The sequence below is a fragment of the Candidatus Zixiibacteriota bacterium genome, assembly GCA_040753875.1.
In the GTDB taxonomy this organism is placed as follows: domain Bacteria; phylum Zixibacteria; class MSB-5A5; order GN15; family FEB-12; genus DATKJY01.
This window is the reverse complement of the sequence record JBFMDV010000020.1, coordinates 57,672-112,711: the sequence shown is the minus strand read 5'-3', so window position 1 is coordinate 112,711 and position 55,040 is coordinate 57,672. Positions and strand designations below refer to the sequence as shown.

Here is a 55,040-nt window from a genome sequence, read left to right as displayed (position 1 = left end):
CGGGTGGAGACAATCTCAACGGCATCAATCGCGGTCCTCTACGCATGGTATCCTCCAGTATATGGTTTACCAAAGATACGCAGAAGACAAATAATATGATAGATATTAAAGACTCAATACACTAGATCTTCATTGACAGACCGGCAACGATGCCCCGAAAAACAGATAATCCACAAGCGCCGACAGATCAGAAATGTCTACACCTCCCTGTGCGTCCACGTTGTTCTCCGAAGGGCAATTCCACAACCGTCCGCCAAAAAAAAGATACTCAACCATCACCGTCAGATCGGATGAGTCTACTACGTCTGCAACATCGCCATTGAGATTCCCCCTTGTCCCATGGCAGTCGCAGAGACTGTAACTGTCGATGAGCGTGCCTGTCGGACCGCCAGCAATAGAATAGAACTTGAGTGTTATCAGATATGGCGTCGCCTCGACCAACTGCGCACCATAGTTTGCGTTGTACCGTACTTTGCTTCCCGCCACAAAGCCGCTCGGTACGAAACCATAGATGCTCCTCCCCCCAAGACCGTTTACAAAGTAAGGGATGGTGACACCATCGTCGTCGTCATCGCGAAGAATCCGTTCGTAGGTGTGGTCATGCCCGCCGATCACGATATCGGCTCCCCAATCCTCGTACGGCCACTGCATAATGACTGTCGAGCCATGGTTGGAGCTCGAAGAATATGCCGCGTGATGGAAATAAACGATCTTCCATCGAGAGGTTGAGGCGGCCAACTGCGCCTGCAACCATTGGGCCTGTAGGCCGGTAGCGGTGATACTGTCCGGCTCCTGAATGTTGCTGTTGATTACAAGAAACTGCACAGGCCCGATCGTGAAGTCATAATACCGCTCGTTGCCGGAGCTTCCCGTGCTCTGAACGCCGGCTCCTGGCAATGTAAAGTAGTTCAGATAGGCGGTGATCCCGGCACCGTCGCTGTAATCGTGATTGCCGAGCGAGGGAAAGAAGCGGTTAGTGGCTGAACCAGGAGGGTAGCTCCCCGTGTATGCACCGATATACTCGTGGTAGTATTTCCCAATATTATTGTCGATCAGGTTGGAGCCGTAGCTGTTGTCGCCGGCTGTGATGACGAAATCCGGATTCCAGCTCTTGGCCAGACTGGCGACTGCCCCTTCGTTGACATTATCGCCACCATAATCACCTATCACGGCAAAGCGGGTCACCTGCCCGAACGACACGCTGGGGGAGACGCTCAGGGCGATAAGGACCAGAAGGAAAAACAGCCGTCTGTCTCTGCAACTGATCCGCGATGATGTCATGGTAGCTCCTCGCTCGATATAGTTGTCGCGCCTTCAAAATAGACCACACCGGCCAATGATGCAAGGCTTCCTTGCGTTGCGACCGAGCCATACTTGGGTGCTTCTGACTCTCCTGCTGCAAATTAAGATGGCTGTAACCTGATGAGATGTAGTGTCTTACACAGTCGAATGGCGAGCCAGCAGGCAAAGTTCGACGTTTCCTGGAAACCTCTTGACAAATTCCACGTTTAATCCGTATTATTTGTTAGCACTCAATGTCAGTGAGTGCTAACGAATAACCCAGACAACTGGACATGTGAAACGACAAAACAAACCAGCTATAGGAGGCACAAATGAATATCAGACCGCTTGCTGACCGAGTCGTGGTCAGGCCGTTTGAAGAGCAGGAAGTTAAGCGCGGCGGGATCATTATTCCGGACACCGCCAAAGAGAAGCCGATGGAGGGGGAGATCGTCGAGATCGGTCCTGGCCGCACCACTGATGAGGGGAAGAAGCTCCCGATGGAAGTGAAAAAAGGGGACCGCATCCTGTACGGCAAGTACTCCGGCACCGAGGTATCGGTGGATGGCAAAGAGTACCTCATCATGCGCGAGTCGGACATTTTCGCCATCATCCAGAAGAGCTAAGCACGGAAAGGACTATAGGAGAATAGACATATGGCAAAGCTGATTGAATATAACACGGTTGCCCGCACCAAGCTCAGAACCGGCGTGGACAAGCTGGCCGATGCGGTCAAGGTGACGCTCGGCCCGCGCGGTCGCAATGTGGCGATTGACAAAAAATTCGGCTCCCCGACCATCACCAAGGATGGCGTCACGGTGGCCAAAGAGATCGAGCTCGAAGATCATTTTGAGAATATTGGCGCCCAAATGGTCAAGGAAGTTGCTTCCAAGACCTCCGATGTCGCCGGCGACGGCACCACTACGGCCACGTTGATCGCCCAGGCGATCTTCCGCGAGGGTCTGAAGTCCGTCACCGCAGGGTTCAATCCGATGGCGATCAAGCGTGGTATCGATATGGCAGTAATCGCTGTTGTCGAAGAGATCAAGAAGAATTCCACAAAGGTCTCCGGCAAACAGGACATCTCCAACGTCGGCACTATTTCCGCCAACAATGACCGTCAGATCGGCGACCTCATAGCAGAGGCGATGGAAAAGGTGGGGAAGGATGGCGTTATCACGGTCGAAGAGTCCAAATCGGCCGAAACCAAGCTCGAAGTGGTTGAGGGGATGCAGTTCGACCGCGGCTACGTATCGCCTTACTTTGTTACCGATCCGGACAATATGGAAGCGGTGCTTGAAGATGCGCTGATCCTCATCCACGACAAGAAGATCGCCAGCATGAAAGACCTTCTGCCGGTGCTCGAAAAAGTGGCTCAGCAGGGACGCCCGCTCCTGATTGTCGCCGAGGATATCGAGGGTGAGGCGTTGGCCACGCTGGTGGTCAACAAGTTGCGCGGGACGCTCAAGGTGGCGGCTGTCAAGGCCCCCGGTTTTGGTGACCGTCGTAAGGCGATGCTTGAGGATATCGGTATTCTCACCGGCGGCAGGGTAATCTCCGAAGAGCTTGGTTTCAAGCTCGAGAACGCCGTGATGACCGACCTTGGCCGTGCCAAGAAGATCACGATCGACAAGGACAACACGACGATCGTCGAAGGGGCCGGCAAGAAGGAAGACATCAAGGGGCGTATCGGCCAGATTCGCAAGCAGATCGACGATACCACCTCTGATTACGACCGCGAGAAACTGCAGGAACGGCTGGCCAAGCTGGCCGGCGGGGTGGCCGTGATCAACGTCGGTGCAGCCACCGAGACCGAAATGAAAGAGAAGAAGGCACGTGTTGAGGATGCTCTGCACGCGACCCGCGCGGCGGTCGAGGAAGGGATTGTCGCGGGTGGCGGTGTGGCGTTGTTGCGCTGCATCAACACCCTGGACAAGGTCAAGGCGAGCGAGGAAGAGATGGTGGGCGTGAAGATCGTCCGTCGCTCCCTCGAAGAGCCGATTCGCCAAATCGCGCTGAACTCCGGCGTTGAAGGCTCGATTGTCGTCAACAAGGTGATTGGCGAGGCGGGCGCATACGGCTACAACGCCGATACCAACATCTACGAAGACCTGATGAAAGCTGGCGTCATTGACCCGACCAAGGTAACTCGTACCGCGCTCGAGAACGCGGCTTCGATCGCCGGACTTCTCCTGACCACCGAAGCGGTGATCTGCGAGAAGCCGGAAGAGAAGAAGGCGATGCCTCCGATGCCGGGCGGCGGCGGTATGGGGGACATGTACTAAAGCATATCGTGCCCTGAACCGCTTCGAGAATATCGAGCGATATGAGAATAAAGCGCGGCAGGCTTTCGAGCTCGCCGCGCTTTCTTTTGTGCGATGAAGCGTCACCGTACCCTGCGATAACTTATTGACAGATAAGGCGATATTCTATATATTGGGTCGGTTCGACGTTCAATAACTCTCGGGTGGTACTCGTCTTGCCTTTCACGCCTTATTGCTTTGATTCAGTAATTGGGGAGCCCGTATAATGAAATCGTTCGTGTGGATCTTCTGGAGCCTCTTGCCGTGCGTTGTTGCGGCTTTGCCGAGGGGCGATATCAAGATGGTGCCGTCCCAAGTCGCGATCGTTGACCAGACCGCCTGGGTCAATGCGAATCAGCTTCTCATGTTTGTTGGCAATAACGGTAGTCTCGCCTACGACATGGGTGCTCATCTGGGAAAAAATGACGGGCTGTATTACCCCTATGTAAGTCTGGATGACATAATCAACGGTTACCAGACAAAGACGCTCATGTACAGCGCGGGGCTATGGCTCGGCGCCATCGACTCGGCCTCAGGCGATACGCTGGTGGCGCTCTCGGAATACAGTACCGAATTCTATCCTGGCCAGATGATCAACCAGACGTTCGATCCAAATGCGGCCGACGATCCCGCTGTCAGGGTCTATAGACTCTTTTCCGACAGTTTGGCCGGGAATCCGAACTACGATTACACCGTTTGGCCGGTGTCGCAAGCGGCTCCGCTTGACGCCGGCGGAAACCCGGAAGTAATCGGTGACCAGACTCTCTGGTCGGTGTTTAACGATGCCTGTGCCGGATGGCACAGCAACGATGCCGGCGGAACTCTGCCTCTGGGCGTGGAGGTGCGGCAGAGCGCGTTCGCTTTCAATGACTACGGCGAACTGGGCGTGACCGTATTCATCAGGTATCGCTTCTACAATAAGGGACCAAACACGTTGACCGGGATGCGCGTCGCACTCTGGGCGGATCCGGATCTCGGAGGCTCATCCGATGACCTGGTCGGCTGCGATACGAATCTGTCACTCGGCTTTGCTTACAATGCCACCAACGCCGACGCCGTCTACGGCAGCACGCCACCCGCTGTCGGTGTCGCGCTCATGCAAGGTCCGCTGACCTATACCGGCAACGGTGCCGATACGGCTGTTGCGTTCGGTCGTCGGTGGATCGCCTACAGAAATCTCGGCATGACTGCTTTCACCAAATACCAGAATGGCACCGACCCGAACACCTATGCCGAATCATACGACTTTATGCTGGGACTCCTGGCTGACGGCTCTCCCTATATGTACAATGGCGATGCTCTCACGTTCATGGTATCCGGCAGCCCGAATGCGGGAACAGGCGATCTCGATTTTTCGCCAAGTGACCGACGGATGATGCCTTCCACGGGTCCGTTCACCATGCGGCCGGAGGACAGCGCCGAGATCGTATTCGCGATCGTGGTTGGTCAGGGGGCCGACCGACTGTCATCGGTCAATATCCTGAGAGCCAACACTGTCACCCTTCGGGAATTCTTCAAGCAATGGTATCAGCCCTGCTGCATAGGTATCACCGGCAATGTTGACGGCGATGCCGAGAACATCGTGGATATTGCCGATCTCATGCTGCTGATCGACTATCTCTTTTTCTCCGGTCAATTGTCGATCTGTCCCGAGGAGAATAATGTCGATCGATTGCCCTCAATCGATATTGGCGACTTAATGACGCTGATCGACTATTTGTTCTTCAGTTACGACCTCCCTGCCTGTCCGTAGGGGCACCCGCGCATTACTTTCGTTGACGCCATCGGCAGATTGTCCTATGTTCCCGCCATGATCTCCCTCGATCAATTCATCGAAATTATCGCTTCGGAATTCCCAAAAGACAGGCTGACCTGGCAAAAGGGGATCCCGACATTTCATCCGGAAAGCGCAGATGATGCCGCCCGGTTTCTCAAGCTGGTCAATACGCATCGACGCACTACGTTCTTCACGAGTTTCGGCAACAACATCGATCCGGTGGGAGAACGGTTTGCCGATTTGGTAACGCTCAGAACCGATCGCCTCAACGATCTGCTTGAGGTCGCTCCCGGTGATTTCTATGTCACGGTCGGCTCCGGTTACCCACTGAGGGAGATTAACCAGCATATTACTGTAGAACATTTGTATATGCCGCATTCGGCGCTGCCGTATGTTGGCTCGGTGGGGGGAGCGGTGGCCGTGAATCTATCCGCACGGTTGCATCAGTACGATCTAACAATCAAGAAGTATCTCATCAAGGCGGAGATCGTCACGCCCGAGGGGGAGATTGTCACGCCCGGGTCAGTCTGTTTCAAGTCGGTCTCCGGGTACGATATTGTCAAGTTGTTCGCCGGAAGCTGGGGTCTGCTTGGGCTGATTATTTCCGCCACGTTCCGAGTCCTGCCGGACAGCGCCGCCCACGAGTATGAATCGATGAAGATGAACGCTGTCGACCGGGCGAGCTTTCTGGCCGGGCTCGACAGTTCGAACAACGACACCGACGCGGTGTATTCGCGAAAGATCAAGGCGAAGATAGACCCGAACGGCGTGCTGCCGGTGGTGTGAGGATGCACAGTGGGTGGCGCCCAGCCGACGGCCTGAGCGAAGTCGAAGGCTTGCTGTGCGACAGGAACGCCGTTGAGTAAGCGCCTTGGATTATCTCGCAACGATTCCACTACAAGCTTTCAGCTTTCCTGGCATGGCAGCCCTTCATCCGGCCCCTCGTCTGCGCTCGGGGCCACCTTCTCCACGACGGGGAGAAGGAACTTCCAGGGTGGGGTATCCTGCCAGAGTGTGTCACCCCAGCGAAAGCTGGGGTCCAGCCCATGGCGTGTATTCTGGATTTCGGTTCCCGGATTACGCCGGGACAAGTTTCACCGGAATGGCACCCACGTTCCCAAACTACATGCAGAAGCGAGAGCGAATGACACCCAGAACGTGTCAGGTCACATCATCCGCCTGTCGGCGGACGGCAGGACCTGACACAACTGAAAATCTGACTATGACTGTCGACGCCCACCGCAAGCGGTGGGGTACCCCTTCTAAGGAACCTGGCAACTCGAAGATTGTTGGAGACAGTATGCCGAAGGCAAAACCGCATTCCCGCGTCGCCGTTCTGGGTGCATCTCCCAAAGAGGACCGCTACTCTTACAAAGCGATGGTGCTACTCAAAGAATACGGTCATCAGCCGATCCCGGTGCATCCATCGGGACACGTAGTTGAGGGACAGGTGTCGCTCAAGTCGCTTGATGAGATCAAAGAGCCGGTCGATACGCTGACCATGTATGTCGGGCCGGAAATATCGAAGGGGGAGCTTGACCGAATTCTGAAGCTCAAACCTCGGCGGGTGATTTTCAATCCGGGGGCGGAGAACTACGAGCTTTCAGAGAAGCTGCAGGCGGCCGGTATCGAAGTGGTGCAAGCGTGCACGCTGGTGATGTTGAGGACGGGGCTGTTCTGATTGTTCGAATCGTGAATGTCGGGTTTCGCTCTCCGAGTCAATCTACCCGTCGGAGTTTATAAATATAGAAAGTCTTGCATCAATAGAACTGTGCACCAATTTGCCGAGCGAAACCTCGACCTACGCACCCGATCTCAATTCAGTCAGATTCTGATCCACGATTCTTCATCTTATTCATCTTCGCGTTCAGCGCCAGCACCGTTACGTCTACCAAGTCCTCGACGTCCACCAGAGAAGTGTTGAGGACGAGATCATAGTGCGTGGGATCATCGATATCCGCCTTGAATACGCGATGAATGAAATCCCGGCGAGAGGCATCGGAGCTCTCAATTTCTTTAAGGGCATCCCTTTCGTTCATCTCTTTGAACTTGAGGAGATTTTCGACCCGGCATTTCTTAGGGCAGACCACGCGAATGTGAAACCCCCGCTCCGGACCCAGAATGAAATTCGCGCCGCGCCCCATGACAATCACACCGCCAAGGTGGGACATCGAAATCACCACTTTGCAGAGATACCGGACATAATCGCTGTGATCCACCTGTTGGCCCGTGATAATGCCGTCCGCCAACGCATCAAGCGCACTCCGGGCGTGGTCATCGAGTGATTCCACAATCCGTTTGTAGTAGCCCGATGACTGGCAGATGACATCGATGAGTTCACGGTGCAGGCGCTGATAGTTGAGTTTTTGCGCCAGGCGCGATCCAAAATAGGAGCCACGGCTTCCAGTCTGCCTGCTGATAGTGATAATGGGAGCGGGAGCCTTCTCGGCTTGCTTTTGCTCTTCGGCTTTTCGTTTCTCAAGTTCCCACTTGAGAATCTGCCGGTTGATAATGGCATCAATTGAGGTCATACTGACCACCTCCGCCTTAATATAACTGCCCTTGTCGATTTTCACCATTTTTTTCAACGGGACCGTTGACGTCGATTCCCGGATAGCCGGGCAGTGATTCCCGTTGCATAGGAGTACAAACTGGTTGCACTCAAAATGGAGTCACCGACTCTACCGTCTTCCGTATAATTCTAATTGCTGCAAGGAGTTAAGTGACCGAACTCGAATCACCCGAATCGGGCACGCCGTTTTCGCTATGTGGGGTAGAGGTGACAGAAAATGGAAAATGAACTGACGATAATCTTCGAGCAGACACAGGCAATCTACCTGTCCGCGTTGATTGCCGGTGCCCTGTTTTTCGGCATGGTAGGGCTTCGGGAGCTTAAGGATGATCGGATGGAGGGGTTCCTGTATCTGGTGCTATCAGTTTTCTTTTTCTGCACCCACTTCTTCTATCTGTTAAACCTGCCTGACACGACGCAGCTCGGGTCGGAGAAAAACCTGACTATCTTCTGGAGTTGGCTGACTCAGATTCTGGCACCGGCGCTTATCGTTCTGTTTGTGGGGATCGGCATTTTCAATCTGGCGCTCCTTCATATCAAGAAGGGCGCGGTCAAGATGTTCTTTGGCGTCTCACTGGCGCTGTTTCTCTATATCCTCGGAGCTGCCTGGGCGGCCGACATGAAGGCGATCCTGACGGTCGTCTGGTCGCTGGTCTGGTTTGATGTCGAGCTTGAGACGGCTGTCTGAGTTTGTGTCGTACGCCCCATCTGCCCTTCCATAAGCTCCCAATCACTTTCCAATTATGATTGCTGTCCTTGCGAAACAGGACTCAGGTAACCATTATAATCATGAACTGAGGTTCAGAAGACCTGTTGCGTACGGAGGTGATATGTCAGTAAGCATAATTCGAGCTTTGTCGGTATGTCTGGCTGTGGCGGCCGGAAGCCTGCAACCGGAGGAGAACGTGAGAACGATCGGACCAAGATTTCATTTCGAGACCAGCTACGACGCCAAGGGTTTGAAAGGGAAGGAGATCAGTACGGGGACCGAAGTTCCCTTGTATAAAACATATCCCGGCGCTCGGAAGATTGCGCTGCCACCTCCTGCGGTCGGCACCCTCTCGTTTGAGGAAGCAGTGGCCAAACGGAGATCCGTACGGCAGTTCGAGACCAAGGCTATCACGCTAGAACAGATAGCACGACTGCTTCACTCAGCCAACGGCATTACCCAGAATCGGGGTGGGACGAGTCACCGTGGAGTCCCCTCGGCAGGTGCCCTGTACCCAATAGAACTGTATCTCGTCGCAAACAGTGTGACCGGGCTTGATTCAGGTATTTACCATTTCCAGGTTCGGAATACCAGTCTTGAGGAGATCAAGAAAGGGGATTTTTCGGAACGATTGCGCCAGGCGGCGCTTGGACAGGAAGCGCTTGATAATGCGCCGGCAGCTGTTGTGATCACAGCCCGATTTGATCGAACCACCCACAAGTATGCCGACCGCGGGTATCGGTATGTCTACATGGAAGCAGGCGAAGTCTGTCAGACGCTCTATCTCCAAGCCACGACACTCGGACTGGGCACGGTGGCGATTGGGGCATTCCTCGATGATGAGGTAAATCGGGTGTTGGACCTCAATGGCTCTTCGGAGGCCGGACTGCTGATTATGCCGATTGGTTATCCAAGGGAATGACGGAGCGATGCAAAAGGCGGTGCCGCGCGAATGAATTGGGCAAGAAAAAGCGGCGGGACCTGTCACAATTGAGATTGGCGCTCCCGAAAACGGGATTACTATAGCTCTATGGCTTTGTCCTGACGCCCCGGGCCTCGTCTCAACCCGGTATTTGGACCCGTGCTTAGGTACCCGCCGCTATCTGCAGCGACAGTTCTAATATCCGCCTACCTCGAGTCTTGTCAAGCTTTATCGGGGTTCTGAGAAACGTGCCCCTGCGTCTGCGAAGGTATTAGCATGCAAGAGGTTCGGTTACAGGAGAGGCGCGAAATAGAGTAAAATAATCTCTTGACCAATAGGTGGAATTGTAATAAAATAAAAAACTCGGCTTCGCTGGGCCCTTAGCTCAGTTGGTTAGAGCAGCTGACTCATAATCAGCGGGTCGCTGGTTCGAGCCCAGCAGGGCCCATAGTTGAGGGTACGGCACGGGCAATTAGCTCAGCTGGTTAGAGCGTTCGGTTCACATCCGAGAGGTCACTGGTTCGAGTCCAGTATTGCCCAGTTTGTGAGATGAGTGAGTACGACAAGAACAAATGCCATGGGGGTGACCGGATGTGTCCGTTGAAAACGGCCCGGTTCGCCCGACATCGAGGAGCCTTAAGCGCATTCGCCTGGTAGCACCAGGGAATGCGTTTTTTTTACTGCGATGATGGATACACGCCCCAAGGAGGTGTCGATGCAGAACGAAATCGAGGTGCTGCTGAAACTTCAAATGATAGACTACGATCTTGGTGAGTTGGAGCGGTCCAAAGAGTATCTGCCCGACATGATGGAGAACCTGCACAGGGAACTTAAAGAGGCCGGGAACAAGCTCGCAGAGACATCCGAGCGGTTCGAAGGGGCCAGGCTGCGGCAGAAAACGCTGGAACTGGAGATCAAGACCAAGGAACAGGAGCTGGCGAAGTATCAGCAGCAGATGATGTCCATCAAAACCAACAAGGAATACGACGCCTTGGTGGCCGAAATCGACGCCATCAAGTCCGCTATTTCGGCGAGCGAAACGGAGCTTCTCGAGACGATCGAATCACTCGGCACTATGGAGAAGGAGCTCACGGTGCTACGGGAGCGTCACGCCCAGGTACAGGAGAACAACACTCGGCAGCTGGGGATCCTTCAGGAGAAAATAGACTCTATCGGCGAGAAGGTCGCCTCCAAGGAAGGGGACCGGCAGCAGATCGTTTCCGGCGTACCCAAACCGACCCTGGCGGCGTACGAACGGGTGCGGCGCGGCAAAGGGGGACAGGTAGTGGTCATGGTGCGCAAACGGGCCTGTGGTTCCTGTTACAAGGCACTGACGCCAAAGAAGATCCAGGAGATCAAACGAAACGACCGTATCAATACCTGCGACAATTGCGGATGTCTCTTGTATTGGGAAGAAGCCGAGTCCAATTGAGCGGCTGGAACTGATGAGATCGCTCCCGGCGTTGTGGTGATAGTATGGTGAAGATCGCTGAACAAATGGCATTGACGTTCGATGATATCCTGTTGGTACCGGGACATTCGAAAGTGCTGCCTCGCGATGTCGATATCAGTACCACGATAGCGCCGTCGATCACGCTGCACACGCCCATAATCTCGGCGGCCATGGATACGGTGACGGAGTTCCGCCTGGCGATCGCCCTTGCACGCGAGGGGGGGATCGGTGTCATTCACAAGAATATGTCCGCCGAGGCACAGGCCGGCGAAGTCGACAAGGTGAAGCGATCGGAATCCGGGATGATCGTCGACCCCATAACACTGCCGCCGAACAAGACCATCGGCGAGGCCCTGGCGGTCATGCAGCAATTTTCCATCTCAGGAATTCCGATCACTGAAAACGGAAGACTGGTCGGGATACTCACCAACCGTGACCTTCGCTTCCAGAAAGATTACAGCCAGCGAATTGCCGATGTTATGACCAAGGACAAGCTGGTGACGGTTCCCGAGGGAACAACACTCGAGGTTGCGCAGGAAATACTGCACAAACATCGGATCGAAAAACTTCTCATGGTCGACGACCGCTACATGCTCAAGGGGATGATCACCGTCAAAGATATCATGAAGCGGATCCAGTACCCGCTGGCCTCAAAGGACACCCGCGGGCGTCTTCGTTGCGCAGCAGCGGTGGGCGTTGGGAAAGACCTGGAAGAGCGCGTGGAACGACTGGTGGCGGCCGGTGTTGACCTGTTGTGTGTGGACAGCTCGCACGGACACAGCGAAGGGGTGTTGGAAGCAGTGCGGTTTGTCAAGAAGCGATACCCCTCGGTCCCGGTTATGGGGGGGAACGTCGCCACCGAGGACGGTACCAAAGCGTTGATCGATGCCGGCGCGGATGCCGTCAAAGTGGGGATCGGCCCCGGTTCCATCTGCACTACCCGGGTTGTGACCGGAGTTGGCGTCCCGCAGGTGACCGCCATATTTGGAGCGGTGGCGGCCGCGCAGAAGCAAAACGTGCCGCTCATCGCCGACGGTGGCATCCGGTATTCCGGCGACATTACGAAGGCTCTGGCATGCGGAGCGCAGGCGGTGATGATTGGCTCACTCCTGGCCGGGACGGAAGAATCGCCGGGCGAGACGATGCTGTTTGAGGGTCGTTCGTTTAAGGTGTATCGGGGGATGGGCTCGGTCAGCGCCATGAAAGAGGGGAGCAGGGACCGCTATTTCCAGGAGCATCTGGAGGAGCCATCCAAGTTTGTGCCGGAAGGGGTCGAAGGGCGCGTACCATATAAAGGAAAGCTATCTGACCTGATCTTCCAGTTGGTCGGCGGCGTCCGGGCCGGCATGGGGCTCTGTGGGGCGGCCAGTTTGAACGAGCTTCGCTCGAATGCGCGGATGGTCCGCATCACGCAGGCGGGTGTGAAAGAATCGCATCCGCATTCGGTCCCGATAAGCAAAGAGGCTCCCAATTACTGGCGGATGTGAGTACCGGGGGCCGTTGCCCGGTTGTATGATGAAAGTTTTTGTTTGTGATAGTTGTGTCGTTAACAATGGCGTGTGAAAGTAGGAGAGACAGTCGCGCTTTAAATGAAAGTTTAGAGTGAGGAAAGTCCGAGCTCCCCAGAATCAAGGCGCCCGGTAATGCCGGGGCGGAGCGATCCGACGGATAGTGCCACAGAAACTATACCGCCCGCCGCAAGCGAGCAAGGGTGAAATCGCGGTGTAAGAGACCACGGTCGTGTCCAGAGATGGCGCGATGGGCAAACCCCGCCTGGAGCAAGGCCAAATAGGGGAAGAGGGGTTGATTCGCCCCGTTTGATTCCCGGGTAGGCCGCACGGAATAGTCGGGCAACCGCCTATCAAGAGAAATGACTGTCGGTCCGCTCTACGGCGGACGTACAGAACTCGGCTTATCTCCTGCTTCCACATTGCTGAAAGCTTGTGGAGGCTGCCATGAATTGGGCCCATAAGACGACATCGCTGAAGTGGGTCCTGGCCCCAGAGCCGGATCAGGCTTTAGTGGGCCGACTGGCGACAGAGGCTACTCTGCCGCCAAATGTCGTCAAGATACTGGTCAATCGTCAGCTCGATACTGCTGAGACGATTGAGCGTTTTCTGCACCCTCGCATGACCGATCTCAAAGACCCGTTCTCCATGGTGGGAATGGAACTGGGGATCGAGCGTGTCCTGAAAGCCCTGTTCGAGAACGAGAAAGTGATGATCTACGGCGACTATGATGTCGACGGCATCACGGCCACAGCGCTCTTGTACATGGTCCTCAATAAGCTGGGCGCACAGGTCACGTTCTACCTGCCGAACCGGCTGGTTGAGGGGTATGGTCTGTCGGTCGAAGGGATCGATGAGGCCAAGGCGAACGGTGTCTCCTTGATCGTAACAGTCGACACCGGTATCACGGCGGTTGAAGAGATCGACTATGCCATATCGCAGGGACTCGACGTGGTGGTGACCGACCACCATGAGCCGGGCATGACCATACCTCGCGCACACGCCATTATCAACCCCAAACAGCCCGATTGCGACTACGGCGGTGAGCTCTCCGGCGTGGGAGTCGCGTTCAAGTTTGCCCAGGCGCTGTACCGCAGGCTCAACCAGGACGAGCGCGAACTCGAAGAACATCTCGATCTCGTAGCGCTCGGCACCTCGGCTGATATCGTCCCGCTGGTCGGCGAGAATCGAATCCTGACTAAATTCGGCATCAGGCAGATCGCCCGCACCACCAAACCGGGGCTCAAATCACTGGCTTTCGTGTCGGGGCTGATGGGCAAGGATATCAGCACCGGTCAGGTGGTGTTCATCCTGGCCCCCCGTATCAACGCGCTGGGGCGGCTTGGGGATGCCCGTCAGGCGATCCGCCTCTTGGCCACTCGCGATGAGCGGATGGCGGCCGAGATTGCCCGCAAGCTGGACAGCGAAAATAAGCGTCGCAAGGAGATCGACGAGAAGACGCTTCACGAAGCACTGGACCAGATGCGCGAGCTGGTGGATGTCCAGCAGGACCGGGCGATCGTGCTGGCCGAAGAAGGCTGGCATCAGGGGGTTATCGGGATTGTCGCCAGCCGACTGGTCGAGCGATTCCACCTGCCGACCGTGATGATCGCGATCTCGGACGGTGAAGGGAAAGGGTCGGCCCGTTCCATTCCTGGTTTCCATTTGTGCGAAGCGCTCAAGGAGTGCGAGCACCTGCTCATCAAGTACGGCGGACACAAGTACGCCGCCGGGCTGTCCATTCTGCCGGAGAACATCCCGGAATTCCGCGAGAAGTTCAAAGAAGTGTCTGCGAAGTTTCTGACGCCGGAGGACATTGTACCGAAGCTCTTCATCGACTTGGAGATCGAACTGAGCGAGATCGACGATGCGTTCATGGACGCGATTGAGGCTTTCTCGCCATTCGGTCCGCAGAACATGCGGCCCATTTTCCTCACTCGCAACTGCGAGGTGCTTGGCACACCCTACACCGTCGGCAACAACCACCTCAAGATGAAAGTGCGCAAAGGGGAATCGGTGTTCGACGTCATCGGATTTGGTTTCGGCGACATGGCGCGTGTCATCTCGGACCGGGGCTGCCTGGTGGATATTGTCTATGCGGTCGAGTACAACACGTACAACGAGGTCACCCAGATTCAAATTCGGTTGCGCGATATCAAGCTTACGGCCGGGGATTTGTCGCCACGTCTGAACTGAGCCATGACGCTTCTGGATGCATTCAGTGAGGGAGATGTTCGGGCCCTGTCAAAGCTGATCTCGCACGTCGAGAATCAGGGGGAGGATTATCAGCGCGTGCTGTCGCGGCTGTATCCCAAGGCCGGTCGTGCCATTCGTATCGGCATCACCGGACCTCCCGGTTCAGGCAAGTCCACACTCGTCAACGGCCTGGCGCACCTCTATGTGGCGGCCAAACGGAAGGTCGGCATCATTGCGGTTGACCCATCCTCACCGTTCACCGGTGGAGCGCTCCTGGGGGACCGGGTCCGCATGAATGAACTCCCTGCCGATGGCAGCGTCTATTTCCGCTCCATGGCCACTCGTGGGGCCACAGGCGGACTGGCGGCCGCGACCGACAATGTCACGGTCATTTACGATGCGTTCGGATTTGATGTCACGCTGATCGAAACGGTCGGGGTCGGTCAGATCGAGCTCGATATCATCGACAGTTGCGATTCGGTGGTGGTGGTAATCGTTCCGGAGTCGGGCGATGCTGTCCAGACCATGAAAGCGGGGCTGATGGAGATCGCCGACATCTTCTGCGTCAACAAGTCGGATCGCCCGGGTGCGGAGCGGATCGCCGCCGAACTCCAGCAGACGATGGATGCACGGAAACACCGCAAAGGGGAGTGGCCGGTGCCGGTGGTTTCGACCGAGGCGGTCAACAAGAAGAACATCGACCGGCTCTACGGCAAGATCGAGGAGCATCTGAATTTCAGTCGTGCTAACGGCAAGTTCGAGCAGCACCGCCGCGAGCAGATCAAACGGAAGATCCTGCACATTCTTACCAATCGCTTCCAGCAGGAATTTCTGGACCATCTTGCGGAACGGCCGCAGTTTGACCAGTCAATCGATCAAATCATCGAGGGTAAGGCCGATCCCTACAGTATCAGTGAATCGCTGTATCAGGTGTTCGGCGACGGCGGCTGATCCATGTGATCGCTCCCGTGGCCACCATCACCGCCCCCAGCAGGATCATCGCCATCGACAGCCCAAAGTGGACTCCCCCCAGCACGCGTGACAGGGCGCGGCAGTCCCGATACTCGAATTCCGCAAAGAGATAGTTTCCAAGCTTCAAACCAGGCCAGAGTAGTCCTTCGCAGGCAATTATGAGCATGAGGAGTGCGGGGATGGGCCATAACTGCACAATGCGCCGGTCGACCTCCTGCAGCCATTTCACCGCAAGCGGCACGAGAAAGACAAACGGCGGGAAGAAGACACGCGTCTCGTGCGCAAGTGTCCAGGAGAGTCCCACTGGTACAGTAACCAAGACCGAGATCAGCCCGCCAAGGACCAGAAAGCGCTCCTCGCGCGTGAACCCATTGAGCCGACGAGCAGCGGACCAGACGAGCATAAGAAGGAATACCATCCAGATAAACCCGAAGGAGATGAAGACAGAATAGATTGTGTCTACAGTGCGTAGGGGGGTCTCAATATTGTGGGCAAACAGCTCCCACCGGTGCGGGTGCGGGGTTTGCCAGACTATCGACAGGAAGAGACCGTATACGGCTATTGGTGTCAGGAACGGTGTCAGCAATTGGCGTATTGTTCGCTCCTGTCGGAAGAGCTAGAGTCCGAGTGCGTAGGCCGGTGCATACATCAGCATCTGTTCGCGGGCAAAGCAGCCGAGTGCGAACCAGACTGCGGCGTCGCGAAATCGGGAATCGATAACCGCCGTCATACAGAGCGTGAGGAAGAGGTACAACCAGAAATCATCGTACGTGAACACCGGTTCGGAATGTGCCAGCAACACCGGAAATGACAGCAAGCAGATCGCCACGCCGAGATTCGACCAGAACTTTGAAAACTCCAGTTTAATCAGGAACCGATACAGCGCCAGCCCTAACGCCAACGCCAGGAGATATTGCATGAGGAAGAACCCGGTCCGGTACGGCAGTCCGAACAGGTCATTCGCCCAGAGTATTGGATAGGTGGTCAGGTACCGAATCGAAAACGGGTAGAAAACCTTGTGAAGATTGAGGATATTATTCCAGCGTTCATCGGTCGCCGTGATGTACGCCCGACACTGACTAAGATGCAGATAGAGTGAAAGCGCCAGGCAGCCAAGGGTGACCAGAATGGGACCGAAGTAATAGTCCAGCCAGGCGGTGATCGTGTCCCGGAATCGTCCCATGCGATGCACAGTATAGGCCGCGGTTGCTTTCCGGACAATCTTAATATGTGGCAGCGGCTTCTCCTGGGCCTGCCTGTGCCTTAGAGTGCGCCCATGATAACTGTACGATCTGGTTGGATGAAGAAGCCCAACACGGCTTGCGTTTGCAACGCGTATTCATTATTGTTCAGTTTCGGGTAAACGGAGTCTATGCATATGTTTGACAAGAACTTTCTGAACACCATCAAACAGCGGCTGGCTATCTGGGATAAAACGGCCGCCAAGTCGCGCGACAAGAAATCGATGCCCCGGTTTTTCACCGTCTCCGGGGTTGACATTGACGGCCTCTATGCGCCGAACTCAATCAAGGGGGCCGATACGGACCAGTATTACTGGGACAATATCGGGCTTCCTGGAGAGTATCCGTACACGCGCGGTGTCCATCACACGCTCTACCGCACCAAGCTCTGGACCATGCGCCAGTTCGCCGGCATGGGGACCCCCAAACAGACCAACGAGCGATTCAAGTATATCCTGGCGCAGGGGGGGACGGGACTGTCGACCGCGTTTGACCTGCCTACTCTAATGGGGTATGATTCCGATCATCCCCGCTCGCTCGGCGAGGTCGGCAAGTGCGGTGTGGCGGTGGACACGCTGGCTGATGTGGAAATTATATTCGGCGATATCGATCTGTCCAAAGTCTCCACCTCCATGACAATCAATTCCCCGGCGTCGATGCTGTTGGCCATGTACCTGTGTGTCGCTGAAAAGCAGGGGGTGTCATTCGATCAGGTCCGGGGGACACTTCAGAACGATATCCTGAAAGAGTATATCGCACAGAAGGAGTTTATCTTCCCGCCGCGACCATCGATCCGCCTGATTACCGACATGATGGATTATTGCACCAAGCATGTCCCGCAGTACAACACGATTTCAATCTCCGGCTATCATATCCGCGAAGCCGGCGCAACCGCCGTGCAGGAGCTGGCGTTTACGCTGGCCGACGGGTTCTGCTATATCGAATCGGCGATCGCGACCGGGCAGAATGTGGATGATTTTGCGCCGAGGCTGTCGTACTTTTTCAATGCCCACTCCGATTTCTTCGAGGAAATTGCCAAATACCGCGCGGCGCGGCGCATCTATGCCAAGCGGATGAAAAACAAATACGGCGCGAAGAATCCGCGAAGCTGGATGCTGCGTTTCCACACGCAGACTGCCGGTGTATCCCTGACCGCTCAGCAGCCGGAGAACAATATCGTGCGGGTGGCAATACAGGCGCTTTCCGGGGTGCTGGGGGGCACGCAGTCGCTCCATACCAATTCAATGGATGAAACCTTGGCGCTGCCATCGGAGAAGGCGGCCCTGATCGCGCTTCGCACGCAGCAGATCATTGCGTATGAGACCGGCGTGGCGAACACGGTTGACCCGCTGGCCGGATCGTACTTTGTTGAGGCACTGACTGACAAGATGGAAGCGGAAGCCGAGGCATACTTTGATGAGATCGACCGGCGCGGCGGCGTGCTGCCCTGTATCGATGAGGGGTATTTCCAGCGCGAGATTGCCAAGGCGGCGTATCGCCACCAGCAGGAGCTCGAAAACAAAGAGCGGGTGATCGTGGGGGTGAACGATTTTGTGCTGGATGACGAGAAGGTCGAAATCCCGATTCTCAAGATCGACCCGCAGATCGAGCGGGATCAGGTGGCGTTTCTGAAGAAAATCAAGCGTGAACGGGACAACGGGAGAGTACAGGTCTGTCTCAAGAAGCTTGACGAGGTGGCTCGCGGTAAAGGGAACACGTTCGAGGTGATCATGGAGGGGGCCAAGGCATACGCCTCAGTAGGGGAGATGTGTGATGTGCTCCGGGCCGCCTGGGGTGAGCACTCGGAATCGGTCTCGGCGATGCAGGTGTCGTGAGGAGAGATTGCTTCGTCCGGTTCGCCTTCGGCGAATCCTCCTCGCAATGACGACGACAAGAGAACAAGAGATTGATGACATTTTGAGATAGATTGACCATGGAACGAAAAATCAGAGTTCTCTTAGCCAAACCGGGGCTGGATGGCCATGACCGCGGTATCAAAGTGATCGCATCGGCGTTTCGCGATGCCGGATTCGAGGTGATCTATACCGGCCTTCGCCAGACGCCGGAGATGATTGTCGACGCCGCTATTCAGGAAGATGCCGACGCGATCGGTGTGTCGATCCTGTCCGGCGCGCACATGACGCTGTTCCCCGCCATTCTCGATGAGATGAAAAAGAAGGGGGCGACCGACATGCTCCTGTTCGGCGGCGGGATTATTCCTGACGACGACAAGGAGGCGCTGGAGAAAATGGGAGTCGCGAAGATTTTCACACCGGGCGCGCCGACCGAGGAAGCGATCGAGTTTCTCAAACGGCAGATCAGCGCCAAGAAATCCAATGAGAAGATTATGTAAGCATTGAAGCTTTTGTTTTTGTGGAAGGAGTTTCGGGAGTAGCTATGGGATATAACATTGATCCGCGCCAACAGGCGGTGCGCGACGAAGTCAAAGCATTCGCCGACAAGTATATCTACCCGGTGTCCGAGGAATTGGACCGGATGCCGGAGCCGCGCAAGTTCCCGCATGACCTGTATCGCAAGTTAGGTGAAGCAGGTTTCATCGGCTACTGCGTGCCGACCAACTTAGGGGGGAAGGGGAAAAGCAATCTCGAGTATATCACGCTGGTCGAGGAACTCTGCTATCACGATCCGGGAGTCGGACTGCTCTGCGCAGTGGGTGAGCTGGCCACCTACCCGATTCTTCATTTCGCCAGCGACGAGATGAAAAAGAAATACGTGCCGGACTGCGCCACCGGCAAGCGGGTGCCGGCGTTCGTGCTGACCGAGCCGGATGCCGGGTCGGATGCGGCCAACCAGAAAACCGTCGCGGTCGAGAACGGCGACAGCTATGTCATCAACGGCGAGAAGATATTCATCATGCACGGCGACGTGGCCGACCTGGCTGTGCTGTTCTGCCGGATCGAAGGACAGCCCAAGATGTCGGCTATTATCGTGGATAATGTCAAGCAGCCCGGCTGGAATGCGCGGACCCTGAAACACAAGATGGGGATGCGCGCGGCGACCACGGGCGGCATCATGATCAAAGATGTCAAAGTGCCGAAAGCAAATCTCCTCGGCGAGGTCGGCAAAGGGTTCCGTTACGCCATGGGAACTCTCGACGGCGCCCGGATCGGCGTGGCGGCGCAGGGGGTTGGGATTGCGCAGCGCGCCCTTGATGAGGCAGTCTCACGCGCCAAGGCACGTCAGGCGTTCGGTGCCCCAATTGCCAAACTCCAGGCGATCCAGTGGATGATTGCCGATATGTCCACCCGGGTCGAGGCGGCTCGTTGTCTCACCTACAAGGCGGCCATGATGCAGGACCGTGGCGAGAAGTTTACGCTCGAGGCCTCGCACGCCAAGCTGTATGCCTCGGAGGTTGCACGATTCTGCGTCGACCGCGCCATGCAGATATGGGGCGGCTACGGGTACATTGGCGAATTTTCCGTAATCGAAAAACTGTACCGCGACCAGCGGGTGCTGGAGATATACGAGGGAACCTCGGAAGTTCAGCGGTTGGTGATCGCCGGTCAGGTGCTCGGAGCCCGATGAAATTCGGTTCGTTTGAAATACGTACCTTCGTCGAGCAGCCGTTCCGGCTCGACGGGGGTACCATGTTCGGGGTCATACCCAAAAGCATGTGGCAGCGACTGATTCCGGCCGATGCCAACAACCTCATTCCGATGGTGACCAATCTGTTCGTGCTGACTGCGCACGACAAGAACATGATTTTCGACATTGGTCTCGGGGATACGCTTTCCGACCGCGAGAAGAAGATCTACGGTACCGATGGTGTCTCCGCAATCGATACCGGTCTGGCCTCGCTTGGCCTGAAGCCGACCGATATCGATTACGTAATTCTCACGCATCTTCACACCGACCATTGCGGAGGTGCGGTGAAATTCGTGGACGGGCAATACGTTGCACGCTATCCAAATGCGACCTATATCATCGCCAAGAAAGAATGGGACGTGTTTGTCAAACCGGACGAACGTACTGGTGCCGTATATGTTCCGGCGCGACTTCATCCCTTGAACGAAGCGGGGAAGATTCAATTCATCGACGGCAGCACCGAGCTGTTTCCCGGTATCAATGCAGTCCATTCCGGCGGTCATTCCGAGGGGCAGTTCGTAATCGAGATGGAGTCGGCCGGTTCACGCGTGTACTACTATGCCGACATTTACCCGACCATTCACCATATGCGCGTGCCATTTGTGCCGGCCACTGATGTTTATCCGCTTACCAGTATGGAGTTCAAGCGTCGTTCGCAGTCGCGTATTCTCAACCAGGATGTCATCCTCGCGTTTGACCACGATACCACCATACCGTTTGCGCGAATCAAAGAGGTCGACGGCAAAATTGTCGCCGAACCGGTGACCGAGGCCACCGTATCCACCAAAGCATAAGAGGGGCCTGTGTCTTTAGAGAAGAAGCTGAATCATCTTGAGGCGATGCGCTCGCAGGCGCAATTAGGGGGTGGGCAGGACCGTATCGACGCCCAGCACCAGAAGGGAAAGCTGACCGCCCGCGAGCGAATCGAGCTGCTGGTCGACGACAATTCATTCGAAGAATTCGATATGTTCGTCACGCACCGCTCCACCGATTTCGGGCTGGCTGAACAAAAAGTGCTCGGCGACGGTGTGATCACCGGTTGCGGCAAAATCAACGGAAGAACAGTTTTCATTTTCTCGCAGGACTTCACGGTGTTCGGCGGCTCGCTCTCCGAAGCTCATGCCGAAAAAGTCTGCAAGATTATGGAGAAAGCTATGAAAGTCGGCGCTCCCGTAATCGGTCTTAATGATTCCGGTGGGGCGCGTATTCAAGAGGGGGTCGTGTCGCTTGGCGGGTATGCGGACATATTTCTTCTGAACACACTGGCCTCTGGCGTTATCCCCCAGATTTCGGTTATCCTTGGTCCGTGCGCCGGCGGGGCAGTCTATAGTCCGGCCATCACTGATTTTGTTCTGATGACCAAGGGGACATCATACATGTTTGTCACCGGACCAAACGTGGTCAAGACTGTCACGCACGAGCAGGTGACATCAGAGGAATTGGGTGGAGCTCTCGTACACGCATCGAAATCCGGCGTGGCGCATTTCGCCTGCGACAACGAAGCAGATGCTATTACCAAGCTCAAGCGTCTGTTCGAATACATTCCGCAGAACAACTGCGAGGACCCGCCGTTTGTGGCCAGTTCCGATCCCGCGGATCGCGAAGATGAATCACTCAATCATCTGATACCAGAGAACCCAAACCAGCCGTACGATATCAAGGATGTCATCACGCGGGTGGTGGATGAGGGATCATTCTTTGAAGTACACGAGGAATATGCGGCGAATATCGTAGTCGGGTTTGCGCGTCTGGCGGGACGTTCCATCGGCATCATTGCCAATCAGCCGGCGGTGATGGCGGGCGTGCTGGATATCAACTCGTCGGTGAAAGGGGCGCGGTTCATCCGGTTCTGCGATGCGTTCAATATCCCGCTTCTGACATTCGAAGACGTTCCCGGCTTCATGCCCGGCACCGACCAGGAGCATGGCGGCATTATCCGGCATGGTGCCAAACTACTCTATGCTTATTGTGAGGCGACTGTTCCGAAGGTCACGATTATCACGCGCAAAGCGTATGGCGGCGCCTACGACGTTATGAACTCCAAGCATGTGCGCGGCGACATGAACTACGCCTGGCCGACCGCAGAGGTCGCGGTGATGGGACCCAAGGGAGCGGTGGAGATCATCTTCAAGAAAGAGATTATGACGTCATCGAATCCGGAGTTGGAGTTGAAACGGAAAGAGGAAGAGTATCGCGAGAAGTTCGCCAATCCGTTCATAGCGGCCGCTCGTGGGTATGTGGATGACATTATCGAGCCGAAGACCACACGTCCTCGTTTGATCCGGGCGTTCCAGATGCTCGAGACGAAGAAAGACTCAAACCCGCCGAGAAAGCACGGGAACATACCGCTGTGATAGTATTGGGTAAGGCCAGATGTTTACGAATGAAGAGTCCCCTCAGCCGCCCTTCGGGCACCTTCTCCCCAGAGGGGAGAAGGGGGAGATCGAGCAGGGATCCGGGATAACTGCTGAGCAAGCAGAAGACGCCAAAGCTGATACGTCGAATTTCCCTTCTCCCTTTCAGGGAGAAGGTGGTCCGAAGGACCGGATGAGGGTGCGGAGCAAATCAATACGCAATCTCCATCTGACTAAGCGAGCCCGATCACTCCGTAGACATCAAACTCCAGCCGAGTCGGCTCTGTGGCGGCAGCTCCGGGACCGTCGTCTCAGCGGCTACAAGTTCAGGCGACAATATCCGGCGGGATCATTTGTTCTGGATTTCTACTGCTCAAAGGCGCGATTGGCAATTGAGTTGGATGGCAGCGGTCACACGAAAAACGGCCAACCCGACTACGACAAGTCCCGAACGAGCACGCTGGCTGGTCATGGAATTGAAGTTGTGCGCGTTTGGAACGATGAACTTCAACAGAATCCCCAGGGAGTGGTGACTATGTTGCTCGCACAACTCGCGAGACGCGGCGCAGAGCCGGATGGTGGATCAAGGGGAGAGTAATGTCAACCACCCCCATCTGCAAGATCCTCATCGCCAACCGGGGAGAAATCGCGGTTCGGGTCATCCGCGCCTGCCGTGACCTCGGCATCAAATCAGTAGCTGTCTACTCGGACTGCGACACCACGGCGTTCCATGTTCGCATGGCCGATGAGGCGTACTACATCGGTCCGTGTCCTTCGTCGCAGAGCTATCTCGTACACGACAAGATTATCGAAGCCGCCAAACGGAGCGGCGCCGAGGCCATCCATCCGGGTTACGGTTTCCTCTCCGAGAATGCGGCATTCGCGAAGCGATGTGTTGATGAAGGAATAATTTTCATCGGACCAAACGCCAACACGATTGCGCTCCTTGGCGACAAGCTGGCCGCACGTAAGGCGGCGCTCAAGGCCGGATTACCGGTGGTGCCCGGAGTCGACATGGAGTTGAGCGATCTGAGCAAGGGACTCGAGGCGGCACGCCGGATCGGCTTCCCGGTGCTTATCAAAGCAGCTGCCGGTGGTGGCGGCAAAGGAATGCGCATTGTGCATTCGGAAGAGTTGTTCGAGGAATCGCTTCGCTCGGCAGCCAACGAAGCCCGCTCGGCGTTCGGTGACGCCCGCGTGTATGTCGAGAAGTATCTCGCTCGTCCCCGGCATGTGGAGTTCCAGATTCTCAGCGACCAGCACGGCAACTGCGTGCATCTTGGAGAACGCGAGTGCTCTATCCAACGACGGCATCAAAAGGTCATCGAAGAATCTCCGTCTCCGATTATGACGCAGGAACTCCGCGCCAAAATGGGCAAAGCGGCGCTCGAATTGGCACGCGCCAGTGGGTATGTAAGCGCTGGAACGGTTGAATTTCTGGTGGATGAAAACCGCAATTTCTATTTTCTCGAGGTCAATACGCGTCTTCAAGTCGAGCATCCCGTTACCGAGATGGTGACCGGACTTGATCTGGTAAAAGAACAAATCGCCATCGCACAGGGGGAACCGCTCAGGATCAAGCAGGACGACGTTGTTCTGCGCGGCCATGCTCTCGAATGCCGTATCTACGCCGAAGACCCGGACAACGGCTTTATGCCGTCAACAGGTACGCTTAAGAGCTACGTAATACCAGCCGGTCCTGGCGTGCGAGTGGATTCGGGTGTTATAGCAGGGGCGGAAGTGCCAGTTTACTATGACCCCATGATCGCCAAACTGGTGGTCTGGGGGCAAAATCGCCCGGAGGCGATAGGACGGATGAAACGGGCGCTTGAGGAATACCGTGTGTCCGGCGTTGAAACCACGATCGCGTTCCATCGCGTCATTATGGATAATCGGAAGTTTTTGGATGGAGAATTGTCGACGCGGTTACTCGAAGATGAATACCCGGACAATGTGTACCGTCGACTTGACGACAATCTGCGGGAACGGGCGGCGCTGGCGGTTGCTCTGGATCGATTCGTGCGGGAACGCAAGGTAGATGTCAACAACACTATGACGCCGTCGCCGACCTCCAATTGGATTCGTCGCCATCGAGCCGGTTCAGTTCGCTGGTTCGGGGGGAGTCGCTAATGTCGCGCTATCAGGTTACGATCGATGGCCGCGACTATGATATTACGCTCGAATATCGTTCCGAGCATTACTTTGCCACCGTCAACGGCAGGCAGGTCGAGATCCGTCGGTTCGGACTCGGTGACAACCGTTCCCTGCTCCTTATCGATAATGAATCACTCGAAGTCGATGTTCACTCTGCGGGCATCAACGGATTGAAGTCCGTCTTCATGGGCGGTATGGAGATTCAGACAGAGATCGAGGATTACCATCTGGCGCAAATGCGCAAGGCGGCCGGTATCTCTCACGGTCCGGCGGTAGAAACAGTCCTGAGGGCCCCGATGCCGGGCATGGTGGTCGAGGTGAAAGTTCAGCCGGGACAGACTGTTGTCAAGGGGCAGGCGCTGGTTGTAATCGAAGCCATGAAGATGGAGAACATCATCAAGGCTCGGGGCGAAGGGATCGTGAAAGTCGTGCACGTCGCCAAAGGGAAATCGGTGGAAAGGGGGGACGCTCTGTTGGAGTTCGAGACATGACCACGCCTCCGAAAAAAACCTCCTCGGGCGTTGAAATTCCGGTAGTAGTTGGTCCGAACGACCACCACGCTGAACCGAGCACGATTGGGCAGCCCGGCAGCTATCCGTTTACACGCGGCGTCTATGCCGATATGTATCGCGGCCGCCTCTGGACTATGCGCCAGTACGCTGGGTTCGGCACGGCGGAAGAAACAAACAAGCGGTTCAAGTACTTGCTTGAGCGAGGCCAGACCGGCCTTTCAGTGGCTTTCGACCTGGCCACGCAGATCGGTTACGATTCGGATCACCGAATGGCGAGAGGAGAAGTCGGTCGGACCGGTGTAGCGATCGATTCGCTGGCAGACATGGAGCGGCTGTTCGAAGGAATCCCGCTCGATAAAGTCTCAACCTCCATGACAATCAACGCGACCGCCGTCATTCTGTTGGCCATGTACATCGCCGTCGGGAAAAAACAAGGCGTTGCCCCGGCCCAGCTTTCCGGAACGGTCCAGAACGACATTCTCAAGGAGTTCATCGCTCGCGGGACCTATATCCTGCCGCCGGGGCCATCAATGAGGATCATCACCGATATCTTCTCGTATGGCAACGAGCAGTTGCCAAAGTACAACACTATCTCTATTTCAGGGTATCATATCCGCGAGGCAGGGGCGACGGCTGCGCAGGAGGTGGCATTCACTCTCTCGAACGGCGTTGCGTATGTCGAGGCGGCATTGAAAGCCGGCTTGGAGGTTGATAGTTTTGCGCCGCGCCTGTCGTTTTTCTTTGCTGCGCACAACGATTTGTTTGAAGAGGTTGCGAAGTTCCGCGCTGCCCGGAGGCTTTGGGCGAGGATTGTCGGCGAGAAATTTGGCGCCAAGGACGAACGCTCTATGCTGCTTCGCTTTCACGCGCAGACCGGCGGCTCGACCCTCACGGCCCAGCAACCGGAGAACAATATCGTCCGCACGACCATACAAGCACTGGCAGCCGTGCTCGGCGGCACCCAGTCGCTCCACACCAATTCGTTCGATGAGGCGTTGGCACTACCGACTGAAAAATCGGCCGAGATAGCGCTTCGCACCCAACAGATTCTGGCGTACGAATCCGGTTCCGCGAACAGCGCGGACCCACTGGGTGGCTCGTATTACGTCGAATACCTAACTGACGAGATTGAAGCAAAGGTCGTGGCTATTATGGACCGAATTCGCGAACTGGGTGGTTCAGTAAGTTGCGTCGAATCGGGTTACTTCAAGGATGAACTGGCTCGTTCTGCCTACGAGTATCAGAAGCGGATTGAAAGCGGTGACACAATACAGGTTGGTGTGAATCGTTTTCGCACCGACAGTGCTGAAATTCCCACTGTATTGAAGCTTGACCCTGAACTCGAAAAACGCCAGATTGCCAACTTGAAACAGTTGAAATCCCATCGCGACAACGCACGGGTGCAGGCAAGTCTTGGAAAGTTGGAACAAACGGCCAAGGGCAGCGACAATGTTGTGCCGGCCGTCATAGAAGCCGTGGAGTGTTATGCAACAGTGGGTGAGATTTCCGATGTCTTTCGTCACATCTGGGGTGAATACCATGATAACCGGTAGTCGTCTGCCGATTTTCGTTCTGGCAGCAATTCTTATTTCGTTGATCGGATGCAGCGACAAGGGAGACAATTCCTCTGGGGGGACCTCGACTCCAACAGCGTCTGGTGACGACCGTACACTGATTCAGGAAGCGCTGACCGAGGCGATTACCCGCTGGCACTACGGCGACAAGGCAGTGCTATACGACAACGAATTCGAGTACCTGCAGGCCAAGTACAATTTCGATGACTACCTGACCTTCCGGCAGATCGAATACGCCGAAGCCGATACAGTTGAGGCGATCACGGCCCAGGATTACACGTTCTACAACCGTGACTCATGCTTGGTCAAGGTGGAAGTGACCTTCAAGGGACCATCGGGCAAGATCTCAAAAGACTACGACAAGTACATGTTGTACTTTCATCGGGGCCGGTGGATCCGTCCATCGGTCGGCACCATCGAAATTCAGCGCGAGTACGATCAGATACGACGGCAGGCAGATTCGGCGGCCGAAGCGGAAGAACATGAATCCGGTAACGGATAAGCACTCCGATTCGCTGGTCTCGCATATCGGGATCGCCGTTTCCGATCTTGAGCGAAGCATCCCTACGTACGCACTTTTGACTGGGATACGCGATCCGCACATCGAGGATGTCCCCGATCAGAAGGTCCGCGTGGCCATTTTCGACCGTCCCAGTGCTTTCGGTGGTCGCATCGAACTCGTGGCGGCGACCTCACCGGACAGCCCCATAGCGCGTTTCATTGCCAAACATGGTGAGGGTCTCCACCACGTCTGTATCTGTGTCGAGAATATTGAGCGTCGGCTGGCGGAGTTGAGATCAGCCGGTGTTAAACTTATCGATGAGAGCCCGCGCCTTGGCGCTCAGGGGGCGAAGATCGCGTTTGTGCACCCGTCATCAATTGGCGGCGTGCTGATAGAGCTTCAGGAGATTTCCAAAACCCGCCGTTAAGATTTGCGCGTCTGTCTTCCGAAATTGCGCGACAGGCACGCCTCAATCTGATTAACTCTCGATTTGATGAAATCCTCGCGCGAGATTGTCGGCTCGTAGACGAAATTTTTCCCCTCTTTGGATCGTTTCAGAATCTGCTTCTCGGCCAATCGCGTCAAGACTGTCATGATAGTGGAGTACGCGATGTTGGCATCTTTCCCCATCAGATAGAGCGCCTGCTTCACTGTCAGTGCTCCCTTGTCCCACACCAGCTCCATGAGGCGTGCTTCCAGCGGTCCAAGAAATACGCCGCTGCCGGTGCCGTCAGGGTCAAAATAGAACGACGCCGTCATGGCGCGGATGGTTTTTTGGTATGCTTGGCAATGACCGATACCCCAATGGCAATGATAAGGGCGGGCCAGAAGAAATTCCAGAATCGCCCCTGGATGATATCCAGTTCGCTCAACAGCATCAGTACGCCAAGCAAAAGCAGAAGAATGCCCCAAAACATGATTGTTACCTCCTATGTGTCGCGGTTCCTCCACGATGCAGCACCGTCAGGAATCGCGCAAGCAAAAATGCTCATGCGTTCTCGTGTCAAACCTGCTTCAACCGACTGACAATCTCGTTAGCTATTGCTTCGAGCATAACCCGGTCCTGGGCGGTGAAATTCGAGGGATGGTTGGAGTCGATATCGATTTCACCCAACACCCTGTCTCCATCCAGAAGCGGCACCACGATCTCGGAACGGGTAGTCAGCGAGCAGGCCAGAAACCGGGGGTCGCTTTTGACATCGTCCACGATGATCGTCCGCTTCTCCTTGGCCGCAGCCCCGCAGATTCCCTTACTCAGCTCGATCACCTTGTGTGGTGTCTCCGGTCCGATATACGGCCCCACCTCCAGCCGGTTTCCTTTCATCAGATAGAAGCCGGTCCAGTGGAAATCCTCGGAAAACTCGTTGATCAACTCGGCAGCCGCTTTGAGGATGTCTGTCTCATTGGCATGTTCGGCGATGGCGATACGAATGTTGTCCACCAGTTGGCGTCGCGCGTTGTCCATCATAAGCTGTCCCTTATGGCTTGAAGATTCTCCATCGGTGTCTCCGGGGCAATGGCGCATCCGGGGCCAATAATAACCCGGCTCGGATCGAATTTCTTCTTAATCTCAACGACAAAGTGCGGCATCTCCGCGGCGTCGCTTCTGAGCAACCAGCCCTGGTGGTCAACGCCACCTACCAGCACCTTGCCGGGATATGCATGCACCGCTTTATCGAGCGGCATGTTGGTCGGGTCTGCCGCGTCCCAGTTGTACATCGACGCCGAGTAGTCTATGGCCGACAATTGGCGCAGATAGTTGTTGGGGGCACAGACATGAAATAAGTTCATGGCATCATCGCCGGCAGCTCGAACGACTCGTAGATCATACGGCACGCCGAATTTCTGGTACTCCTGCCAGGTCAGTAGATCCGATGACGCCCAGTGGGTAGTCGCGTAGAATAACCCGTCGGCCCCGGCGTTGCGTACTTCGACTGCGAATCGTTCGAATGTCACCGTGATAGCCTCCAAAGCACTTAGTATCAAGCCCGGGTCCGTTCGAATATGTTCGACCAGCATGTTGTTGTCGGGGACCATCCTCCCCACAATCGCCAACGGCGTGAATACAGTCATGAATATCGGCAGATCCGGCCCACTCCTGCGGCGGAGCTCCGATACTATCTTCAGGTGCTCCGCCAGCACCGGCGAAGTTGTTGGCAGGGGACCGATCTTCTTCCAGTCCTCGATCGTGTTGATCGGATACGCCAACTTCCGGTGCTTCTCAAACTCGCTGCGTGAATATTCCTGCTTGAATCCCCAGTCCTCGATATGGTAATCCGCCCGGGGGTTGATCTTCATGAAATCCCAGTCGAACCGTTTCTGAAACGCCAGCATGGCTTCGATCGTCCCCTCAGCAGTTCCCTCCATATGGAAAAAGTGCCGCCAGAACGAGGCTGCGAACCGGTCCGGTTTCTCGCCGGCCAGAATCGATTGGATTCGTTCCCGATGGGATAGTCTGTCCTTGTTCATTCGCCTCGTATAGTCGACCTGCTGTATAGCCCTGTATCCGTAACAGCAATCACCCACGATGAGTTCAACGGTGGCAAAATATAGGGTACAGACGAAATCTGGTCAATTCCGTGTACTAAGAATGCGCAGAATCAGCCCTGCGACTTCACGGCGTCAGCTCGTCTGCCGAAAATCGACTCTATAGAAGTCTGTCAACAACTGGGGCTGATGCGAGGAGCGCCGATGCCGTCACGGATACTGGTTATCGATGACGAAGACTCCATGTGCAATTTCATGGAGATCATGCTGGCCAAGCAGGGGTACACCGTGGACACCACCACGTCCGGCAAGGAGGGGGTGTCACTTCTGAAAGACAACAATTACGAGTTGGTCATTGCCGACCTCAATATGCCGCAGATGGACGGTATCGAGGTGCTTAAGGCGGTCAAATCGTTCAAGAAAGAGCAGGAATTGATTGTCATGACCGCCTACGCCTCGGTGGATACGGCCATCGAAGCTATGAAACAAGGCGCGGCGGATTACATCACCAAGCCGTTCAAGGTAGACGAAATCAAGCTGGTGATCGAGAAGGCGATCAATCGCAAGAAGCTGCTCGACGAGAATTCCACACTCAAGAAACAGCTCCAGGGGGACAACTCGTTCGACAAGTTCATCGGTAATTCCGAAATAGTCGTGCGGATGAAGAAACTGGCGAAGCGGGTAGCCGGTTCAGACTCGACCGTCATGATCCGCGGGGAATCCGGCACAGGCAAAGATTTGATTGCCCGCGCCATTCACCATCATTCACCGCGCTGTGGCGGACCGTTTGTCACTATCAACTGCGCTGCCCTCCCGGAGACGCTTCTCGAGTCCGAGCTGTTCGGTCACAAGAAAGGGTCGTTCACCGGAGCTATCAAAGACAAAGAGGGGTTGTTCTCGGTCGCCAACGGCGGGACATTCTTCCTCGATGAAGTCGGTAATACATCGCTCGCAATTCAGGTCAAGCTTCTGCGCGTCCTCGAAGACAAGAAAATCACTCCGGTCGGCGACACCAAGCCGGTGGAAGTTGATGTCAGGTTAATCGCTGCTACCAATGCCGATCTGGAAGAGGATGTCAAAGCTGCGCGGTTCCGGGCGGATCTGTTCTATCGCTTGAATGTCATCCCGATTCTGATACCGCCGCTTCGTGAACGCAAAGACGACATCCCGCTGTTGGTCGATTACTTTGTCTCCCGCTTCTGTTCTCGGGTGAATACCGGCTCGAAGAAAGTATCCGAGCGCGCCATGGCGCTGTTGACCGGTTACCTATGGCCGGGGAATGTCCGGGAACTGGAGAACACGATTGAGCGGGCCGTGCTGTTGAATCGCTCGGACTCACTCGATGTTGCCGATTTTCCGGAGAAACTGAGCCAGACCGAGCAAATGTCATTGGTGAAAGAAGCTGCTCCTGCCAATCCCACGCTGGAATCGATTGAGAAAGCGTACATCCAATATGTCATGGAACAAACCGAGGGGAAGAAGGCCGAAGCGGCGCGGATACTGGGAATCGATACCTCGACTCTGTACCGAAAGATTGAACGGTACAAGCTGAAGGACGGCTCGCCGAAAAATTCGGCCAAGCCGAAGGAAGATTGATCATTTGTTGCGCAATGGCATGGAACGCGAATTGCCCTTTTGGGGCTTCATGAAGATCGGGATGCGCAGAAAGCGAGGTTTGAATATGTTGCGGAGATGTCACAGCAATCGGGGCTTTACGCTGATTGAGTTGATGATCGTTGTGGTCATCATCGGTATCCTGGCGGCGCTGGCGATTCCGCGGTTCAAGCAGGCCAGCACCAAGGCCAAGCAGGCGGAGCCCCAGGGGATTCTGAAGCTCGTCTATACCATGCAGCACGCGCAGCGGCAGGAAACCGCCACCTATGCCGATGCCGGCGTCACGGCTCTTGCCGGTCAGTGGTTCCCGACGCTTGGGATTGAAATACCGGTAACCGCTAAATACACCTACCAGATCACAGTCGCCAACGCGAACCAGTTTACAGCCGTTGCTACGATCGCCAATCCGGGTCTCGACGATGACCCGTCGGCGGACCAGTGGCAGATCGACCAGACCGGCGCGCTCACGAATCCGGTGAACGACGTTATCCTGTAACAATTGTCCTGCGAGATTGATTCTTGTGGCGGGCGCCTTGCAGCGCCCGTTGTCTTTTGTGCGGATCTGCGGCTCGGCGTCTCCCGGCCCCTCATCCGCCCCCTCGGCTTCGCTCGGGACAGCGCCTCCGGGCACCTTCTCCCCAGAGGGGAGAAGGACTATTATCGACACATCATCTTAGAAAGACGGAGAGTTCGTTATACCGTGCCGTCAGGCGTCCCCGCCTGACGGCTCTCTAATTCTACGAGATGTCGGGCGGGGACGCCCGACACCACAATCTGATTCGCGTCTCGACTACGCTCGACGCGACGAAGCGGCTACGTGTCGAAGAACGACCTCTTGTCGTCGGTTCGAGCGCAGTCGAGAACCGAAAAGCCACAGAACCGCGTCTCGACTACGCTCGACGCGACGAAGCGGCTACGTGTCGAAGAACGACCTCTTGTCGTCGGTTCGAGCGAAGACGAGAACCGAACACGGACTGTATTCCTCTCCCTCTGGGAGAGGATGTCGCGGAGAGACAGGTGAGGGGGTTTCTTCGCTCGGTGCCCCACCCGCTTGCGGGTGGGATTATTGCATCCCCGTCACTTATGCGATGAGTCCACACTCTCCTGGATCCCACCTGCAAGCAGGTGGGCCACCAACCTCAAAACCCTTGCATTTCGCAAGATTCGCTCGCAAAACGCCTCGGCAAATTCTGACCGGGGGAGATTCCCCATACTCTTTTCGAGCATTTCACCACCGGGAACTCCTTTCTCGCTCTTGGCACGCAACGCATTAGGTAACGAATCGGCTGTGCAAATTCCGCGAATCGTCAGGGCACGCCCTTTGCCATGTCCCACCGCGTATGAAATCGGCAAACCTGAAAACTAACCGATTAACTCACGGAGGCACTATGTTCTCACGGTTCCACAATCGCAAGGGTTTCACCCTTATCGAGTTGATGATCGTGGTGGTCATCATTGGTATCTTGGCGGCTCTGGCTATACCGCGTTTCATGCAGGCGTCTTCGAAGGCCAAGCAGAGCGAGGCCAAGCAGATTCTGAAGCAGATCTACACCATGCAGCACGCCTATCGCCAGGCCAACCCGACCTATGGTGATGCTGGTGCCACCGCTGTCGGCGGCCAGCAGTTCCCGCAGATCGGCGTGGAAATCCAGGCCAGCGCCAACTACAGCTACAACATGAGTGTGGCTAACGCCACCAACTTCACGTGTATAGCTACTTGGGCTGCTCCGGGACTAGACGACGACGCTACCGCGGACGTTTGGCAAATCATTGAGACCGGTGCTTTGACCAATACGACCAACGACGTGAACAGCTAAGCATTTCCACAATGGAAGCGAAAGGCGTCCCCCACGGGGCGCCTTTTTTTGTGTTACCTTTTCTCGGTGCCGTCAGGCGTCTCTGCCTGACGGCTCATCGAAGGGAAGTTTGTAGGTCAAAACCCCAACGATGCAATTCTCGGTGCCGTCAGGCGTCTCTGCCTGACGGCTCATCAATGGGAAGCCCCAGCGTAGTATCAGTCAAACCGTCATCTTCTCTAAGGTACCATGCGCGAGCAGAGCTGAACGGGTACAGCTCCGGCGAAGTGACTAATCCTGCCTTGACCGGATTGTTGTGAACGTAATTCAGTTTGGTCCGGAACTGGTGGTCTGTGTAGATCGCCACATCATCGAATCGGGCCATCCAAATACCGGGCCGCCTTGGGAACAACCTCCGCCACGATAGGGACTTCAGGTCACGCATAAGCCGCGAAAGGCCTGGACCGCCTCCTGAAACGCCAATCAGTAAATGTAGGTGATTGGGCATGAGGACGAATCCATAGAGGCGAGCCTGATGCTTGTTCACAACCTCAGCCAAAATCGTCTGCAGGGCGGTCAACTGTTCACGTGTTTTGAATAGGTGTTCAAATTCTCTGGTAGTTATAGTCGCAAAGAAAACACGTTGGTCAGTGAGTTGCGTCCTTCCCCGCCTCGGCATACGTCAATATATAGCTTCCTCACATGTCAGACAACTACGGGGTGTCGGGCCGAGACGCCCGACACCACTTTGTTCGTACTGTTTCTCGGTGCCGTCAGGCGTCTCTGCCTGACGGCTTTCTACACCAAAACTCAAAAAAAGAAGTTTACCAGCAACCTCGACTCGGGATAGAGGGGGCGTCCCGAGCCGTCCTGTCACCGGTAAACTTCACTAAATTGTACGCAACTACTTTCCGAAAGTCAAGCGCCACACCTCCTGATTGAAGAATGTGACTTCGACTCTCCGGGCGAAAGTCGGATCAACCTACAGAGTTACTGATTGCGGTACAAGTACATTTGAACCCGGTCCCGCATGCGACCATACGTAAGCTGCTGGTGGACAATACAGTACAGCGATTGCCGGCATACTCACAGCCTTGTCACGTCTCGACTGCGCTCGACGCGACGATGGGGCTGCGGTCGACGCGAGGAACCCTCCAAGGCCGTCCCCCGTCGGCTCGAGCCCTTTTGCGTCGGTTCGAGCGAAGCCGAGAACCAAACGCCAGCAGGGTGGCCCACCCGCTTGCGGGTGGGTTTCTGTCTGGCAGAGACGCCCGCCACACACTTGCGATGCCCCAGCAGATACTTATGCACATTCCGGCTCCATGGTCCGTCATCCGAGTGACCGGCCGCATTTTTCTGTTGTGCAGGCGGTCGGCAAAGGGTTATATTCGCGCCACTGTAGTTGGAATGACTGTTGGGAGCTTTGAGCGTATGAGAAAATTCGTCTTTCTGGGCTTGGTACTGCTTGGGGTAGGGATCATGATCGCCTGCCGCGATGATATCGTGGTGAAATCGGAAGAGTCGGTTGAGGGTACCTACGACGGTTGGCTGATATTCGATTCCGCAGGAGCCACGGGCAAGTACGTGGATTCTCAGCCCTGCGTCTGGATTTTCAAGGCTGATACGTTCACCTTCCGGCGCCCCGATTCGATTCCGGAATCGGTAGCCCGTGTCTACTGCGACTCGTATGGTTTGTATCTGTTAAGTGACGGTCTTGTTCTGGAACAGAACGATAACTGGACCCCCGGCCCTATGATATGCGACGAAAAGCGAAACCTGAAGGGACGGTTTGTGGTCATCTTGCACACTGAGACCGACGTGACATTTTCCCAGGGCAGCAGTGGGGTGATCAAGACAGTCCGATTACATAAGATATAGCGGTCTTGCCGCTTCAGCCCCTGGCCGTAAGGCCGGGGGTTTTCTTCTTCTTCAGGGTTCAATACTGCACATCGACCCGCCCATCAACGTCTTTCTTGTCGACATTGTTCATCAGATTCGGTTTTGCCCTGGGAGGTTGTCAATGGCGAGAAAATGTCTGATTCCGTTCATGGTAGCAGTTGTCGTACTGATGGCAATCTCGTGTCAGGATGACTGGCTGGTACCGCCGGTCGATGATTCGGTTGAAGGAGAATACGTCGGGTGGCTGACATATGACTCGTGGGCGCCCGGCACTCAACTGATCGATTCGCAGTACGTCCGGTGGGTCTTCACGTCGAACACCTATTCTTATAAGCGGCCCGATTCTATTCCCGATTCAGTGCCCAGACCTTATTTTGACAGCTATGGAACCTACCAGCTTACCGATGCCTTGGTGCTTGCCGACTCTTCCCACGGAATTACTGGGGAAGTCTGCGATCTCAAGCGCAACCTCAATGGCCGTTTTGTCGTTGTCGAGCACATCGGACCAAAACTCCGCTTCGCGCAATCCCTTAATGGAGTCCTCAAGACAGCTAATCTGACCAGGCTCTGACCGATTGACTCCCAATTCCCGACCATTTTGTCAATTTCTGCGCCGATGAAAAAAACCAAAAAATCCAAAAAAAGTTGAATTCAAACTGACAGGTTCTGTCAGTGTCGCTTGCGATATTGCTTGTAGCCGGGGTCGGGGACTGCATGGGCACGGGGGCAGGATGACTGGCATGGCAGGTCACCTGTCACGGGAGACAACAAGGCCGACCGAGCCGTAACTTACGGCCGGTCAGGAGGTTACAGTCTGTGCTTGCCAAGGTGATTTCTTCGGCGACCCTCGGTGTGGATGCCTACCCGGTCGAGGTAGAGGCAGATATCCAGCAACAGATGCCGGCCTTTGTCACGGTCGGTTTGCCGGAGGGGGCGGTCAGGGAATCAAAAGAACGGGTCACAGCGGCCATAAAAAACTCTGATTTCGTCTTTCCGGTCAAACGCGTCACTATCAATCTGGCCCCCGCCGATGTGAAAAAAGAGGGGTCTGCTTTCGACCTGCCGATCGCGGTCGGGATACTGGCCGCAACCGGGCAAATAATTCGTGAGCGAGTCGATGAATTCGTGCTGGTCGGCGAACTCTCGCTCGATGGCAGCCTTAAGCCGGTGCCGGGCGTTCTTCCCATGGCCATGAGTTTACACGAGGGGAACGGCATCAAAGGGATGATCGTTCCGAAAGAGAACGCCCGCGAGGCGGCCATGGCCGGCACTGTGCCGGTCTTTCCGGTTTATTCGCTCAAGCAGGCGGTGCATTTTCTCGAAGATGAATCCACCATCCGCCAGTTCGACGTGGACATCGCGTCGGTGTTCAACGAAGCGCGGAAATATCCCATCGACTTTTCTGATGTCAAAGGGCAGGAGTCGGCCAAGAGGGCGCTTGAGATCGCCGCTGCCGGAGGGCACAATATCATCATGATCGGCCCGCCCGGCTCGGGCAAGACCATGCTCGCTCGGCGCATGCCGACCATTCTGCCGGACATGAGTGTTGCTGAAGCGCTCGAAACCACCAAAATCCATTCGGTGGCCGGGCGTCTTGGCCCCGAGGAACCGCTGGTCGCCACGCGGCCGTTCCGATCCCCGCATCACACCGTGTCGTACGCCGGATTGGTGGGAGGCGGCACGATCCCCAAACCGGGTGAGGTTTCCCTGGCTCACCACGGCGTGCTGTTTCTCGATGAAATGCCGGAGTTCAAGAAGGATATTCTGGAAATGCTCCGGCAGCCGATGGAGGACAAGCAGGTGACCATTTCGCGCGCCTCCACGGCGCTCACCTATCCGGCGTCGTTCATGCTGGTCGCCGCCATGAACCCCTGTCCCTGCGGTTACTACGGCGACCCGCAGCATGAATGCCACTGTTCGTCCGGTGAGATTCAGCGCTACATGTCGCGGGTCTCCGGGCCGCTATTGGATCGGATCGATATTCATATCACGGTGCCATCGGTGAAGTTCAAGGAGCTTTCCTCCGAGGCGAAAGGGGAGAACTCATCGGAGATCCGAAAGCGCGTGAACGCAGCCCGTCAGCTTCAGCTTCGACGCTTCCAGAGCGAGCCAAACATCTTCGCCAACGCCCACATGGAGCCGTGCGATATCCGGCGGTTCTGCAAGATCGACGAGAAATCACACTCACTGCTGGCGTTGGCGATAACTCGGCAAGGGCTCTCGGCCAGGGCGTATGACCGCATTCTGAAAGTGGCGCGGACAATCGCCGACCTGGCCGCCTCGGAGTCAATCGAAATGGGACATATCGCCGAGGCGATTCACTATCGAACGCTGGATAGAAATCTGTGGCTATAGGAAGGTCCATGAGTCGTGCCATGCCGCACTCTGCCTGCCCCCCTCCCGTTGGCAGACGGCATAGCGCGTGAGGTGTCGGGCGCTCTGCTTCGACACCTCGCCAAAATTTGTGAGGTCAGATCAATAGTACGTTGGATGGCATTCGGCGGAGGTTCACGGCATTCTCGAACGGACCGAGAATGATCTGCCTGTCAGGTTTCTCGCCCAGGCCAGGCGAGCTCCGAATCTGACATAGCGCCATACCAACATGGATTCGGCAGGAGCCGGGGGAGGCTCCTGCCGAACAACTTTCACAAGTCGGTCTGACAATATCGAATTCTCCCAACCCTACTACCGCGGGCACTCGGGCAGAAAGTCCATTGTGAAGAATATATGGTCGATAATCGCGCTCAAGTCGCTGATGTCGATTGCCCCCGAATTGTCGATGTCTGCTTCCTCGAAACAGGGAAGCGGCTCGAATCCGAAAAACAGGTGATCGATCAGGATCGAGAGGTCGGAAATATCGACCAATCCATCCGGGTCGCCGTCGACATTGCCGGTCATTCCGTAACAGCAATCGAGTTGATAGGCAATGGTCAGGAATTCAGACCCCATGGTTGCGGTTGTTTTCAGGCCGGTCACCCAGGCGTGAGTCGAATCAGTTGCAACGATTGCCGCCGGAATATCAGTATCGTATTCTATGGGCCCGGGCCCGATATAATAGTCCGACCAAGTGGGATCACCGAGCGGGTTCAGCCGAACTGTCAGCCAGTTCCAGTTAGTGCCGGCATTGAAGCTTGCTGCGGTCATCCAAATCCAGCCGTCGGCGGCAACTGCCATGTCTGATAGAAGGTCTTGGCCGATGGCTCTCCCGGTTCGTGTAAACCAATGTAATTCACCTGCAGTGCTGTATTTCAGCGTGATCAGATCGATGGTATTCGTATTGGGACCGCCCGAGCAGCCGACCACCACATTCCCGAGCGGATCAAGAGCGATACGTTCACCGTAGCCAATTTCGGCAACACCTTGAGCATTATAGCGACGCACCCACGCAGTATCCCCATTCGGCAGGTACTTGATAGTGACGATGTTTGAAAACGGGTAACTGCCGGCTGTCCCCGCCACATAGGCGTTACCTCCGTTGTCGACTGTGATGTCGTTGCCAACATCATCTCCGAACTCCGGCGGCATCACGATCTCATTCACGCCTACCCACGATTGGTTACCGGTTGAGTTGAATGCAAGAGTGAGAATCATGGAACTGGTCGTGTATCCGGTAGAGCCAGTAGCGTAGACATTTCCTAATCCATCGACACAGATGGCATTGAGTGAATCGTGGTACGGAGAATACTGAGGGTTAACGCGGCCGTACGACCGAACCCAGGCCGTGTCGCCGCTCGGGTAATACTTGATAACGAGGGCGTCTTCCGCAGTTCCCTTCCCTCTCTGATGACCGGCTATGTAAGCATATCCGAAACCATTAACAAACATGTCCACCGGCACGGCCAGTCGGTTGCTGTCAGGTGGATATGGCGGGTCATACTCGGATGTCCAGAGCAGATTGCCTATGGCATCATATTTGACCGTCACGATTTTCTTGTCAGGGGATGCTGTCCCTGGGTCACTATGACCTGTTACGTAGATGTTGCCTTCGCCATCGGTGCCAACCGCCACCGCATAGTCGTTGACATTCTCAGGCGAATTATAATAGCGAAGCCAAGCTGTATCGCCGTTGGGCAGATACTTAATCGTCGTGTAGTCGAGGTCAAATCCCCCGGGTCTGTGCCCGTGACCGGTGATAATGATGTTCCCAGTTCCGTCCCGCGCAATGCTTCTTGCCGCTTGACTTGCCCCGGGATATGTTCGGGTCCAGGCAGTGTCCGATGCCAGGACAGATGATGACCCCAGGGCACAGAACACCAGGAGAACTGTTAACTGAAACTGCTTCTTGAACATCCTTCATCCTCCAGATACGTGAGAGACCGACTCGTTTTTCCTGTTGTCGATCCGCGTGAGGAGTGGGGGTCGACCGTTCAACCAGATGGCAGGCGGAAGTTACAGTTACTCGTAATGAAGATAAATCACTCGGCGATTCTATACAACAAAAAAAGAGTCAACCGTCTGTCCCGCAACGGGTCGACAGTCTCACTTTTTGTACAGATTTGATTCACAGGAGCCGATGAACAATGTGGTTGACAATCCCCCTTACGGACCTAGCTTAGGCATTCCATGTCTGACTCCATAGTGCATACGCGTACCGAAAAGCTGCTTCTGGAAGCAGCTCGTGTATTCAATTCCACGCTGGAATATGAAGAATTGATCGAGCTGGTTCTTCGCTTGGTGCTGAAGGCAGTCAACAGCGAGGCTGCGCTGGTCTTTCGCGTGGACCATGACCGCACCGATATGAAAGTGCGGTTCATGCATGGCCGTGACGGCCAGATGCAGGTGTTCTATCTCGACCTGGGACAGGGTGTTGTGGGATGGGTAGCCAAATACCGAGAGCCAATTATCCTCAATGATCCGCACGACCCACGCGTGGAGCCGTTTATCAGCAAGATCGCCGGGATCGAGGCGCGCTCCATCATTTCCGTCCCGCTGATTGGCAAAGGGCAGATGATCGGCGTGGTGGAAGCCATCAACAAAGCGGATGGTCCGTTTACGGCCGCCGACCTGGACATCCTCACCGGTTTGAATAATCAGATCGCGGTGGCGATCGACAACGCGCACTTGTATCGCGACATCAAACGCGAAGCCCTTGAAAAAGACCTTCTCTATCAAGTCGGTAAAAAGTTGTCTGGGTCGCTTGATCTGAATGAAGTACTCCGCGAGATCATGGCGTCACTTAAGCGCGTGGTGGCTTACCAAGTGGGCGGTGTGTTTCTTCTGGACCCGGCCGTCAATGAAATAAAATCGATTTATTCGGTGGGGTATCCGGAGGGGTACGATGATCGCTTACAACTCAAGATTGGCCACGGTCTGGTTGGTCATGTTGCGAATACGGGGGAGACTGTAATCGTGTCCGATGTATCCAAAGACAACCGATATGTGGATGCTAATCCGGGCACGAAAAGCGAAATTGTCGTGCCCATAAAATTGGACGACCGTCTCATTGGGGTTATCAATCTTGAATCGAACGAACTTAATGTATTCGACCATCGGGCGCAGGCGTTGATATCGGCGTTTGCTTCGCAAGCGGCCATATCGATAGAACGAGCGCGCCTGCATGAGAGCAGCTTGGCCGGCAAGCGTCTTGAGGAGCAGTTGAATATCGCCCGTGAGATACAGCGGAGTTTTCTGCCGCAGGCGGACCCGCAGGCGTGGGTGAAGGGGTACGACATCGCCGGGCGCAATGTGCCATCGGGCGAGGTAGGCGGAGACTATTATGATTTCATCCGTATCGTGACCAATCATACTGGGATTGCTATCGGCGATGTCTCCGGCAAAGGGATTCCCGCAGCCCTTATTATGGCATCGTTTCGTGCTTCTCTGATCGCCGAGATACGCAACAACTATTCCATTCGGACCATCTGCCAGAAGGTTAATTCCCTTTTGTTCGAATCGCTGGAATCCGGCAATTATGTAACCGCAGTCTATGGTGTGCTCGATTCACGCAACCACATTTTCACCTTCTCCAACTGCGGACACAACCCACCCTTTGTGCTTCGGGCTATCGGCGAGGTGGAGGAACTCAGGGAGGGGGGACCAATTCTCGGAGTCTCGTCAGAAAGTGTTTACGAGGAGCGCGCCATTGTTATTCAGCCTGGTGACGTGCTTGTGTTCTATACCGACGGCGTCACCGAGGCGTTCAGCGAGGGGGGAGCGGAGTTTGGTACGAGTCGACTCGTGGACGTGATCAAGGCGAATCGTCACAAGAGCGCGCAACTCATGGCCGATGCCATTTACGAGGCGGTTACATCGTTCGCTTCGCCGACACACGTCTTCGATGATCTGACCATGATTATTATCAAGCGGCTCGGCTGATTGATATCGCCCGCATCGGGGATATTACCGCTCAAAATTAAAGAGGCCGCCGGGTGATTGCCCCGACGGCCTTCGATTCAAAATGATGTCTCGTGCCCCGATTGCTACTGACAGTTCAGCGTCCCCTGCCCAAAGAACAGATAATCGACGAATACCGTCAGATCGGAGATGTCGGTCGATCCAATTCCGTCGACATTGCCGGCGCTTGGATTCGATGGGGGCGGTCCGCTCTGGAACAGATAATCAACCAGATAAGTCAGGTCTCCGATATCCGGCACCGCAAGGCTGTTGTCCACGTCGCCGCAGAAGTAATCCGAGACCGACAGAACTGAGAGCCCGGGAAAACCTGCCGTGAACAGCATTCCCGATTCCATGTCAACTCCACGCGCTTCTGCCTGCCGGAGTCCCACCAGGACCGGCGAGGCGGGGTTAGAGATGTCAAACACCTGCAGGTTCTGAAACTGCGCGACATACAGCAGATCGCCTGACACCATGAGGTCGTTGACATTATAGAGCGGCAGGCTGGTCACCAGTGCAGGATGATCCGGGATCGACACATCGAGAACGATCAGTCCGGCATTGTAGTCTGCGACAAAAGCATGGTGACCGCTGACCGTCACGCGGTTCACCCAATCATCCTGAGGGACTATGTACCGTCCCAAGATTGCAGGGGACTCGGGATAGGTTATATCGAGGATAAGCAAGCCGTTGGTGTAGTCGGCCACATATGCAGTACTGCCCTGAACGGCTATGTCATAAGTCTCTCCAAGCGTGTTCAACCTACCCACGCGAACTGGAATCTGAGGAACCGAGATATCGTATACGTATAGGCCTCCATAGAGGGTGGCCGAATACAGGTAGTTCCCCGACACCGCGAGGCGCATGGGGTCTCCATCCGTGCTGTTGGCCCACGTTGCAGTCGGAGCAGCTGGATTTGATACATCGAACGCGTACAAACTCAGGTAATCGGCCACATATACCATACTCCCGACAACCTCAATATCGTTAGCAGTGCCCGTCACCGAATACTTGCCGACCGTGTCGGGCTCGGCAGGGTTGGTGATGTCGAGAACAGATAGTCCGTAATGGCCATTCGCGAGGTACGCGTGGTTTCCGGAAACCGCCACTGCGACCGGTTCTCCCCCTGTCGACCATTGCCCAACAATGGACATAGCACTGGGGATTGACACATCGACGACCCGCAGACCGTCTTCAGCTGAGGCAACAAACAGATGGCTCCCTTGTATGTCCAAGCGCCAGAAGGAGCCGGCTGCTGTGATTTCGCCAAGGCGCGTAGGTGAATCGGGATTGCTGATATCCAGCGCACTGATTGCCGCTCCACTGGCGATTTTCGTCATGTACAACATTGTGCCCGCCATGTCCAGTTTGAACCCGCCGTACTCGCTGCTGAGGACATTGACGAAGGCCGGGGCCGACGGGTCAGTTATGTCTACAACTGCGAGCCCGCGATTGAGTATGACAAGGTAAGCACGATCTCCTACGACTTCGATATCATAGACCGAACCCGATGTGTCAGTGGTGCTCGTCGGCAGCGCGCCGACCACATACGGGCTCGTCGGACTGCTTACGTTGACGATCACTAACGCGTCTGTGGACGTCTGATAATATGACATCTTGCCAATCAACACGTAGTCCCCGGCTGTAGCGAGTGCGTAGGTCATTCCCACTCCAGTGAGAGATCCCACCAAGACTGGTACCGCGGGGTTTGAGACGTCAACGATCAGCAGATCACCATGATCTTCCAGCCCGCTGTCCCACCAACGCACCGCCACATAAAGGTATTGGCCGTCTATGGCAGCACCGGTCACGGACTGGTACTGGTGGCCGCTGGGTGGCGTGAACGTCCCCACCGGCACCGGATTCAGCGGGTTGCTCACATCCATGATCTGAACCTGAGCAGTTCCGCCGATTACATAGAGCAACGAACCAGCCTTTAGCAGTTGACCACCATAGGAAAACTCCGTCGTGCTTCTTAACCACACAATCCGCTGAGGCGACATAGGATTGGAGACGTTGAACACCATGAAACCGGGTGTTGCGCCGACAGCGTAGGCATAGTTGCCGTCAACGACGACATCGCTCACCTGGGTGTACGACATCCAAATCGAGCCAATCTCAGTTAGCTGAACCCGCATCGGCTGGGCCGGCGTTTGCCGCGAGTCTCCCGGGGCGCCAAAGAAGGCCGCTTCTTTTTGCAACATTTGCTCGAAGGGATTGACCGGTACTGCTCGTAACTGGGAGTCTCCCGCCAGAATTGATGAGGACAAGATGACTAAAGTGAGAGTCACCGCTACAGTCAGCACTCTCGGTGCAAAACGTGAGGAAGAACCCATACAACCTCCTGAGGCAAAGCGCACTACATGCGGCTGCCATTGATGTGAAATTCGGCTATGTTGTAAGGATACCAGAGTCAATATAAGTAATTCCATACGAATGTGTCAAGAATAAATGTGGAGTTCCAAGGTCTCGACATATAGTGGAGGGATTCGTCTTGTTGATTTGTGACCTGAGGTTATATTTGAAAGTACGATGACGACACTTCCTATAGGAGCAAAGTATGGCCATCAAAACATATGAGCAGTATCTCGAGTCGCTTCGCAAAATGCGGCCAAACATTCACAAGTACGATCAACTGATCACCGATGTCACCACGCACCCGTCCACCATACGGACAGTAGAAGGGCACGCCTGGACATACAAAGCGGCGTTTGATGAGAAGCTCCGGCCGTCGCTAACTACCACGTCACATCTCACTGGCGAGCCGATCAGCCGCTATCTGTCGATCATACAGTCCCCGGAGGACATGTACGCCAACTCCGACATGAAGCGGATGATGTTCCATCTCACCGGCACCTGCACCGGCGGACGGTGCGCCGGTTGGTCCGCTCTTAACGCCATGTTCATCACCACCTGGGAGATGGACCGCGACCTGAAGACCGACTACCACCAGCGCTTCCTGAAATGGCTCAAGGACGCCCAGGCCCGCGATATCACCATCTCCGGCGCGCTCACCGACGCCAAGGGAGATCGCTCCAAATCTGCTTCGCAGCAGGATGACAAAGATGTTTTCCTGCATCTGGTCGAGAAGCGCAAAGACGGCATGGTCGTGCGGGGCGCCAAGCTGATGATCTGCGGCATCGCCGCCGCCAACGAGATTTTCGTCATCCCCGGCACCGGCTACAAAGAGGATGAGGCGGAGTTCGCGTTGTCGTTCGTCATCCCGCGTGATATCGAGGGGCTCACCATTGTCGAAACCCGCCATCCCAACGACACGCGCGATGAGGAAGAGGGGTTCGATAATCCGGTCACCGAGGGAGGCATTACGCAGGCGTTCCTGTTTTTCGAAGATGTCTTCATCCCCAACGAACGCGTCTTCATGTGCGGCGAGACCAAGTATACGCTGTCGACCGTCGGCTACTTCATCATGCCGTACCGCTCCGCGATCGGTGGCTGCGTGGCGGGGCAGGGGGATATTAAGATTGGCTCGGCCATACTCACCGCCCGCGCCAACGGTCTCTCGGCGAAGGTGTTCAACGAGAAGCTGACGCAGATGTACATTAACAACGAAACCACCTACGGCATGGGGATCGCCGCCGCCGCCCGCGGCAAGAAACACCCCTCCGGCGCCTGGCTTTGCGATCCGCTTTTGTCGAACGTGAACAAGGTGCATGTAGCGACGCTGCCGTACCAGACCAGCGTGCTGGCGCAGGATATTGCGGGGGGGATCGCCGAGACCGGCTGCATGCCATCATACAAGGACTTCCAGTCCAAGAAATACGGCCACCTTATCAAGAAGTACATGAAAGCAAAAGCCTCAGCCGAGTCGCGTGCCCGGGCGGCGCGATTGGTGGAGTGGTGCACGATCGGCTCCGGTGTCCCGGGCTGCATGCACGGTGGTGGTTCCCCCGATGGCGCCAAGTTAGTGATCCGCGCTAATGCGAAGTTGGAAGACAAAGTGGCCATCGCCCGCCGGTTGGCGGGGATAACGGAGGAGATTGCCGAGCCGGTGGCGGTGAAAAAGTAGAGAGGCCCTTGACAATTCTGTGCTCATCGCCATATTGCCGTAGCTGGGCAATGACTCGGGAGGTCCGATGGTGAAGCATCAAGTTCGACTGACTGGCCTGACAATCGTCGTGGCAGCAGTGCCGCTGATTCTCGGCTGCATGGCGCACACATCAATACACTCACGCGTCAGTCCAGAGTCTGCCGGCAAGCACTTTCGCGTTCTATTCGTCGATGCTCTCTTCGCGGACTTAGGTTTGCAGGAAGCATGCGAAGAAAAGATCCGAGAAGAGCTTTCTGTCAACGGTGTTGACTGCGTGCTGGCACACGAAGCGATCTTTCCTGGTCAGGCGCTCTCGGACGCTGAGTACGCTCATCTCTTTGACAGTCTGGGTGTTGACGCTTTACTGCTTGTTTGCCCGGGCACGGCAGGCACTTCGGAGTCATATATCCCCCAATCGACCACAAGCAAAACAGACGGAAGTGTTACTCCTGACTATACCGGGGGCTACAGATTCAGTGCTCGAACACGAACGACCACTTCTGGCGGTTACACGGTGGACAAGCCTTGGGCTACGTTTTCGGCTGAGTTGTACGATGTGTCCTCTGGAAAGATGTGCTGGTACGCAACCGGGAATACCGGTGGAAATGCCTTTGCCAACTTCACCACGGTCGTTCGGTCTATGGGTGGGAAGGTGGTGGTGAAGATGAAACAGGATAGAGTTCTTGCCCCTAAATGAAAGACCTGCTTTGGATACGGTTTCCCTGTGGGCACTAGGGTCGAGGCCATTAAGTAATTCAACACGCTCAGATAACCGCGAGTGAAGAATTGCCAACCTGTATACTATGTGGTAATTGGAAAGGTCCGGGCAATCTCCTCCGAAACGGCAAGGTGGCGTGCGCGGAGTGCATTGAAGCACGGTACTCCCGCCTTGCGAAGCTTCGCAACAAGAAGAAGCTCCTTGAAAACCCGTCCGATCCCCACATCGTACTCAGAATGTTGTCAGCGGCGGCGATATCACTTGCGACAATGGCGTTCCTGCACCCTGGTTTTGGCATCATTGTGGCCTTCCTCGCCTTTTTATTTGCAAAAGGGGCTAGCGAGGAGAAGTGCAGGAAACTCAGGGGGCTGGCTGAATCCGATATACGGCAAATAGTGGCCGAAATCGCGAAGATTGATGGAGGGCTTGACCAGGTTTTTTCGGAGTTCGTCGACTATCCTCCTGATTGGGAGGAGAGAAGGCGGAGGGTGTTTCAAAGAGCAGGAAACAGGTGCGAGGAATGCGGCCGCAGTGCAGAAAGATCTTCGGTTCCGTTCCACGTACACCATGACAAACCACGGTCTCAAAAGGAAGGGAATCATAGGATTGAAAACCTCAGACTCCTTTGCGAAGTCTGTCATGCAAAACTCCCTGACCACGGGCTTACAGCGAGTGCGAGGTCTCGTCGTCTAAAGACTGGGGAACGTCTGAAGAGGAGATTCCGTGGCTTTCGGTAATCTGCCCAGTGGTCGTCAAACTCTTGTATGAATGCTCTAGACCAGCCCCACCATGCCCTCCTACTACTCCCAAAAACTCGCTGCCGAACGGCTGATCAAGGTCTATGACCTCGCTACCCCGCGCGTGCGGCAGTACCTCGATGCCGAACTGAACCACGTCCTTTCGCATATCCATCCGGGCGACGCCGTTCTCGATCTCGGCTGCGGCTACGGCCGCACCCTGCCCGCGCTTGTGCAGCGAGCCGCCACCGTCATCGGCGTGGACATCTCGCTCGCCAGTTTGACACTCGCCCGCCAGCGGCTCGCCGAGATTCCAAACTACCACCTCGCCCAGATGGATGCCGCTCATCTCGGCTTTTCCGACAACTGCTTTGACCTGATCGTCTGCATTCAGAACGGCATTTCGGCGTTTCATGTTGACCAACGCACGCTGATTGTCGAGTCCCTCCGCGTCACCAAAACAGTGGGGAAGCTTCTGTTCTCCACTTACTCCGCGAAATTCTGGGAGCACCGCCTCGAGTGGTTCCGCCTGCAGGCTGCCGCCGGACTGCTCGGCGAGATCGATGAGGACAAAACCCGCGATGGCAACATCGTCTGCAAAGATGGTTTCACCGCTACAACCGTCAGCGAACAGCAATTTCGTGCGTTGACTACAGGACTTGATGCAGACATCTCGATTGTTGAGGTGGATGAGTCGAGTCTGTTTTGTGAATTAGTGAAGCACCCTATTCGGTGCCACACCTAACAGGTGTGAATTCGACGATATTGGATGTACACCACCGGGCGGACCCTCCCTTTATTCGCACCTGTTAGGTGCGGCACATGCTAAAGCCGTATGAGATATGTGAGTCATTGCGAGACGGCGCGCTTCGCGGCGGCGAAGCAATCTCGGATTCATTGGCATGGCAGTCGGGCGAGATTGCTTCGGCGAAGCGCCTCGCAATGACTTTGAGGGGAATGCCTACAACCTTCTCGCCCCCCTCACCAACTCCGCGAACTTCGCCGCCAGTGGACCTGAGGCGTACGATTTCAACGCAAACTCATGACCATTGACCGCCAGACAGCTGCGCAGCGGGTCATCGGACATCACGCGTAGCATCGCCTTTGTCAGCGCATCGACATTGTCCGGCGGGACGAGAAGGCCGGTGTCGTCGTGACGAATGATATCAACTATCCCTCCCGACGCTACGCCGATCACCGGTGCGCCGCAGAGCATCGCTTCGGATAAGGCAAGTCCGAACCCTTCCTGAAACGAGTTCAGCACCACCATTCCGGCGCGGTTGTACACTGTCCGAAGTTGCTCCTGCGGAATCGGCGCGAATATAGTCACAGTCTCCTTCAGGCCGAGCTTGGCAATCAACGCTTCAATCTCCGCCTGCATCGGGCCTGAGGCGTACAATTCGAGCCGGGCTTTCGGTTGCTGCTCGGTCACCAGTGCAAAAGCTCGTATCAAATGCCCCACCCGTTTCTGCTCGGCGAAACGCGTTACTGCTACGACGAGGTTTGGCTCGCGAGCAATATTTTCGTCCCGGTAGAAAAGTGTCTCATCATGCGGTAACGGCAAGATCTGGAGAATCGGGGCCAGGGTTGGTTCGACACGGAGAATCTCATCTCGAAGGTATGATGAAACCACGGTCCAGGCTTTCAATTTCGGGAAGAAACTGTGAAAATAGCGCCGCGCCATCTGCAAGTATTTCGACATCAGTCGGATATCGGTACCGTGCGAAGAGAGAATCATCGGCAAATGGAATTTTGCCTCGATGCTTTTCATCACGATCCCCGATGGGATCAACCAGTGCCCGGCGACAACACTGATTCGTTCCGTGTCGATAATCCGAAACGCTGCTTCGCGGTAGGCATCGAGAAAGGCCTTGAATTTGAAAATGCCGGTCACCGAGCCGAGCACCAACTGGTGCATATTGCCGCGATAGGCGATTGACTCATCCTCGTCGCGTTTGGCGTAGCGGAAACGATAGATCGTGACATTGTCCCATTTCTCATATTCAAGTGCGCCCGGATCATGTGGAGCCAGGATCACAGGATCGATTCCATGGTCTGTCAGCCGCCTGGCCAGCAGATGAATGAAGACGCCCGCAAAGTCACCCTGGAAGCGGGGGAAGTTGTGGGTCAATATGAGCAGTCGAAATCTCTCGGCCATAGTCTTCCGTCATTGCGAGGAGTCACGCGTCACGCGTGACAAGCCGAAGCAATCTCTCCCTTCGTTTTCACCACCCGCATCGACGATAAATATACATTTCCCCGCTTGCCCATAACCACTATATTCTTCACCGATTTATGGCCGAATCCAAGCTCATGCTCGACTTTGCACCGCACCTCGATTTCAGCCAGATTCTGACCAATCCGATTCTGGATATCGCGGCGCGTTTCTGGGATGATGACCGCTATCAGGCGTTCAGGGTCTGTTATCGCTCCATGCGGCGAATCGATGACCTGGTCGATGACCGCAAGTCGTCGGCCGGTCCCATTGACTCACGCGAGGCAGCGCAACTGGCAGGTCTCATCAACGGTTGGCTCGGCATGGTGCGAAGGCGTGAACCGACCGATGAGTATCATACCGAGTTCTATGACACGCTGGAACGATTCGACCTGCCGCTCTGGCCATGGGAACGGCTCGGCAAGGCTATGATCTTCGACCTGACCCACAACGGCTTCGCTACATTCGCTGAATTCCTGCGATATTCCGAAGGTGCCGCTGTGGCGCCCGCCTCGATTTTCATGCACCTCTGTGGAATCAGTAACAACGGTGCGGGATTCCGGCGTCCGACCTACGATATCCGTCTGGCCGCGCGGCGTCTGGCCATTTTCTCGTACATCGTGCATATCCTTCGGGATTTTGAGAAAGATCAGAAAGCCGGACTCAACTACTTTTCCGATGACATCGTAACTCGACATGGGCTTACTCACTCGGAAGTGAGACAGGTGGCATCCGGTGGAGAACCTACCCCCAGCTTCCGGGATCTGGTGTGCACGTATGTTCGGATAGGAGCGTACTATCAGCGCCGGGCCCGCCGCACCATTGATTCCATCAAAAGGTACCTGGAGCCGCGCTATCAACTTAGCCTCGAGATTATCTATAGCTTGTACACTCAGATTTTCGAACGGATAGAACCGGCGCGTGGGCAGTTTACCGCTCTGGCATTGGCACCCTCGGCCGGAGAAGTTCAGACACGGATCGAGGAAACGGTGGCGCGATTTGTCGCCTTACCGCTGAAACCGTGAGTCAATTCGGGAAGATATTATTCCTCGATCGGTATTGAGGACAAGAGCGATGAAACAGTCCGTACGGATACGGGCTGGGTGGATTGACGAGCTGGCATGTATAAGGAGTAGATGCTATGAAACGAGGGTTTGTTCCGGGTTTTGCTGCTGTCGCCGTGCCTCTGGTAGCAGTGGCTTTGGGCGGAGGGGCGTTGGCCGACGATCTCACCGTCACCGTGTATAACAGCAACCTCGGCGTTGTCAGCGAATCCCGACAGCTTCAATTCAAAAAGGGGGTGGATCAGATACAGTTCCGCGATGTCCCCAGCCAGATCGATGCTAGTTCGGTCCGGTTCGAGGTGCTCAAATCCGGCTCCAGTGTCACGATTCTCGAACAGAATTATGCCTACGACCTGGTCAGCCCGGACCAGATGTATAACAAGTACATCGACAAGGAGATCGAGCTGATCGACAAGGAAGGGAAGCTGTACACGGGTACCCTTCTGGCCAGTTCCGGCGGAGCCGTGACTCTTCGCAACAAGGAGGGCAAAGTCAAGATTGTCCTTCTCGGGAATGTTACCGAGGTCAACTTCCCCGCGCTTCCCGAGGGGCTGATCACTCGTCCGACGCTGTTCTGGAAATACCAGTCCAACACCGAAGGCGCCATTCCGTGCCGGGTCGGGTACCAGACCTCCGGCCTCAACTGGAGCGCCGAGTACGTGGGAGTACTGGACAAGACGGAGACAAAGCTCGGTCTTTCGGGGTGGTCCTCCATTACCAATAACTCCGGCAAGACATACACCGATGCCAAACTTCGCCTGATTGCCGGGGATATCAGTCGGATCCGGCCGGAACGAGAGTTTAGAATGCTAACGTCCAAGGCGGCCCCGATGGCCGATGGCGCGGCCGGTTTCGAGGAAAAGGCATTCTTCGAGTACCACATGTATACACTCCCCCGAAAAGCCACCGTCTCCGATCGGGAGATCAAGCAGATCGCTCTCTTTGAACCGGCTACGGCCACCGTTCAGAAAGAATATCTGTTTCAACCGGAACAGAATCCGGATCAGGTGAAAGTGGCGGTTAAGTTCAAGAACTCGCAGCAAGCCGGGCTTGGCATGCCGTTGCCGGGTGGGCGGGTTCGGGTTTTCAAGGCCGATGATGACGGTTCCCTGGTTCTGCTTGGCGAGGATCAGATTGACCATACCCCCAAGGACGAGGAATTGGATGTGAAGGTTGGCTATGCGTTCGATATCTCCGCCGAGGAGCGTCTGGTCAACCAAACTCGCGCCTCATCCACGGTCGAGGACCGGGATTACGAGGACGAACTGCGCAACCACAAGAGTGAAGCGGTAAATATCAAAGTAGAAAAGAAGCTCTGGGGGATATGGGAAGTCACCAAAGCGAACTTCGAATACAAAAAGAAAGACGCCCAGACCCTTGTTTTCAGCGTGCCGGTGAAACCTAATGACACGACGATAGTTAGATACTCGGTTCGGTTCACCAACCGATAAGACGGCAGTCGTTGACAAGGCTTGTGAAAAGAGTTACATTCGCCGAGATTTTTGTGCGATTCGGACATGTACAGGAGGTAACGAATTGAAATTGATGACCAAAGGGCTTGTGGTGCTGTTGATGAGCGCTGTTGCGGTCGGCAGTGTCGCTGCGCCCCCAAAGGGGCGCAAACTCCCCGAAAGCGCTTACATCAAGACGGCCAAGATCGAGTTCTCGTACCACACCAAAGAGCGGAACGCCAACGCTGTCTATATGCTGGACTCTCTGTTCATGCACTATGGCCCGCATTCTGAAGGCCTGTACCTGATGTGCCTCATTCAGGATGACTATGCCAAGACCACAGCCGATCTGAAAGCCAAACGGGAACCAATCAGCAAGCTGGTTGCCTACCGGGATTCTCTTCGGATAGCTTGCGCCAGCAAAGAAGTCAAGGCCAAGTACAAGGGTGATTGCGACAAGGCCAGCGTGATCGACTCACTCATAGTGCTTAACTGGCGCAATCTGTACAACGATGGTGTTGGCCAGCTCAATCGGATCGAAGAGGACCTGAAGGCTAAAGAGTCAGAGTCCGACAGCACTACTATCGCGTTCTATCAGAAGAAGATCGATGCCCAGATGGATTCCTGTATCGACAACATGACCCTGGCGGTCATACTGGACTCCACCAACTATCTGCCGTATGTTGCGCTTGGGACTGTCTACGAATACAAGGGGGACAACGAGTCCGGTGTGAAATGGCTGACCAAGGCCATGGTGAACGCCAAAGAGCGGGACAAACTGGCCTCGGAGGTCGCCTACTCCTACATTCGCTCAGGGAAATACTGTGAAGCAGCACCGTACCTTCGGGAATCGATGGTCAACGCCCCTAAGGATACGACACTGGTCGTGACGCTCTACAACCTGGCTGCCTGTTTCAACAACTGCCGGCAGTATGACTCGGCGGTTGCAGTGTACCGCGAACTGCTGGCGATCGCACCGGCTAACGGCGATGCCCTGGTCGGCATGGGGCGCTATTACAATCAGATTGGCCGCACTGCGACTGATTCGGTCCGCGCGGCTGATGAGGCCAAGAACACCGAGGCGGCCAAACGATGGACTGATGCCCGCAACAGCGCCTTCGACTCTTCTTATGTTTATTTCAAACGGGCGTTCGATGCCAGTCCTAAGGATGTCGATGCGGCCGGGCAGTATGGTCTGATCGCTTACATCCGCAACGACTTCAAAGAGGCGCTTGCGGCGTTCACCCGGCTTACCGAGCTCGAACCCCAGAACGCCGAGCATTTCACCTCAGTGGGCGACTGCTATCTGAACTTGAAAGACTGGAAGAATGCCGCCGGCGCCTACGAGAAGGTGGTGGCGTTGGAGCCGGACAACAAACAGATCTGGCAGCGCCTGGCGGACCTATATCAGCAACTCGGGATGAAAGATAAGCAGGCCCTGGCCGAAGCCAAGGGCAAGTAGCCGATTATCGCATTCCGTTCCGACTTCTCGAATAAAGGCAGGTAGTGCGCCTGCCTTTTTCTATATTGGAGACCGTGAGTCCTCAGGAGCAATTCGCAAACGTGGCGGTGGCCGGTCCGATGCGCCGTACGTTCACATATCGCGTCGGCGACGGATCGTCACTGCTCGAACCAGGCCAGCGGCTGCTGGTGCCGTTTGGGCGGACGCGAAAGGTTGGTTATTATCTTGGTTCAGCCGAGCCGCCTCCGCGTATCGAGATCAAACCGATCATCCGCCCACTTGATCCGCAAAGTTATTTCTCGCTGGAGCTATTCAGACTCTGTCTCTGGATAGCCGACTATTACTTCGCCAATCCGGCCGATTGTCTTGCCGCGGCACTGCCGCCATCACTTAAGAAAAACCGAATCAGTACAATGGTGTGGGGCACAGGTGATATCAGTCATCTGCCTCTACAGTTCCAAGCGAAGGCCAAACCCGGAAAGAGGATACCTACCGATACGCTGAAGTCATTGCTGGCGGACCGTGCACTTTGGCGACAGCTTCAGGACAGAGGGGTTGTTGTCGAGGAGTGGCATGACAACGCCGCCACTCTGAAACGCCGATCGGTCGGCTATCGCCTACTCGATGGCGCCAGTCTAAGCGTTGTTTTCGGCGATGAGCCTGCTGACCAGCTTCGGTTCGACAGCGTCTGCACTCGCAAGGAACTGAGACAGTCCGGTTGGAGCGACCACTATATCCGTCGTGCTCTTGCCGCCTCGATACTTGAACCGGTACTCGAAACGCCCAGGCGAACAGTGCTTGATTTTGTCAAACCAAAAGCCGACGTCGTTAACATAGCACTCACCACCGAACAGCGCGTCGCATTGGACTCTCTTACTCAGGCCCTCGACTCCGGATTTGGTGTCTCGCTTCTGCACGGCATCACCGGTTCCGGCAAAACTCTTGTGTACTGCCATCTTGCCAACGAAGTTCTCCAGCGGGGATATACAGTGCTGGTGCTGACTCCCGAAATCTCACTCACCGGCGCTACGCTGGCGTATTTCCGCGGTTTTTTCGGCGACCAAGTCACTGTGATCCACTCCGCCATGACCGAGAAAGAGCGCCTGCAAAGCTGGCAGGGGGTTCGCCGAGGGGACTACCGAATTGCCATAGGCCCGCGCTCCGCGCTGTTTGCACCGTTGCCGAATCTCGGCCTCGTGATTGTTGACGAAGAACATGACAGTTCCTACAAACAGGATGACCCCTCGCCCCGCTTTCATGGCCGTGACTCTGCCATCATGCGGGCCAAACTCAATAACATTCCGGTTCTTCTCGGTTCAGCGTCTCCGTCGGTCGAGTCGTACTATCATGCCAGGACCGGGCGTTACAAGCTGCTCACTCTGACGCAGCGCCCAGGTGTATCGAAACTGCCGCAGGTGCGGGTTGTCGATATGCGGACCGAGGGAGCCAAAGGGGACCTTCCGTTTGTCTCGCTTCCGTTAAAAAACGAAACCGACAAGCGGCTCGTGCAAGGGGAGCAGATAATTTTCTATCTCAACCGCCGTGGCTACGCACCACAGATCAAATGCAACGACTGCGGC

49 protein-coding genes, 2 tRNA genes, 1 other RNA gene and 1 pseudogene (1 of these 53 only partly in view) are annotated in these 55,040 nt (G+C 55.5%); 40 read left to right on the top strand and 13 right to left on the bottom strand.

Translation table 11 applies throughout. The features are described from left to right. Nucleotides 1-129: 129 nt before the first annotated feature. Nucleotides 130-1,281 carry a metallophosphoesterase gene (locus tag AB1644_07150; protein ID MEW6050821.1) on the bottom strand — a complete coding sequence of 384 codons (1,152 nt, stop codon included), beginning with the start codon at nt 1,279-1,281 and terminating at the stop codon, nt 130-132. A 332-nt stretch (nt 1,282-1,613) separates the two neighbouring features. On the opposite strand from AB1644_07150, the gene groES reads away from it, so the two are divergent. The 5 genes from groES to AB1644_07125 all read left to right on the top strand — a co-directional run bounded on the left by groES (nt 1,614) and on the right by AB1644_07125 (nt 7,042). After that, a complete protein-coding gene (groES, locus tag AB1644_07145) occupies nt 1,614-1,907 on the top strand; it encodes a co-chaperone GroES (GenBank protein MEW6050820.1) in 294 nt (97 codons plus the stop codon). Nucleotides 1,908-1,937: 30 nt separating this feature from the next. After that, nucleotides 1,938-3,566 carry a chaperonin GroEL gene (gene groL / locus AB1644_07140; protein ID MEW6050819.1) on the top strand — a complete coding sequence of 543 codons (1,629 nt, stop codon included), beginning with the start codon at nt 1,938-1,940 and terminating at the stop codon, nt 3,564-3,566. 244 nt (nt 3,567-3,810) lie between these two features. Continuing rightward, nucleotides 3,811-5,337 carry a hypothetical protein gene (locus tag AB1644_07135; GenBank protein ID MEW6050818.1) on the top strand — a complete coding sequence of 509 codons (1,527 nt, stop codon included), beginning with the start codon at nt 3,811-3,813 and terminating at the stop codon, nt 5,335-5,337. Between the two features lie 57 nt (nt 5,338-5,394). Next, nucleotides 5,395-6,147 carry an FAD-binding oxidoreductase gene (locus tag AB1644_07130; GenBank protein ID MEW6050817.1) on the top strand — a complete coding sequence of 251 codons (753 nt, stop codon included), beginning with the start codon at nt 5,395-5,397 and terminating at the stop codon, nt 6,145-6,147. Nucleotides 6,148-6,661: 514 nt separating this feature from the next. Beyond that, nucleotides 6,662-7,042, top strand: coding sequence for a CoA-binding protein (locus AB1644_07125; protein MEW6050816.1), 381 nt, complete (start codon nt 6,662-6,664; stop codon nt 7,040-7,042). Between the two features lie 139 nt (nt 7,043-7,181). Here the strand turns inward: AB1644_07125 and AB1644_07120 are convergent, their stop codons facing one another. Beyond that, on the bottom strand, nt 7,182-7,892 hold the full coding sequence (locus AB1644_07120) for a cytidylate kinase-like family protein (GenBank protein ID MEW6050815.1): 711 nt from the start codon (nt 7,890-7,892) through the stop codon (nt 7,182-7,184). A gap of 258 nt (nt 7,893-8,150) precedes the next feature. On the opposite strand from AB1644_07120, the gene AB1644_07115 reads away from it, so the two are divergent. The 9 genes from AB1644_07115 to meaB all read left to right on the top strand — a co-directional run bounded on the left by AB1644_07115 (nt 8,151) and on the right by meaB (nt 15,672). After that, entirely contained in the window at nt 8,151-8,621 is a 471-nt protein-coding gene (locus AB1644_07115) for a hypothetical protein (protein MEW6050814.1), read from the top strand. Between the two features lie 142 nt (nt 8,622-8,763). After that, entirely contained in the window at nt 8,764-9,564 is an 801-nt protein-coding gene (locus AB1644_07110; GenBank protein ID MEW6050813.1) for a SagB/ThcOx family dehydrogenase, read from the top strand. Between the two features lie 374 nt (nt 9,565-9,938). Next, nucleotides 9,939-10,012, top strand: a tRNA-Ile gene (locus AB1644_07105). Between the two features lie 18 nt (nt 10,013-10,030). Beyond that, nucleotides 10,031-10,104 (top strand) — tRNA-Val (locus tag AB1644_07100). A 175-nt stretch (nt 10,105-10,279) separates the two neighbouring features. Next, entirely contained in the window at nt 10,280-10,996 is a 717-nt protein-coding gene (locus AB1644_07095; GenBank protein MEW6050812.1) for a hypothetical protein, read from the top strand. 44 nt (nt 10,997-11,040) lie between these two features. Further along, complete coding sequence (gene guaB, locus AB1644_07090; GenBank protein ID MEW6050811.1) at nt 11,041-12,504, top strand: IMP dehydrogenase; 1,464 nt, start codon at nt 11,041-11,043, stop codon at nt 12,502-12,504. Between the two features lie 75 nt (nt 12,505-12,579). Next, nucleotides 12,580-12,947, top strand: an RNA gene (gene rnpB / locus AB1644_07085) — RNase P RNA component class A. 25 nt (nt 12,948-12,972) lie between these two features. Next, nucleotides 12,973-14,721 (top strand): single-stranded-DNA-specific exonuclease RecJ, encoded by a 1,749-nt coding sequence (recJ, locus tag AB1644_07080; GenBank protein MEW6050810.1) that lies wholly within the window; start codon nt 12,973-12,975, stop codon nt 14,719-14,721. Nucleotides 14,722-14,724: 3 nt separating this feature from the next. Then, a complete protein-coding gene (meaB, locus tag AB1644_07075; GenBank protein MEW6050809.1) occupies nt 14,725-15,672 on the top strand; it encodes a methylmalonyl Co-A mutase-associated GTPase MeaB in 948 nt (315 codons plus the stop codon). Here the strand turns inward: meaB and AB1644_07070 are convergent. Both AB1644_07070 and AB1644_07065 read right to left on the bottom strand, forming a co-directional pair. After that, nucleotides 15,632-16,279 (bottom strand): hypothetical protein, encoded by a 648-nt coding sequence (locus AB1644_07070; GenBank protein MEW6050808.1) that lies wholly within the window; start codon nt 16,277-16,279, stop codon nt 15,632-15,634. The two genes, meaB and AB1644_07070, sit on opposite strands and share 41 nt — an antisense overlap. A gap of 30 nt (nt 16,280-16,309) precedes the next feature. Further along, nucleotides 16,310-16,876 (bottom strand): hypothetical protein, encoded by a 567-nt coding sequence (locus tag AB1644_07065; protein ID MEW6050807.1) that lies wholly within the window; start codon nt 16,874-16,876, stop codon nt 16,310-16,312. A gap of 195 nt (nt 16,877-17,071) precedes the next feature. Between AB1644_07065 and AB1644_07060 the strand changes: the two genes are divergently transcribed. From AB1644_07060 to mce, 11 genes are all read left to right on the top strand, one after another. Next, complete coding sequence (locus AB1644_07060) at nt 17,072-18,769, top strand: methylmalonyl-CoA mutase family protein (protein ID MEW6050806.1); 1,698 nt, start codon at nt 17,072-17,074, stop codon at nt 18,767-18,769. A 98-nt stretch (nt 18,770-18,867) separates the two neighbouring features. Further along, nucleotides 18,868-19,287, top strand: a complete 420-nt coding sequence (locus tag AB1644_07055; GenBank protein ID MEW6050805.1) for a cobalamin B12-binding domain-containing protein — start codon at nt 18,868-18,870, stop codon at nt 19,285-19,287. Nucleotides 19,288-19,331: 44 nt separating this feature from the next. Continuing rightward, nucleotides 19,332-20,480 carry an acyl-CoA dehydrogenase family protein gene (locus tag AB1644_07050; GenBank protein ID MEW6050804.1) on the top strand — a complete coding sequence of 383 codons (1,149 nt, stop codon included), beginning with the start codon at nt 19,332-19,334 and terminating at the stop codon, nt 20,478-20,480. Next, entirely contained in the window at nt 20,477-21,334 is an 858-nt protein-coding gene (locus AB1644_07045) for an MBL fold metallo-hydrolase (GenBank protein ID MEW6050803.1), read from the top strand. Before AB1644_07050 ends, AB1644_07045 begins: the two co-directional genes overlap by 4 nt. 45 nt (nt 21,335-21,379) lie before the next feature. Beyond that, nucleotides 21,380-22,894 carry an acyl-CoA carboxylase subunit beta gene (locus AB1644_07040; protein ID MEW6050802.1) on the top strand — a complete coding sequence of 505 codons (1,515 nt, stop codon included), beginning with the start codon at nt 21,380-21,382 and terminating at the stop codon, nt 22,892-22,894. Nucleotides 22,895-22,913: 19 nt separating this feature from the next. Then, nucleotides 22,914-23,492 (top strand): DUF559 domain-containing protein, encoded by a 579-nt coding sequence (locus AB1644_07035; GenBank protein MEW6050801.1) that lies wholly within the window; start codon nt 22,914-22,916, stop codon nt 23,490-23,492. Further along, nucleotides 23,492-25,024 carry an acetyl-CoA carboxylase biotin carboxylase subunit gene (accC, locus tag AB1644_07030; protein ID MEW6050800.1) on the top strand — a complete coding sequence of 511 codons (1,533 nt, stop codon included), beginning with the start codon at nt 23,492-23,494 and terminating at the stop codon, nt 25,022-25,024. The genes AB1644_07035 and accC overlap by 1 nt, the downstream gene beginning before the upstream one ends. Beyond that, nucleotides 25,024-25,539 carry a biotin/lipoyl-containing protein gene (locus tag AB1644_07025; protein ID MEW6050799.1) on the top strand — a complete coding sequence of 172 codons (516 nt, stop codon included), beginning with the start codon at nt 25,024-25,026 and terminating at the stop codon, nt 25,537-25,539. The genes accC and AB1644_07025 overlap by 1 nt, the downstream gene beginning before the upstream one ends. Continuing rightward, a complete protein-coding gene (locus AB1644_07020) occupies nt 25,536-27,113 on the top strand; it encodes a methylmalonyl-CoA mutase family protein (protein ID MEW6050798.1) in 1,578 nt (525 codons plus the stop codon). The genes AB1644_07025 and AB1644_07020 overlap by 4 nt, the downstream gene beginning before the upstream one ends. Then, nucleotides 27,100-27,636, top strand: a complete 537-nt coding sequence (locus tag AB1644_07015; GenBank protein MEW6050797.1) for a hypothetical protein — start codon at nt 27,100-27,102, stop codon at nt 27,634-27,636. Before AB1644_07020 ends, AB1644_07015 begins: the two co-directional genes overlap by 14 nt. Continuing rightward, nucleotides 27,617-28,063, top strand: coding sequence for a methylmalonyl-CoA epimerase (gene mce / locus AB1644_07010; protein MEW6050796.1), 447 nt, complete (start codon nt 27,617-27,619; stop codon nt 28,061-28,063). Before AB1644_07015 ends, mce begins: the two co-directional genes overlap by 20 nt. Here the strand turns inward: mce and AB1644_07005 are convergent. The 4 genes from AB1644_07005 to AB1644_06990 all read right to left on the bottom strand — a co-directional run bounded on the left by AB1644_07005 (nt 28,060) and on the right by AB1644_06990 (nt 30,105). Continuing rightward, entirely contained in the window at nt 28,060-28,395 is a 336-nt protein-coding gene (locus tag AB1644_07005) for a BlaI/MecI/CopY family transcriptional regulator (protein MEW6050795.1), read from the bottom strand. The genes mce and AB1644_07005 overlap by 4 nt on opposite strands. Continuing rightward, a complete protein-coding gene (locus AB1644_07000) occupies nt 28,392-28,553 on the bottom strand; it encodes a DUF5668 domain-containing protein (GenBank protein ID MEW6050794.1) in 162 nt (53 codons plus the stop codon). The genes AB1644_07005 and AB1644_07000 overlap by 4 nt, the downstream gene beginning before the upstream one ends. An 86-nt stretch (nt 28,554-28,639) precedes the next feature. Next, the gene (locus AB1644_06995; protein MEW6050793.1) at nt 28,640-29,104 is read right to left on the bottom strand and encodes a GAF domain-containing protein; all 465 of its coding nucleotides are present in this window, start codon (nt 29,102-29,104) and stop codon (nt 28,640-28,642) included. Beyond that, nucleotides 29,101-30,105: a uroporphyrinogen decarboxylase family protein gene (locus AB1644_06990; protein MEW6050792.1), complete on the bottom strand. Its 1,005-nt coding sequence runs from the start codon at nt 30,103-30,105 to the stop codon at nt 29,101-29,103. The genes AB1644_06995 and AB1644_06990 overlap by 4 nt, the downstream gene beginning before the upstream one ends. 222 nt (nt 30,106-30,327) lie before the next feature. Here AB1644_06990 and AB1644_06985 point away from each other — a divergent pair, with 222 nt between their 5' ends. The 3 genes from AB1644_06985 (at nt 30,328) to AB1644_06975 (ending at nt 33,554) form a co-directional block, all read left to right on the top strand. Further along, nucleotides 30,328-31,719, top strand: coding sequence for a sigma-54 dependent transcriptional regulator (locus tag AB1644_06985; GenBank protein ID MEW6050791.1), 1,392 nt, complete (start codon nt 30,328-30,330; stop codon nt 31,717-31,719). Between the two features lie 85 nt (nt 31,720-31,804). Further along, on the top strand, nt 31,805-32,233 hold the full coding sequence (locus AB1644_06980) for a prepilin-type N-terminal cleavage/methylation domain-containing protein (protein MEW6050790.1): 429 nt from the start codon (nt 31,805-31,807) through the stop codon (nt 32,231-32,233). Between the two features lie 892 nt (nt 32,234-33,125). Continuing rightward, nucleotides 33,126-33,554: a type II secretion system protein gene (locus AB1644_06975; GenBank protein MEW6050789.1), complete on the top strand. Its 429-nt coding sequence runs from the start codon at nt 33,126-33,128 to the stop codon at nt 33,552-33,554. A 148-nt stretch (nt 33,555-33,702) separates the two neighbouring features. On the opposite strand, the gene AB1644_06970 is transcribed toward AB1644_06975, so the two are convergent. Both AB1644_06970 and AB1644_06965 read right to left on the bottom strand, forming a co-directional pair. Further along, nucleotides 33,703-33,918, bottom strand: coding sequence for a hypothetical protein (locus AB1644_06970; protein ID MEW6050788.1), 216 nt, complete (start codon nt 33,916-33,918; stop codon nt 33,703-33,705). 21 nt (nt 33,919-33,939) lie between these two features. Continuing rightward, nucleotides 33,940-34,212, bottom strand: a pseudogene (locus tag AB1644_06965) (transposase). A gap of 752 nt (nt 34,213-34,964) precedes the next feature. Here AB1644_06965 and AB1644_06960 point away from each other — a divergent pair. The 3 genes from AB1644_06960 to AB1644_06950 all read left to right on the top strand — a co-directional run bounded on the left by AB1644_06960 (nt 34,965) and on the right by AB1644_06950 (nt 37,787). Next, nucleotides 34,965-35,411, top strand: a complete 447-nt coding sequence (locus tag AB1644_06960) for a hypothetical protein (GenBank protein MEW6050787.1) — start codon at nt 34,965-34,967, stop codon at nt 35,409-35,411. 142 nt (nt 35,412-35,553) lie between these two features. Further along, entirely contained in the window at nt 35,554-36,003 is a 450-nt protein-coding gene (locus AB1644_06955) for a hypothetical protein (protein ID MEW6050786.1), read from the top strand. A gap of 245 nt (nt 36,004-36,248) precedes the next feature. Next, nucleotides 36,249-37,787, top strand: a complete 1,539-nt coding sequence (locus AB1644_06950; protein ID MEW6050785.1) for a YifB family Mg chelatase-like AAA ATPase — start codon at nt 36,249-36,251, stop codon at nt 37,785-37,787. 330 nt (nt 37,788-38,117) lie between these two features. On the opposite strand, the gene AB1644_06945 is transcribed toward AB1644_06950, so the two are convergent. Continuing rightward, nucleotides 38,118-39,722 carry a hypothetical protein gene (locus AB1644_06945; GenBank protein ID MEW6050784.1) on the bottom strand — a complete coding sequence of 535 codons (1,605 nt, stop codon included), beginning with the start codon at nt 39,720-39,722 and terminating at the stop codon, nt 38,118-38,120. 273 nt (nt 39,723-39,995) lie between these two features. Between AB1644_06945 and AB1644_06940 the strand changes: the two genes are divergently transcribed. Continuing rightward, a complete protein-coding gene (locus tag AB1644_06940) occupies nt 39,996-41,747 on the top strand; it encodes a SpoIIE family protein phosphatase (GenBank protein MEW6050783.1) in 1,752 nt (583 codons plus the stop codon). 104 nt (nt 41,748-41,851) lie between these two features. On the opposite strand, the gene AB1644_06935 is transcribed toward AB1644_06940, so the two are convergent. Continuing rightward, the gene (locus tag AB1644_06935) at nt 41,852-44,101 is read right to left on the bottom strand and encodes a hypothetical protein (protein MEW6050782.1); all 2,250 of its coding nucleotides are present in this window, start codon (nt 44,099-44,101) and stop codon (nt 41,852-41,854) included. A 224-nt stretch (nt 44,102-44,325) separates the two neighbouring features. On the opposite strand from AB1644_06935, the gene AB1644_06930 reads away from it, so the two are divergent. The 4 genes from AB1644_06930 to AB1644_06915 all read left to right on the top strand — a co-directional run bounded on the left by AB1644_06930 (nt 44,326) and on the right by AB1644_06915 (nt 48,013). Next, a complete protein-coding gene (locus AB1644_06930; protein MEW6050781.1) occupies nt 44,326-45,792 on the top strand; it encodes a 4-hydroxyphenylacetate 3-hydroxylase N-terminal domain-containing protein in 1,467 nt (488 codons plus the stop codon). Nucleotides 45,793-45,859: 67 nt separating this feature from the next. After that, a complete protein-coding gene (locus AB1644_06925) occupies nt 45,860-46,510 on the top strand; it encodes a hypothetical protein (protein MEW6050780.1) in 651 nt (216 codons plus the stop codon). Nucleotides 46,511-46,662: 152 nt separating this feature from the next. After that, nucleotides 46,663-47,268, top strand: a complete 606-nt coding sequence (locus AB1644_06920) for an HNH endonuclease signature motif containing protein (protein MEW6050779.1) — start codon at nt 46,663-46,665, stop codon at nt 47,266-47,268. 52 nt (nt 47,269-47,320) lie between these two features. Continuing rightward, nucleotides 47,321-48,013 (top strand): class I SAM-dependent methyltransferase, encoded by a 693-nt coding sequence (locus AB1644_06915; protein MEW6050778.1) that lies wholly within the window; start codon nt 47,321-47,323, stop codon nt 48,011-48,013. A gap of 216 nt (nt 48,014-48,229) precedes the next feature. Here AB1644_06915 and AB1644_06910 read toward each other — a convergent pair whose 3' ends face one another. Then, nucleotides 48,230-49,426: a glycosyltransferase family 4 protein gene (locus tag AB1644_06910; GenBank protein MEW6050777.1), complete on the bottom strand. Its 1,197-nt coding sequence runs from the start codon at nt 49,424-49,426 to the stop codon at nt 48,230-48,232. A 137-nt stretch (nt 49,427-49,563) separates the two neighbouring features. Here AB1644_06910 and AB1644_06905 point away from each other — a divergent pair, with 137 nt between their 5' ends. The 4 genes from AB1644_06905 to priA all read left to right on the top strand — a co-directional run. Then, entirely contained in the window at nt 49,564-50,508 is a 945-nt protein-coding gene (locus tag AB1644_06905; protein MEW6050776.1) for a squalene/phytoene synthase family protein, read from the top strand. A 116-nt stretch (nt 50,509-50,624) separates the two neighbouring features. Then, complete coding sequence (locus AB1644_06900) at nt 50,625-51,998, top strand: DUF4139 domain-containing protein (GenBank protein MEW6050775.1); 1,374 nt, start codon at nt 50,625-50,627, stop codon at nt 51,996-51,998. Nucleotides 51,999-52,092: 94 nt separating this feature from the next. Then, a complete protein-coding gene (locus tag AB1644_06895; protein ID MEW6050774.1) occupies nt 52,093-53,460 on the top strand; it encodes a tetratricopeptide repeat protein in 1,368 nt (455 codons plus the stop codon). Between the two features lie 74 nt (nt 53,461-53,534). Further along, a protein-coding gene (priA, locus tag AB1644_06890) for a primosomal protein N' (protein ID MEW6050773.1) crosses the window boundary here: on the top strand, nt 53,535-55,040 show its 5' portion. 885 nt of this gene lie beyond the right edge of the window; only the first 1,506 of its 2,391 coding nucleotides appear in the window; its start codon is at nt 53,535-53,537; its stop codon lies beyond the right edge, outside the window.

Bases quoted from the DNA above. Each gene is read 5' to 3' on its own strand.
- AB1644_07150 (MEW6050821.1), bottom strand. From the start codon at position 1,281: ATGACATCATCGCGGATCAGTTGCAGAGACAGACGGCTGTTTTTCCTT.
- groES (MEW6050820.1), top strand. From the start codon at position 1,614: ATGAATATCAGACCGCTTGCTGACCGAGTCGTGGTCAGGCCGTTTGAA.
- groL (MEW6050819.1), top strand. From the start codon at position 1,938: ATGGCAAAGCTGATTGAATATAACACGGTTGCCCGCACCAAGCTCAGA.
- AB1644_07135 (MEW6050818.1), top strand. From the start codon at position 3,811: ATGAAATCGTTCGTGTGGATCTTCTGGAGCCTCTTGCCGTGCGTTGTT.
- AB1644_07130 (MEW6050817.1), top strand. From the start codon at position 5,395: ATGATCTCCCTCGATCAATTCATCGAAATTATCGCTTCGGAATTCCCA.
- AB1644_07125 (MEW6050816.1), top strand. From the start codon at position 6,662: ATGCCGAAGGCAAAACCGCATTCCCGCGTCGCCGTTCTGGGTGCATCT.
- AB1644_07120 (MEW6050815.1), bottom strand. From the start codon at position 7,892: ATGACCTCAATTGATGCCATTATCAACCGGCAGATTCTCAAGTGGGAA.
- AB1644_07115 (MEW6050814.1), top strand. From the start codon at position 8,151: ATGGAAAATGAACTGACGATAATCTTCGAGCAGACACAGGCAATCTAC.
- AB1644_07110 (MEW6050813.1), top strand. From the start codon at position 8,764: ATGTCAGTAAGCATAATTCGAGCTTTGTCGGTATGTCTGGCTGTGGCG.
- AB1644_07095 (MEW6050812.1), top strand. From the start codon at position 10,280: ATGCAGAACGAAATCGAGGTGCTGCTGAAACTTCAAATGATAGACTAC.
- guaB (MEW6050811.1), top strand. From the start codon at position 11,041: ATGGTGAAGATCGCTGAACAAATGGCATTGACGTTCGATGATATCCTG.
- recJ (MEW6050810.1), top strand. From the start codon at position 12,973: ATGAATTGGGCCCATAAGACGACATCGCTGAAGTGGGTCCTGGCCCCA.
- meaB (MEW6050809.1), top strand. From the start codon at position 14,725: ATGACGCTTCTGGATGCATTCAGTGAGGGAGATGTTCGGGCCCTGTCA.
- AB1644_07065 (MEW6050807.1), bottom strand. From the start codon at position 16,876: ATGGGACGATTCCGGGACACGATCACCGCCTGGCTGGACTATTACTTC.
- AB1644_07060 (MEW6050806.1), top strand. From the start codon at position 17,072: ATGTTTGACAAGAACTTTCTGAACACCATCAAACAGCGGCTGGCTATC.
- AB1644_07055 (MEW6050805.1), top strand. From the start codon at position 18,868: ATGGAACGAAAAATCAGAGTTCTCTTAGCCAAACCGGGGCTGGATGGC.
- AB1644_07050 (MEW6050804.1), top strand. From the start codon at position 19,332: ATGGGATATAACATTGATCCGCGCCAACAGGCGGTGCGCGACGAAGTC.
- AB1644_07045 (MEW6050803.1), top strand. From the start codon at position 20,477: ATGAAATTCGGTTCGTTTGAAATACGTACCTTCGTCGAGCAGCCGTTC.
- AB1644_07040 (MEW6050802.1), top strand. From the start codon at position 21,380: ATGCGCTCGCAGGCGCAATTAGGGGGTGGGCAGGACCGTATCGACGCC.
- AB1644_07035 (MEW6050801.1), top strand. From the start codon at position 22,914: ATGTTTACGAATGAAGAGTCCCCTCAGCCGCCCTTCGGGCACCTTCTC.
- accC (MEW6050800.1), top strand. From the start codon at position 23,492: ATGTCAACCACCCCCATCTGCAAGATCCTCATCGCCAACCGGGGAGAA.
- AB1644_07025 (MEW6050799.1), top strand. From the start codon at position 25,024: ATGTCGCGCTATCAGGTTACGATCGATGGCCGCGACTATGATATTACG.
- AB1644_07020 (MEW6050798.1), top strand. From the start codon at position 25,536: ATGACCACGCCTCCGAAAAAAACCTCCTCGGGCGTTGAAATTCCGGTA.
- AB1644_07015 (MEW6050797.1), top strand. From the start codon at position 27,100: ATGATAACCGGTAGTCGTCTGCCGATTTTCGTTCTGGCAGCAATTCTT.
- mce (MEW6050796.1), top strand. From the start codon at position 27,617: ATGAATCCGGTAACGGATAAGCACTCCGATTCGCTGGTCTCGCATATC.
- AB1644_07005 (MEW6050795.1), bottom strand. From the start codon at position 28,395: ATGACGGCGTCGTTCTATTTTGACCCTGACGGCACCGGCAGCGGCGTA.
- AB1644_07000 (MEW6050794.1), bottom strand. From the start codon at position 28,553: ATGTTTTGGGGCATTCTTCTGCTTTTGCTTGGCGTACTGATGCTGTTG.
- AB1644_06995 (MEW6050793.1), bottom strand. From the start codon at position 29,104: ATGATGGACAACGCGCGACGCCAACTGGTGGACAACATTCGTATCGCC.
- AB1644_06990 (MEW6050792.1), bottom strand. From the start codon at position 30,105: ATGAACAAGGACAGACTATCCCATCGGGAACGAATCCAATCGATTCTG.
- AB1644_06985 (MEW6050791.1), top strand. From the start codon at position 30,328: ATGCCGTCACGGATACTGGTTATCGATGACGAAGACTCCATGTGCAAT.
- AB1644_06980 (MEW6050790.1), top strand. From the start codon at position 31,805: ATGTTGCGGAGATGTCACAGCAATCGGGGCTTTACGCTGATTGAGTTG.
- AB1644_06975 (MEW6050789.1), top strand. From the start codon at position 33,126: ATGTTCTCACGGTTCCACAATCGCAAGGGTTTCACCCTTATCGAGTTG.
- AB1644_06970 (MEW6050788.1), bottom strand. From the start codon at position 33,918: ATGGCCCGATTCGATGATGTGGCGATCTACACAGACCACCAGTTCCGG.
- AB1644_06960 (MEW6050787.1), top strand. From the start codon at position 34,965: ATGAGAAAATTCGTCTTTCTGGGCTTGGTACTGCTTGGGGTAGGGATC.
- AB1644_06955 (MEW6050786.1), top strand. From the start codon at position 35,554: ATGGCGAGAAAATGTCTGATTCCGTTCATGGTAGCAGTTGTCGTACTG.
- AB1644_06945 (MEW6050784.1), bottom strand. From the start codon at position 39,722: ATGTTCAAGAAGCAGTTTCAGTTAACAGTTCTCCTGGTGTTCTGTGCC.
- AB1644_06940 (MEW6050783.1), top strand. From the start codon at position 39,996: ATGTCTGACTCCATAGTGCATACGCGTACCGAAAAGCTGCTTCTGGAA.
- AB1644_06935 (MEW6050782.1), bottom strand. From the start codon at position 44,101: ATGGGTTCTTCCTCACGTTTTGCACCGAGAGTGCTGACTGTAGCGGTG.
- AB1644_06930 (MEW6050781.1), top strand. From the start codon at position 44,326: ATGGCCATCAAAACATATGAGCAGTATCTCGAGTCGCTTCGCAAAATG.
- AB1644_06925 (MEW6050780.1), top strand. From the start codon at position 45,860: ATGGTGAAGCATCAAGTTCGACTGACTGGCCTGACAATCGTCGTGGCA.
- AB1644_06915 (MEW6050778.1), top strand. From the start codon at position 47,321: ATGCCCTCCTACTACTCCCAAAAACTCGCTGCCGAACGGCTGATCAAG.
- AB1644_06910 (MEW6050777.1), bottom strand. From the start codon at position 49,426: ATGGCCGAGAGATTTCGACTGCTCATATTGACCCACAACTTCCCCCGC.
- AB1644_06905 (MEW6050776.1), top strand. From the start codon at position 49,564: ATGGCCGAATCCAAGCTCATGCTCGACTTTGCACCGCACCTCGATTTC.
- AB1644_06900 (MEW6050775.1), top strand. From the start codon at position 50,625: ATGAAACGAGGGTTTGTTCCGGGTTTTGCTGCTGTCGCCGTGCCTCTG.
- AB1644_06895 (MEW6050774.1), top strand. From the start codon at position 52,093: ATGACCAAAGGGCTTGTGGTGCTGTTGATGAGCGCTGTTGCGGTCGGC.